This is a genomic window from Undibacterium sp. GW821-FHT07F11, assembly GCF_059418665.1.
Genome location: NZ_JBWKQH010000009.1, coordinates 288,358 through 340,441 on the forward strand (window position 1 = coordinate 288,358; position 52,084 = coordinate 340,441).

Genomic DNA, 52,084 nt, shown 5'->3' on the forward strand with positions numbered 1-52,084 from the left:
GGGTGATCACGAAAATAACGCGACAAAGTGCCATCTGCCGGGCCGGTAAAACGCAAAATCTCACGTAATACTTCTTCGGTATTGACGAGTATGGCTGGAGGTAATCTCATGCTGCTTCCTTCTAATATGCTGACGTGGTCCGGATGAACCAAATTACTATGTAGTACTAACTATATTGGTGGCTAATGTTTAACCAGTGCCCATGCAAAATCGCGCTGGCAGCGCCGCTGATGCTCACTAATTAATTTATTAATTACTGATATGAACACGATTGCCGTCTATGCGCAATTTGCCTTCGACAAATTGCAATACGGCGCGCGGGTAAATCTGGTGCTCTTGTTCAAGTACCTTGTGCGACAGAGTGTCTTCGGTGTCGTCGTAAAGCACTGGCACAACCGCCTGCGCGACGATGGGACCATGATCGAGTTCAGCAGTAACAAAATGCACGGTCACGCCATGCACTTTAACGCCCGCATCAATTGCCTGCTGATGCGTTGCCAAACCGACAAAACTGGGTAACAGGGATGGATGGATATTTAACATCCTGCCGGCATAATGTTCGACAAAGCCTGCAGTCAGTATGCGCATGAAACCGGCCAAAACGACCAGATCAGGGGCAAATTCATCTATTTTTTCCCGCAAAGCAGCATCAAATGCATCACGCGTTGCAAATTGCTTACTAACGACTACCGCTGTCGGTATGCCACGGCTGGCTGCATATTCCAAACCACCCGCATCAGCACGGTTGCTGATAACGGCAGCGATTTGCGCTGGCCATTGCTGTTTTGCGGCAGCTTCAACGATGGCTTGCATATTGCTGCCACGACCAGAAATGAGGATAACAATCTTTTTCATGGCGGCATTGTAACGCTGACAGGGGGTTAGCCCCAAACAAAAAATGCCAGCAATTACTTACTGGCACCTATTATACAGGGTATAAAAATACTATTCGAAGGAGTAGAACACACGAAACGCGACTTTTCTGTCGGCCCAAAAATCGGCGGCGTCCCGAAAAACGTCCAACAGTGTCTCGCGCGCTTCCTTGTCAAATTTTTGCGTATTTGGCAATTGTTCAAGCACGATCAAAAAACCGGGTTGCGGTCCGGCCTTGTAAATCATATCAGTCAGGCAATCTGACAATGCATCCAGATTACGACACATGGGCTTGGGAAAACCGAAAGACAAGGCAATCTTACCCAGCACTTGCTGCTTGGTGGCTGCTTCGAGGCAATAGGCATACAAGAAATGCTGTCCCAGCTTGGCTGCTTCAGCTTGTAAATCGGGCACACGGAAAGCACGTATGGATTGCACCACATTCGGCGCTACCGTTGCCAATAATTCCATTTCCCCCTCGGTTGCTGAGATCATATTTACTCTTTAATTCTGCGAAAACTCTCGTAGTGGTCTTCAGTGTAATAGTATTCGCCCGACGTTTGCGGGTCTGCTCCGGCAATGATGCGACGCACGCCACGATTACGGACACGCGGCGTTTTCACCGTATATTCATGATAGTAACCACGCTTTTGCTTGGGTAGCCTGGATTCATAATTGCCGAACACGACGCCATCCTTGTCATAAGGAAATGGACCACCTTGCTTGATGAGCTTCAGTGTTGCCTGTGCTTCTTTAGGTAATTCAGCAATAGCAACCTGGCCAAGACTATTGGTGTCTTTGGCGAAGCTGGTTGCTGCCAGCAAAGCAAGCGTCAGAAATACCAGCCATTTTTTTAAAAATGTTGGATTTATCATTATTTTGTCTATCCGCACATGCTTAAACAGGGCATAGAGTAACGGTTTGTCGATGATGAATCAATCATTGTTGCAGATGTTACAATATATTAATTCATCTGCCTGTCACATTTTCGACAAAAATACTTTATGGCAATAATGTCCAGCTATCACACCAATCTCGCTGGCACCCGTGACGTTGTATCAACACCAAAGAAGTGCAAGACATCATCCATCCGGGCACGGGTATCCCGTCGCCCAAGGGCAATTAGCTCTTTGGTATAAGTCGATTCAAACAAGAGATAAGACGCCAGAGCCGAACCACGTGCTTCGGTAGCACCTATACCACCCAGCATGGTGCGCACAGGCAGGGGCAGGCTATTGGTGTGGCGACTGGCAATTTCATCCAGTCTTTCTGAAGGCGCAATGACCAGGAGATCAACTGGTCGCAAGGGGGTTTTCTCCAGCAATTCTGGCGGCAACATCGACAAGGTCTTGTTGATGCGCATCAGTCTTTCTATATCCACAGCCAGACTATCAAGAAAAATGCTGGACAAGGCATGACCGGCAATTTGTGCAAGACTGGGATAACGGGCAGTTTCGGTGCTGACACTGGGCGGCTCAGTCAAACGGCCCGCACCGACGATCAAGACCTTTTGCGCCCCCAGATGGATGGCGGGTGATATCGGTGCCAGCTGACGCATGGAACCATCACCACAATATTCCATACGCCCGCCCCAGTTCAGTGGCACGGCAGGAAAAATAAAAGGGATCGCGGCAGATGCCAGCAAATGCTGGACGCCGATAAAATCACGCTGCGCCAAACGTTGACTTCTGACCCAGGGTTCAATATCGGCCAGAGTCTGGTAAAAAGTCAGATGCTGACCGGCTGTATAAGAAGATGCCGTTACCGCCAAAGCATGCAGGCTGCCATTGTTAAATGCGGCATCCAGACTACTCAGGTCCAGCATACGGGTCAACAGTGCTTCCAGCGGAGAATTATCGAGCAAAGAATTGGGTGGTGCCTTGCGCCATTTGTTGAGCAACCAGCCAAACGACCACAATGTCAACCAGCGCGCCCCGCTACGCATGACACCCAGCGAATCCGCCCGGTACACTTGCGCCGCTTCAAAATTTTCCCAGATATGCAGCATGCGCCCCACTGCATCAGCAAAATTATCAGCCCCGCAGGCCAGCGAGGTCGCATTGATCGCCCCCGCAGAAGTACCACAGATAATGCCAAAAGGATTGCTTGCAGGATGCCAGCCAGACTCCACCAGTATCGCCGAAATTTCATGAAGCACCCCAACCTGATAGGCCGCACGCGCCCCACCACCGGTCAAGATCAATCCTGTTCCCGCATTATTACTCGTTTGTGTAGGCATAAAAAAAGGGCAAATCCAGATTTGCCCTAGTGTAGTAGCCCCCTAGCAATTTGTCATGCTGCACGGCACAGTGAAAGAACTCCACTCTACAAATACAACAATCATGCCTAAACAGTACCGAAGTGCAGTTATTTTTTCTGCCCGCATACTGAGGCGCGTAAGTGCTGAGAAAGCGTAGCGAGCGACGCTAGTTTTGGTTGAGAAGCGCAATCGTACTTTAGTACGATGAGCATCGCCGACCAAAAATCGCGCCGCGCAGTAGCTTTATCAGCACTTACTATTTGGGTTGCATGCGAATGGCTCCGTCTAATCGGATGGTCTCACCATTCAACATCACATTCTCAATAATCGTCTTGGCCAGATTAGCATATTCATCCGGCTTGCCGAGGCGCGGAGGAAACGGCACCATCTTGCCCAAAGCATCCTGCACTTCTTGCGGCATGCCCAGCAGCATGGGTGTTTCAAAAATACCTGGTGCGATCGTCATGACACGGATGCCGCTGCGTGACAGATCACGTGCCATAGGCAGGGTCAGGCCAACTACCGCTGCCTTGGAAGATGCATAGGCTGCCTGGCCAATCTGACCATCATAAGCAGCGACGGATGCTGTATTGATGATGACACCGCGTTCACCATGCTCCACACCTTCGGTCTTGCCCATGGCGTCTGCTGCCAGACGGCACATGTTAAAAGTACCGATGAGATTGATGTTAACCACGCGCTGAAAAACGTCCAGTGGATGCGGGCCATCTTTACCAACCGTCTTGATCGCTGGTGCAACACCGGCGCAATTGACCAGCCCACGCAGCGTACCCAGAGTAGCAGCGGCTTCAACGACAGCTTTGCCATCGGCTTCAGAAGTCACATCGCATTTGACAAACTTGCCACCCAGCTCAGTCGCCAGTGCTTCACCAGCTTCTACCTGCACATCGGCCAGCACGACCTTGCCGCCGTTGGCAACGATCATTCTTGCCGTCGCTGCACCCAGGCCGGAAGCACCACCAGTAATAATAAATACATGATTTTGAATTTGCATATTTGTCTCTCCAAGCTATTGTCAATAAGCACATTAATCAAATTGTGGGGATGGCACTTATTTGTATCCACTAGTTGCATCCACGATTACGACTATAATTACGTTTACGTAAACGTCACATCTTCGTATTGTAGCGAATAATCCTCTCCACGCAAAAATAAAAAAATGGCAGCGAATATCGCTGCCATTTTTTTGCTACCCAGTCTCTGCAACAGCTTAATGTTTATTTGCTGGCAGATGCAGGATCAGTCATTGCGGGTGGCGGTGGCACCTCTGCCGGGGCTGATGCTGAAGCAGATGCAGCAGGCGCAACAACGCTGGCCGAGGCAGAAGCTGCCGGTGCTGCCATTTGCGCTGGCGGGCTGGCATGGCTGGCTGCACTCGTCGTGGTTCCCGTTGCAGGCAATAGGGGTACCAGCAACAGTGCCACGATATTGATGATCTTGATGAGCGGGTTGACTGCCGGGCCAGCTGTATCCTTGTATGGATCACCGACAGTATCACCAGTCACGGCAGCCTTGTGCGCTTCCGAACCCTTGCCACCAAAATGACCGTCTTCTATGTATTTCTTGGCATTGTCCCAGGCACCACCACCAGTGGTCATTGAGATCGCAACGAACAAACCAGTCACGATAGTCCCCATCAACAAACCACCGAGCGCGGCTGGCCCCAGCAACAAGCCAACCAGGATAGGCACGATGACAGGCAATAGCGATGGAATGATCATTTCCTTGATCGCCGATGTCGTCAGCATATCGACCGCCTTGTCATACTCAGGCTTGCCTGTGCCATCCATGATGCCCTTGATTTCCTTGAACTGACGACGCACTTCCACTACCACGGCACCGGCTGCACGGCCCACGGCTTCCATCGCCATCGCGCCAAACAGGTAAGGAATCAAACCGCCAATAAACAAGCCGACAATGACTTGCGGATTCGACAAATCAAACGAAGTACTCTTGCCAACAGAATCCAGCGCATGGGTGTAATCGGCAAACAGCACCAGTGCTGCCAGGCCGGCAGAACCAATTGCATAACCCTTGGTGACTGCCTTGGTGGTGTTACCAACGGCATCGAGAGGATCAGTAATCGCACGTACTGAAGCAGGCATTTCTGACATCTCGGCAATCCCACCGGCATTATCTGTAATAGGGCCATAGGCATCGAGCGCCACGATGATGCCCGCCATCGACAGCATGGAAGTTGCCGCAATCGCGATGCCATACAAACCAGCAAGATTGTAGGAGACAAGTATCGAAGCACACACAGCCAGCACTGGCCACGCAGTTGACTTCATCGATACCCCAAGACCAGCAATGATGTTTGTACCGTGACCAGTGGTTGATGCCTGAGCCACATGCTGTACCGGTTTAAAGTCTGTGCCTGTGTAATATTCAGTGATATACACCATCAGGCCAGTCAGGACGATACCCACCAGGGCAGCGCCCATCATCTTCATGCGCATGGCTTCATCAGGCCAGACTTGCCAGGTCACGATGGCAAAACCGATCAACGACAAGCCAGCAGCCCACCATAAGCCTGTGTACAGGGCAGACATGATTTTCTTGCCGGGCTTGGCTTTTACCATGGAACAGCCAACGATGGAAGCCAGAATGGAAACAGCACCGAGCAACAATGGATAAACAATCGCTTCGGTGACATTGCTGGTGACCACCAGCGCACCCAGCAACATGGTGGCGATCAGGGTCACGACATAGGTTTCAAACAAATCAGCAGCCATACCAGCGCAGTCACCGACATTATCACCGACATTATCAGCAATCACGGCAGGGTTACGCGGATCATCTTCAGGGATACCGGCTTCAACCTTACCGACCAGATCGGCACCGACGTCAGCACCCTTGGTAAATATGCCGCCACCAAGACGGGCGAAGATGGAAATCAGCGAAGCGCCAAAGGCCAGGCCTATGAGGGGTTTGATAACGTCATGCTGTGTCAGCGTACTGCCAGCAGCATTCATGACCAATACCCAGTAGAAAATCGTCACACCCAGCAAACCCAGGCCAACGACCAGCATGCCAGTGATGGCACCGCCACGAAAAGCCACGTCCAGCGCTTCATTCATGCCTTTGGTTGCTGCCTGCGCGGTCCTGACATTGGCCCTGACCGACACATTCATGCCGATGAAACCACAGGCGCCGGACAACACCGCACCGATAAGGAAACCGATGGCAGTAATCAGACCCAGGCCCGGTATGGCGGCAACGGCGATAAACAGCACCACACCAACGATGGCGATGGTGCGGTATTGCCGCGCCAAGTAGGCGGCAGCGCCCTGTTGAATAGCGGTAGCGATTTCCTGCATACGCGCATTACCAGCATCCTGCTTCAAAATCCAGCTACGCGATATCAAACCATATAGTACGGCGATGACGCCACATGCGATGACAAACCAAAGACTTGCTGCCATGTTGACTCCTCCAATGTTATAGGCATGTTGGCCTTGTGGGCGCATGCATTTTTTTAACGACAAAGTGAAACAACGACAATTCTTCATTTTTCAGACTTAAGTGCCAGACTGCTTTGCACCCAATGACAAAAATGAATCCTGCACACTGCGAAACTTTTACGTAGCCCATATTTTTGGAGAAACTGGCTGGGGCTTAGCCGTACTTGGTAGCTATAAAAAAAGCGGACAATGCAGTCCGCTTTTTTTCTTACTTATTCAGATAGCGCCGCAAACGCGCTGTCGCGGATGGACTCTACCGGTCCGACGCCAGCGATTTTGCGATATTTAGGCGCGCCTGGCTTGCCAGACTTGGCCCAATCGCCATAATAAGACAACAGGATTTCTGTTTGTTCGTGATATACGGACAAACGCTTCTTGACGGTTTCTTCCTTGTCGTCGGGGCGTTGTACCAGTTCTTCACCAGTTACATCATCCTTGCCTTCAACTTTTGGCGGATTGAATTTGACGTGGTATGTACGGCCAGAACCTGGGTGAACACGACGGCCACTCATACGATCGATGATGGCTTCATCTGGTACATTGATTTCCAGTACATAGTCTATCGTCACGCCAGCATCCTTCATCGCATCTGCCTGTGGCGTGGTGCGTGGAAAACCGTCAAACAGATAACCATTCGCGCAATCAGGCTGTGTCAGCCTGTCTTTGACCAGGCCGATGATGATGTCATCAGATACCAGTCCACCAGTGTCCATGACTTTTTTTGCTTCCAGACCCAAAGCTGTGCCTGCAGCGATTGCAGCACGCAACATATCACCAGTAGAGATTTGCGGGATATTGTATTTTTCTTTGATGTAATTGGCTTGTGTACCTTTGCCGGCTCCCGGCGCTCCCAACAAAATAAGACGCATGTTAAATTTCCTAAGACGAGTTTGAATTTTTTGTGCTTGTATTATCAAAACATGACAGCCAGCGGTTTCATGGCAGGCACGGCTCTTTTTTGCTTTTCTTATTTAGCTTGATAACACAGTTTCTTTTCACGAAACTTACCACAATTTTCGTAATTCTTGATGCTTTGCCACGAAAACTTGGGGTTTTGCCCGTTTTTTTATTTCTTATTTATAAAAAACTGCCGGACACGTTCGAGATCTTCTGCCGTATCCACTCCTGGCGCCGGGCTGGAACCGGTAACATGAACCGCAATCGCATAGCCATGCCACAAAACCCGCAATTGCTCCAGCGCTTCAATTTGTTCCAGTGGAGAAACAGCCAGTTGTGGATATTTTTTTAAAAAGTCGTTGCGGTAGGCATACAAACCTATGTGACGCAGCGGTGCATAAGCTGGCGGAAACTGTTCACGGCTGATGGTAAACCCATCCCTGTGCCAGGGTATGGTGGCGCGGGAAAAATACAGGGCGCGGCCGTGCTTGTCTAATACCACCTTAACGACATTCGGATTAAAACCATCCTCTACCGTATGGATAGAATGGGCTGCAGTCGCCATAGGCACATCTGCATTCACCAGGGCTGCAGTTGCTGCGATCAGCGCTGGATCTATTAATGGTTCATCACCCTGCACATTCACGACAACCGCATCGTCAGCCAGATTCATGCTGGCAGCGACTTCGGCGATCCGGTCGGTACCGGATGGATGATCTGCCCGCGTCATGCATACTGGCACGCCATGGGCCTTGCAGGCAGCGACGATGTCGGCATGATCGGTGGCCACCATGATGGCACTGGCACCAGACAACAATGCCTGCTCTGCAGTGCGCACAACCATGGGCTTGCCGCCTATGTCTGCCAGGGGTTTATTGGCTAAACGGCTGGAAGCCAGCCGTGCCGGGATAATGGCGATAAAACTCATAAAACGTTAAGCCTTGGGTCTGGCGTCAATTTCTTCATTGGTCAATGCGCGCGCCTGATCTGCCCACATGATGGGAATATCGTCGCGTATCTGATAAGCCAGTTTATCGCCATAGCAAATCAATTCCTGACTGGCTTTTTGGTAGACCAATTGTCCTTTGCACAAAGGGCAAACCAACACATCAAGCAGACGTGCGTCCATGCTTTTTCTCCAAAATCATTTGTATCAGGGATGCGGCAAAAGCTGCATCGAGTTGAGCTTCAACTGGTACTACCCAGATGCGGGCATCGTCCAGTAAAGCCGGGATTTGCCTACATTTTACTGCATCCTTTTCAGTAATCAGGATGCAATCCGCATCTACGCCCTTAAAACTCTGCACATCAAAGACATGGTGATCAGGAAAAGACCGTGTCTGACATTGCAAGCCCTGCAATGCCAGCATGCTGAAAAAACGCTGTGGATTACCTATGCCAGCCGATGCCAGCAAGCTTTGCCCCCGGAATTCAATCAATGAGCGGCGCTGTGTGTCGTCATTCAATCGATAAGCCTGACCAGCTTGCAAATGCATGCGCACAGTGTCGACAGGCATTCTGACCGGGAATGCTGCGCCCGGATCTGGTAAATTACAGATCGTAAAGTCACGCCTTCTTTGTACAGGCTCACGTAAAGGTCCAGCTGGCAATAACCAGCCATTACCGGTACCGCGCTGGTCAAATAAAACCAGTTCAACGTCACGGCCCAAGGCGTAATGCTGCAAACCATCATCAGCAATAATGACGTCGACTTGCGGATTGGCTGCCAGCACACAGCGCGCCACGGCAACGCGGTCGCGCCCTACTGCTACCGGGCATTGTGCCCTGGCAGCAATCAATACTGGTTCATCACCAACCTGCTGCGCTTGCGAGGTAGCATCCAGCAGGATCACACTCTCGGCATGCACACCATAACCACGCGAGATGACAGCTGGATGCCAGCCTGCCTGTTTCAATTGTTGCACCAGCCAGATGACCAGCGGTGTCTTGCCAGTACCACCGATAAAGATATTACCGGCCACAACGACAGGCACAGGCAATTTGGTTTGCGCTTTGTAGCCCATTACAAACAGGCCAAAACGGAAAGTGATGATCAATTGAAATAGCTTTGACACTGGCCACAACAAACAAGCCAGCAGCCCTCGCTTTTGCCAGGCACTCAATAAAACTTTTTCCAATACTGCCCGCATGTCATTCTCTAAAAAAGAAACCGGGGAGCTACACACTCCCCGGCTGTCTGGGTTTGCATATGAAACAGCTTTCCGCTTCAACGCAAACTTGCTGGTGTCTTTATTTCGCAGTAGCCTGGGCCGCAAACGTAACCTTGGCCATGCCCGCAATACGTGCAGCTTCCAGTACATCAATCACAGACTGATGGCTGGTCGCACGGTCTGCATTGATGATGATGACAGGATCAGGCTGGGTGCCAGTCTTGCCAGCTTCCAGTGCAGCTGCCGCTTTTTTCAAATCTTCAGCCAGGGTCAGGGTGTCGAGGAAAGACACGGCCTGGCTATTGATCTTGTAACGGCCCTGGGCATCAATACCGATATCTATCTGATTCGGTTTGTCCTGGGCTTTTTCTGCATCTGCAGTTGGCAAGGTGATTTGCAATTCAGTGAAGCGACTATATGTCGTCGTCACCATCAGGAAAATCAGGATCACCAGCAAGACGTCAATAAACGGGATCAGGTTGATCTCTGGCTCTTCCCTGCCCCTTCCTTTACGAAAATTCATGACTACTTCCTGGCGCTGTGGACGACATCAACAAACTTGATAGCCTGTTGCTCCATATCAACGACGATGCTATCTACCAGTGCGCGGAAATGGCGCCAGAACACCATTGCAGGCATGGCGATCATCAAACCAAAACCCGTGTTATACAGCGCTACTGAAATACCATGCGCCAGTTGTGCAGGGTTCGCACCCGTCGCATTTTGTGAGCCGAAAATTTCTATCATGCCGACGACAGTACCAAACAAGCCCATCAAAGGTGCCAGTGAAGCAATCGTGCCCAGTGTAGTCAGGAAGCGTTCCAGTTCATGCGCGACAGCGCTGCCCGCTTCTTCTATGGATTCTTTCATGACGTCGCGCGGCGCATTCACATTGCGCAAACCCGCCGCCAGTACTTTACCCAGAGGGGAATTGCCTGCCAGCTGTTCTACGACTTCAGGTTTGACTTTACCTGCCTGATAAACGCGTATGACTTCGTCCAGCAAAGTGGGCGGCAAAATGCGGCTACGGCGCAAAGAAAGACTGCGTTCTATGATTAATGTCAGCGCAATAACTGAGGCAATCAATAAAAAATAAATTGGCCAGCCTGCGGCTTGAATGATGGCGAACAAATTAACTCCTTGAAGGTTCCTAAATCCAAGCCCGCAATGTAGCGCGTTGTCTGCCTATGGGCAAGAGCACAGAGCAAAAAACTCAGCACAAAATGTTTCAAAGCATCATTTTCAGCTAAAGCATAAAATTTGCACGAAATTTGCACTGATCATAGTAAATCAGGATATCCACTGTTTTACACAAAATCTGTGCGCAAGCTTGTGGATAAGTGCACTGAATCTAGCTAAGCCCATGATTTATTTCACTTTTCCAGCCCTGCCAAAGATTTAGGCACTGTCATTTTGTGGATAAAACAGCATTTTTCTCATTTTACCCCCGTCTTTTCTACACATAATTTGTGGACAAGTATGTGCAAAAGTCTCGCACATAATGACAAGTAACTGATTTAAAAGAAAATTATTGTGCTGCCAATATTTTAGGCATATCTGCAATTTCAGTCCTTTTTGCACAAAATTTCATCAAAAAATTTTGATCGACGACAAGCCAGGTGTTTTACACAAAATATGTGGACAAGATTGTGCATTACCGTAAAGAAACACTGTAAGTCGCTGATTTTTATATGATAAGTAAGGCTGCCAGAAAAACAGGCAAATGCTCATTTTGACGAGGAAATATGCTCTTTCCACAGAAATATTATCTTAAATGCAAATATGTATCCGGTAAAAATTGCAAAAGTCAGGCTTTTGCACAAAATATGTGGACAACTATGTGAAAAAGTATGGGCAATGTTACTAAACCATTGATTTTATTAATTATTTCATTCGCGCCTAAAAAAGTGGCAAACTCAGCTTATTCACAAGCATGCTAAAAATTTTGCTTTTTTAATCACTTTCTCTGTGAATAAGCGCTTATTCTGCACAAAATTTGTGGACAAGCTTGTGTAAAAGCGCAGGAAAAGAAGATAAGTACTTGATTTCAATAAAGATTACTTCCATGCCAATATTTTAGGCAAACAGGCATACTTTGATGAAGGTTAAAGTTTTCAACAGCTTAATCACAATTTCTGTGGATAAGTTTGTGCACAAGCTGCTTGATGCATTGCAATGTCCTTGATTTGAAAGGGAATTTTCATTTTGCCTTATTCTTTTGCAGATTGATTTTTATTAAAAATCAAAGACTTAGATAGTAAACTTTCATTTCTTTTGACATCTCAGAGGCAAAATGACATGCTGATGACCAAACCACGCTTCTGTGGACAGATTTTCCGCCGCCAAGCTTTATGAATCCTGAATCGCCTTACGCCAATCCAGTAAACACGCCGTCCGTGATGACAGTTACGGCGCTGAATCAGGCCGTTGCTCAGCTTTTGGAACGCAACCTGCCATTGACATGGGTTTCTGGCGAGATTTCCAACTTTACCCGCGCCGCATCTGGACATTGGTATTTCACTTTAAAAGATAGTGGTGCCCAGGTCAGGTCCGTCATGTTCCGTGGCCGTGCCCAATATGCCGACTTCCAGCCCAAAGAAGGCGACAAGGTAGAAGTACGCGCCCTGGTTACCCTGTATGCACCGCGCGGCGATTATCAGTTAAGCGTAGAGGCCATACGCCGTGCCGGTGTTGGAAATTTATATGAGGCTTTCTTGCGCCTGAAGGCTCAATTGACGCAGGAAGGCTTGTTTGATCCCGAGCGCAAGCGTCCCTTGCCCGCTTTTGTCAAAACCATAGGCATAGTCACCAGCCCGCAGGCTGCCGCCCTGCGAGACATCCTGATCGCCCTGCACAGGCGTGCGCCACATATCAATGTCATTCTCTACCCTACCCCAGTACAGGGTGAAGGTGCAGGTATGAAGATAGCCCAGGCGATAGCCTCCGCCGCTGCCCGCGAAGAATGCGATGTCTTGCTGGTCTGCCGTGGCGGCGGCAGTATGGAAGACCTGTGGGCCTTCAATGAAGAAGTCGTGGCCCGTACCATCGTCAATTGCCCCATGCCCGTGATTGCCGGCATAGGCCATGAAACTGATTTTACCATCGCCGATTTTGCCGCCGACCTGCGCGCAGCCACTCCAACAGCAGCGGCAGAACTGGCAGCCACGCCAAGGGATGCATGGTTGCAGTTATTACAGCGCCAGGCACAGATACTTAGCCGTTGCATGCACAGGCAACTGGATGACCAGGCCCTGGCCCTGGACTGGCAAAGCCGCCGCCTGCTCAGCCCCAAGGCGGCCATTGCTGCCAGACGCCTGCAACTGATGAACCTGGCCCGTAACCTCAGCCACAGCGCGAGTCTGCCTTTGCGCCAGGCCAGACACGCGCTGAGCCAATTGACGCAGAGCTGGCAGGCACATAAACCCGACCTGAGCAAGCCCAAACTGCTGCTGGCAGACATGCAAAGACGCCTGCAGCAAGCGACCAGGCACCGCCGTGAAGGCCATAAGCAACAGCTCTCAGCCCTGCACAGCCAACTTGAGCTGCTCAACCCGCAACGCACGCTGGAGCGTGGCTATGCCATCCTCAGTGACCACAAAGGCAAGGCCTTGCGCAAGACGTCTGAACTCAAACCACAATCGCTAGTACAAGTCAGACTGGCTTCAGGCACTGCTGAAGTTGGCATCAGCAGCGTGCAAACCAAACTCGACTAATCCATGCCTGAGCAAAAACCACTTCGCCTTACCGTCCTGCACTTACAGTCATCATTTTGCGCATATACATGTAATTAATGCGAATTTGCATAAGCCCACGTGCAAGCTTTTGTACAAAAGCTTACAATGCTGGTCTGGCTTTTCCGGATTGCCGGAAATGATAAACTCACGATAAAAGGACGCGATATGGAACATACCTTACCGGCACTGCCTTATGCACTGGATGCTTTGGCTCCGCATATCTCTCAAGAGACGCTGGAATACCACTATGGCAAGCATCATCAAACCTATGTGACCAATCTGAATAACCTGATCAAGGGTACAGAATTTGAAAACTCCACACTGGAAGAAATCGTCAAGAAATCTTCTGGCGGCATTTTCAATAACTCAGCACAGATCTGGAACCATACGTTCTACTGGAATGGCCTGAAACCTAACGGCGGCGGCGCACCAAGCGGCAAACTGGCAGATGCCATCAATGCCAAATGGGGTTCTTTCGATGCATTCAAAGACGCTTTCACCAAGTCTTGCGTAGGCAATTTCGGTTCTTCCTGGACATGGCTGGTCAAAAAAGCTGATGGCACTCTGGATATCGTCAACACATCCAATGCAGCAACACCACTGACAACAGCAGACACACCATTGCTGACTTGCGATCTGTGGGAACACGCTTACTACATCGACTACCGCAATGCACGTCCAAAATACCTGGAAGCATTCTGGGCACTGGTCAACTGGGAATTTGCCACAGCAAACCTGGGCTGAGTCAGCTTGTCGTGATGCACTCATCATGACATATGCACGACAGATGAAAAAAACCTGCGATGCTGATGCAAGCGCAGGTTTTTTTTCATCCATCACTTAAGCTGTTTATGCGAAGATTATGGCTCAAACGAGCGCCAGGAACTTTCCCCTATGCTCTACCGCCCTACTCTTTGAACAGCATGCATACCAAAGCCTCACCTTTATTACGCTTTCTCCCCGCCATCTTTATTTTCATCTGGGCTTCCGGTTACGTCGTGGCCAAATATGGCTTGCCCTATGCCGAACCGCTGACTTTTTTATGCCTGCGTTATCTGGGTGTGATCATCTTCATGCTGATACTGGCACTGGTCATGCGTGCGCCCTGGCCAGAGCGCCGTGTATGGCTACCGATAGCCATCGCAGGCATCCTGATGCAGGCCATGTATCTGGGCGGTATCTGGTGCGCTGTCAAGCTGGGCATGCCCGCTGGCGTGGCAGCACTGATTGCCAATACCCAGCCCATCTTTACCGCTTTCCTTGGCCCCATCATTGGTGAACGCATCTACGGCAAACAGTGGGCCGGGCTTGCGCTTGGCATTTGCGGCGTGGCACTGGTGGTCGCCAATAAAATCTCTGTCATTGGCTTGTCTGTCAGCAGCGTAGCGCTGGCCATCATGGCGCTGACCGCCATGACCATAGGCACGCTGTACCAGAAAAAAACCTGTCCCAGTTTTGATGTCAGAACCGGGCAAGTCATACAGTTTGTTGCTTCTCTGCTGGTGACATTGCCATTTGCGCTGACGCTGGAAACCCAGACCATCATCTGGACACCACAGTTCTTCGCTGCCATGGCCTGGTCAGTATTTGTCTTGTCTGGCGTCGGTATCTCGGTGTTGTTCATCATGATACGTCATGGTGAAGCGACCAAGGTCACCAGCTATATGTACCTGGTCCCCGCTGTTACCGCAGCCATGGCCTGGCTGATGTTTGGCGAAAAGCTGACGATGACAGCGATACTGGGGATGGTGATTGCGCTGGCAGGTGTGGCGCTGGTGGTGAGGCCAGCAAGATAAACATATAGCGACATGACAAGAATATATCTGCATGGCAAACTAGTGAGTAATTTCTTTTTTTACTTTGGATAACCGCCATGCGTCGCCTGATATCCTTTTTTTCCTTGCTAGTTTTAGTGCTCACAGCCACAGCAGCATTGGCCAATTGTGATGAGCCAACCAAACAAGAATTAAAGTCTGTGAAATCTGCTGGCTGGAAAGTGGATGATGATGGCAAGCGGCAGAGCCTGGCTCTCTCTGCGGCTGATTGTCTGGGAGTGGCGGATACAGAATTGCGCGATGAACTGGCGTTTGAGGGATTATCAGCGTGGATGCGCACCGAGAAACTGAGCGCACCCACGCTCACCAGTTTGCGCGTAAAAATGCTGAATGCCGTGCAGGCACCTGCGGCAGAAGAAAGCAGTTTTCTGCGGCCATTTGCGATTTTGACGCTGGCTGAACTGGTGCGGGTAGACAGGAAAAAACCTTATCTGAGCGCAGAAGAAAGAGTCGATATCGTCAATGCAGGCAGCCATTACCTGAGCAACCTGCGCGACTATCGCGGCTTTGATGCCAAAGATGGCTGGCGTCATGGCATTGCACATAGTGCCGACCTGATGCTGCAACTGGCAATGAACCCGGCCATAGAGAAACCCCAGCATGAAACCATGCTGGCAGCCATCGCATCCCAGATTGCTCCTTCTACCCATTTCTACCAATATGGCGAGGGTGTCCGGCTGATGACAGCCGTGTTTTATCTGGCAAGGACACCGAGTTTCAACAAGCGCGACTGGGATCTGTGGTTCAACAAACTCATGGACAACAGCATACAGCCTGGGCCCTATACACAGACCAGGCTGGCACAAAGACATAACGTCAGCGCCTTTTTGCTACCGCTGTATTTTTCAGTCCGGGAAAGCACTGACCCTGCGATCAAAGAAAATCTGTTGCCTGCCCTGAGGGAAGCTTTACGCAAGGTCAATTGAATCTAGTGCCCATAATGCAGCACTGCGCGCATGGATAGCCGTTGTATCAAATAACGGTACACCAGCGTCATCCTGGCCAACCAATAAACTGATCTCGGTACAACCAAGGATAATCGCCTCTGCCCCGCTCTCTTTCAGGCTGGCCATGATGCGGCGATAGTGCTCGCGTGATGCAGGGTTGATCTTGCCCAGGCAAAGCTCTTCATAAATGACTTGATGAATGATGTCGCGGTCTGCCAGCTCAGGCACCAGCACTTGCAAACCATGTTTGCTGTGCAAACGCTCACGGTAAAAATCCTGCTCCATGGTAAAGCGCGTACCGAGTAAACCTATCTTGCCATAGCCAGCATTCTTGATGGCCTGCGCAGTAGGGTCGGCGATATGAAACAAGGGTATCGCTACGGCAGCTTCGATGACCTGCGCCAGCTTGTGCATGGTGTTCGTACACAGCACCAGAAAATCTGCCCCTGCCAACTCCAGTGAATTCGCTGCTTGTGCGAGGATGACACCGGCGGCATCCCAGTCACCGGCACGCTGCAGTTTTTCTACTTCGTGAAAATCGACGCTATACAGGATGATTTTTGCAGAATGCAGGCCACCGAGTTTTTCCTTTATGGTTTCATTGATCTGCCTGTAATAAGGAATAGTAGATTCCCAGCTCATGCCGCCTATCAGGCCTATGGTTTTCATTGCAACTCCATGTGTAAATTAAAGGCCGCTGCTCTGGCCGGGGGATAGAATGTCTCTATAATAAGCAGATGGTATTTTCCAGGCTATCAAGAAATTTCAGCAGAGCGCTTATACAATGACTACGGACATCATGGATATCAAGTGGGCAAGACTGGAATTATTACCCGCGACACCCTATACCATCAATAGTGCATCGTCTCATACCAGCCTGGGTCTGGCATTTGCACGCCAGACGGGTGTGCATGCCATCGGCAACGATATCCGTCATGACTTTGATGCCTGGCCAGGCGACTTTGCCATCAGCAATGCTGGCTTACCCATGTTCTCAGAATCTGCGCATGGCGGTGAATACCTGCTCATGCATATCATCAATCCTGATCTGCTGGCAAACATGCATGCATCATCGCCGAGACAGATATTCCATGGTGACAAACAGGCCGTCATGCTGGCCTGGCAACTACGCAGCCTGCTCATACAAAAAGATAAAGATGCTCTGCTTCTGCAAGAAAAAGCTGGGCTACTTTTGCAACGTGGATTAGCACTAAGCAACACCTCGACGAAAGCGCGCAGCCAGTATACGCAAGACAAAGTTTTGCATGCTCACATCCTGGATTACATAGAAGAGCACCTCGATACAACATTGAATCTGGAAGACCTGGCAACCATGGCAGATATGCCACTGCTGCGTTTCTTGCGCAGCTTTACCCATGCCACTGGCACCACACCACATGCCTACATCACAGAACGTCGGTTGCAAAGAGCGCGGCTACTTATCAAAAATAGCAATTTATCCATTGCTGATATTGCATCAGATTGTGGTTTTGCTCATCAATCGCATATGGGCAGTGCCTTCAAATCCAGGCTGGGGTTCAGCCCTCAGCAATACCGCAAACTATCTGCCTGAAGATTTTTTCTGAAAAAAACTAAGCCTATCTTCGCTTTAACAAGGCAAAAGCAAATTTTCTACCGATTTTTGTAGAATTTGTTTTCCTGTGGAACTGTCTTCACTGGCATTTGTCTATGGAAAATGCGTTAATTCCGCCTATTGCTTGATAACGTCGGCATTTTCGCATCACCTCCTGATCAACCCCATACCTGCTAATTAAACTAAAACCAAGGTTTTCACTATGTCTCCGAAAATTCTCACCGTCAGTATTGCGCTCGCTTTCAGCGGGGCAGCCAGCTTGCTCTTCCCTCAAGAAACCGCTCAGGCCGCACCAGCTATTAACAGTGTCGCCAAAATCAAGCCAGCCGACCTGACGCTGGAACAGGTATACCGTGCCAAAGGCTATGCAGGCCAAGCCGCGCGCCATATACAATTCAGCAAGGATGGCCGTTACCTGGCTTATACCTGGAACCCATTCGGTGAAAATGGTTTTGATTTATATGTGCATGACACCCAGACTGGCGAAACCAAACGCATCACATCACCCGCATTGATGAAGACCTACGATGCGCCAGAAGACTGGGAACGCTTCGATAAAAAAGCCAAACAAAAAGAAAAAGAAGAAGCCGAGCGCCAAGCCAAGGCTGAAGCACAGGCCGCCTACCTGCGCGGTGAAAAAGTTAACCTGATGCAGTGGGAAGAAGCGGCACTGGAAGAAGTGAAACGTGAAGTGGCCGAGAAAAAAGCCAAGGACGCTGCCAAGAAAGCTGAAGTAGATGCTGAAGCCGCCAGGGAAAAAGCCGCTGCAGCTGCTGCGAAAACCGGTACTGCCAGTGTAGCTAAAAACGACGGCGACAAGAAAGACGAAAAGAAAGATGCAAAAGACGACAACAAGGCCAAGGAAATCTGGGAACTGCGTGACGAGCTGAAAAAGAAACTGGAAAAAGAAAAGCTCAAACCCAGCGACCTCTACCCTGGTGTAGATGCTCTGGTCTGGGCGAACAAAAAGAATGAACTGATCTTCCAGTACCGTGGTGACCTGTTCCGCCTGAACGCTGCCGATGGCAAGATAGAACGCCTGACCCAGACCGACAAACCTGAACGCATCGTCGCCTACCAGGCAGACGACAATGGCTATATCTACATGGACGAAAAGCGTCTGTTCAACGCCAGCTTTAGCAGCAGCGCGATACGCCAGTTGAACCGTGAACTGATACACCCTGACGACGCCGATAAAAAATACCGCATCGCCAATACCGTACTGAGCGAAGACAAGCAATGGATGGCGATTTCTGCCGAAGCACCTGATGCCAAGCCAGAAAATGGCAAACCAACTCCACCAGCCGAGCGCCAGGTCGAGATCATGAATTACAGCGAACGCTTTGCCACGGCTAAAAAAGTATCACGCGAAGTATCTGATGACAAACGCAAAATACTCGCCACTGCGCTGTACATACGTCGCGTTGGCGATGCCTCTGCACGCCAGCCACAACCGGTCTTCACCAATGATGGTGGTGACGTCTGGTTTGAAATGAGTCCAGTCAGTTGGGCCAAGGATGGCAGCCGCTACACCTTCTCTACCTGGGAACGTGAAAAAGACTTGCTGCGCATTTATGTAGGCAAGGCAGAAGAAGGTGTCAAGCCACAAATGGTTTTGGAGAGACGGGGCAATGTCGGTCATGAAGTTGTCAACGTGCTGGCTCCCCGCTTTACACCGGACAGCCAGCAATTGATCGCCGTGCTGGATGAACAGGGTTATCGCCAGCCCTACGTCATTGACGTCAGCAATGGCAGCGCCAGACAAATATTGAAAGGTGATTTTGAAGCGCACAACATCATAGGCTTCAGTGAAGACAGCAAATCCATGTTTGTACTCGCCAACAAGGATGATTTTGCAGCCATGAATGCTTATAAGGTTGACCTGGCAACCGGTGACATGAAGGCGATAGGCCAGGCTGGTGACTTCCATCGGAGCAGCACTGTGACAGAAAGCGGCGACAAGCTGGCTAGCATGGCCGGACAATGGGCCAGCCGGCCTGAATTGAAACTGGTGGATATCAGCAAAGCCAAATCCACTACGTTGACGCAAAGCCATGACCCGCAATGGAGTGCAATAGACCTGCAACGTCCTGAACGCTTCAGCTACACCAATCGCCATGGCGACAAGATACAGGCCTATGTTTTCAAGCCAGCAGGTCTGAGCTCATCTGACCATCGCCCGGCCATTGTCTACACCTATGGCGGGCCTTTGAATGACAGGCATATCGTCGAGACTGACAGCTTCCAGCAGACCGCCTATATGTTTGGCATGTATATGGCAGCCAAACATGGCTACGTCACCGTGGCGGTTGACCCTCGTGGTCACTCCAACTATGGCCGCAAGTTTGGCGATGCCAACTGGGAACAGGTAGGTAAACCACAGACAGAAGACCTCGAAGACCTGGCAAAATACATGCAAAAAAACCTGGGCGTTGATGGCAAGCGTATAGGCCTTACAGGCTGGAGCTTTGGTGGTTTCCAGACCCAGTACACCATGTACACCAGCCCGGATATCTTCGCTGCGGGTATCGCCGGTGCCGGGCCAACAGAGTGGGAAAACTACAATAGCTGGTACAGTGGCCGCACTATAGGCAAGACCGAGCGCAGCAAACCCAACTTGCGCAAATATTCACTGCTGCCTCTGACAGCAGGCCTGAAAAAACCATTGATGCTCGTACACGGCATGCAAGATCCTAACGTTTTGTACCAGGATACGGTGAATGTGTATCGCGCCTTATTGGAAAACGGCAAGGAATCCCTGGTTGATCTCTTCCTTGACCCAGATGGCGAACATGGTCTGGGTGGTACAGTCAAGCCCAAAGCCCTACACAAGAAATATGAAGCCTTCTTCCTGCAGCATTTGGGTAAGGTCAGATAAGAGATAAGTAGATAGTAAACGCCTGAAATAAGAGAGCGATTATGCATAATGCTGGTCGCTCTTTTTGCTTGCATCAAAGAAATAAGTTGCTGAATTGGTCTTGAAAAACAGCTAGCGGCAATTTCGCATTAAAATTACCGTAGATTATTTGCGCAAGCATGCTGATAATGCCCGCATCGCTTGATTTTCATATCGAGCAAGCCCCCTCAGGAGTTACCCATGAAAAATAGCATCAGCCAATACTTATACTCTGTCTGTCGACAGGCAGCACAAGAGTTTCGTCAGATAGGACAAAAGGTCGGAGAACGCCTGTTGCGCACGCCCTTGCCAAAAATCCTGGTGGTCGTTCTTGCGATTGCACTGTTGATCACCATTATTCCTCTGATCATTACCTTGTTTGTTGCCTTTGTCCTCGTCAGGGTTTTACTGAAAATCATCTCAGTGAACGTGCGGCAAAACCGTGGAAAAGATAGCAGCGTGCCGTATGAAAGACGGATCAAAGATATACATTGATTGCATGGCTGAAGAAGCCGCCTGACTACTTCCCCACCGTCAGATTCCAACACTGAAATTCAAGCCAGGGAAATCTTGCATCAAGTTTTCTTTCAAGCTGCTGGGCGTCAGCCCGGTCCAGCGCTTGAAAGAACGCCGGAAATTATTCGCATCATGAAAACCCAGGTGCATGGCAACCGCCTCATTGTCGTAATGGCGGCTCTGGAATAAATAAAGGGCAACATGGGTGCGTACCTGATCCAGCTCAGCCTGGAAATGCGTGCCCTCCTTGGCCAGATAGCGCTTCATGCTGGCTGGGCTGACGGCAAATGCTGTTGCCAGTTGTTCCAGGCTGGGGTTGCCACGTATATGGGTCAGCAGATAATCATAAACAGCATTCAGCAAACTCTCCGTTTCATCGCTCAATACTGCTTCTTGCTGCGCCTGTCTCAGGGCAACGCTTGCTGCCAGAGCATTACCACGCGGCCAGGGTAAATCCAGATATTCTGTAGTGATCAGCATGGCGTCCAGGTGACAGTTAAAACGCAACTCACTACCGAGATGCACTTCATGCTGTTCGGTATGACGGGCAACGCTGCGGTTAAAACAGAAACGCCATGGCAGGCGTACTCCGCTGAGCCAGCGGCACATGGCAACCACGGCTGTCATGTGCATCTCGACTATTGCCGGACGCAGGCTGGGAGCACCGTAGCTATCCATCCAGTACAAAACCGACATATCCTTCCCTTCACTCAACCTGGGTCTGAGCAAGGGGCACAAACGACTGAAATGAACGCATAAAATCTCCAGTGCCTGCCGCAGGTCCTGAGCCTGCAACAAGGCATGGCTGACACTGCCAAAATGCCCGGGCAACATTTGCTGCCCCAGCATGAAACTGCTGTCGGCACTGCGCAAGGCCTGTAACGCATTATCCAGTAATTGCAGATATTGCCGGGGGCTGATAAGGCATTGCCCTCGCGTGACTCGCGCTGCATCAACGCCTACGCTACGCAAAATGAGGTCATCATCCAGCTCGCGACTGCGCGTATAAGCCAATATCTGGGCTGCATGGTATGCGGCTGGCAGGCAGGCGTCTGCCGCCTGATGAAAGCGCATTACGGGGCTCCCGTTGCCAACTGCGGCTCAGTACATACGTATGCACTGGCCTCCACCGCACGGCTGAGCCTGCTCAGCAAGGCATCAGGCGCATCGTCCGCCATGGTACAGGCATGCCGCATGCTGATTTCCAGCATCACCTCTTTAGCACAATAACGCATCTGCCTGACCATCTTGCACAGATGCACGGCCAGTGCCTGCGCCTCTTCCAGGCTGGTGTCATGCAAGACCACGGCAAACCTGTCTCCCGCATAACGACATAGCAAATCTTCATTACGCAGGTTCAGCAAGAGCATGTGGCTGACGGCCTGCAAGACACGGTCACCCTCATGTTGCCCATGCTCACGGTTGATCAGATGGAACTGGTCTATGTCCAGCAATACCAGCGCACAAGGCACACCTGGATGGCTTTCCAGTTCCAGCTTGATCTGCAGACGTAAATAATCAGCATTGCTTAGCTGCGTGACACGGTCAAAGGCACGGTGATCGCGGAACAGGCGTTCACGCTTTTGCAAGTGTTCATTCAGGGTGAACTGTTCTTCGCGCCAGTAATACATGCCAGCCGTAACGATCAACATGCCAGCGAAGACCAGCATGGATTCCAGCCAGTTGTCCCAGACATCTTCCTTGGGTATCGCGAAAAACTCGTCCAGGCAATCTGCCCATGAACCCAGCATGATCGCCGCGAGGCCAAATGCAAACAAGCGCGTCACCAGCCCCTTGGGACGGCTGCTAAGCATGATCAGCAACCACAGGCCAGACATGAGCGATGTACCTCCCTCACCGACAATGTCCATCCACTTCCATTTGATGAAGGGCTTGGGTGAGCCCATATAGGCATACAGAAAAATAAAGGCGATCAATGCCACACAGGCAGTGATGATGAAGTTTCTATGCAGGCGCAGCATGGAATTTTTAAGCATCGCATTCACATCCAAAGGTCAGGTCGCGCGAGGGTAATTGAGGTGCATGACAGGACGATGACATGCGTGTTTTTTGATATGAGCTATGGATGGAAAACAACGGGGGTGCAAACGGCTCAGGTCTTTATTAATCCCCCGTGAAGGAGAAGTAGTTAAAAACGATCATGCCGTATACCGGCCGTCTGATGGCGAGGTCATTTCAGCTCACATCTTCGCAATTTATCGTGCGATTTCCCCGCAACGGCAAACCCGGCTCCCACCTGTCACAAACCCGACATATACAACTCCTAGAATCCGCCCACTCTTTTGCCATTCACTACCTGCGGAAATCCTGTCCATGAAAACCCTGAAGAAAAAACCTGCCCCTCAACTATCCATCATCATGCTGGGCATCTCGGCCATGCTGAACGCCCATGCCCAGGGGCCGAATGTGACTGTCAGCGATGCCAGCAGCGTCATCATCAGCGGCCAGCGTGCAAGTATGCGCAAGGCGCTGGAGATGCAGGAGAAAGCCGACAATATCGTCAGCGTAGTCAGCAGCGATGATATCGGCGGCCTGCCGGATAAAAATGCCGCGGAAGCACTGGCACGCCTGCCTGGTATCTCTGTCCAGCGTGACCAGGGTGAAGGCCGCTATATCGTTGTACGTGGTCTGGGTGCCGACCTGAATGGTGTGACCATCAACGGTGCTCTGGTGCCATCGCCAGAAGCTAGCCGCCGTGCAGTGGCGCTGGATGTCTTGCCAGCCGGGATGATACGCTCACTGGAAGTGACCAAGACCTTGCGCCCTGAACAGGATGCTGGCTCACTAGGCGGTGCAGTTGAAGTCAAGAGCCTGACTGCTTTTGATTTGCCAGGAAAATTTCTGACCTTGAATACCGGTGCCAGTTATGACCAGGTGACTGGTAAAACCAGCCCGAATGCTGGCCTCTTGTGGGCTGACCGTTTTGCTAATGGCAAGCTGGGTGTCGCCGCCGGCATCAGCGCAGAGAAACGCAGCTTTGGTTCAGACAATGTGGAAACCGGCGGCGCCTGGGAGAGTGGCAAGCTGGGTGGATTTGAATTGCGTGATTACCTGCCAGTGCGTGAGCGTCACGCCTATGCCTTGAACCTGGATTACAAGCCGACAACATCACAAACTTACTTCATGCACGGCTTTTTGAGTGACTTCAGCGATGATGAAGTACGCGACCGTATCACCATAGGCAGCTTTGCCAGCGGCACCCTGGCTGAAGGCGCAACGACTACAGCAAGAGCAGAACGCCGCATACGCCAGCGCAAATACACCCAGACTATCAGTTCTGTCGTGCTAGGCACAGAACAAAAATTCCGGGACTGGAAACTGGATCTGGCTGCAGGCTCCAGCCGCGCCAGCGAAGATACGCCGGAAGCGTTGAACGATGGCCGCTTCCGTGGCAATGCCAATTTTGCGGGCGTTGGTTTTAGCGATGGCGAAATACCTAAAATCATTGGTCCGGCCAGCCTCTACGATGCAGCGAACTACAGCCTGAATGCCATCAGCCTGCAACAGCGTTTTTCCAAGGATACTGAACAGCATCTGAAATTTGATCTGGCCCGTAAGTTCCATTTCGAGCAGTTCGAATCAAATCTGAAATTCGGCGCCAAGACCAGCCGCCGTGAAAAAACCAATGACACCAATCAATGGACTTATAACAGCAGCAAAACCAGCAGTGGCAATTACTGGGGACCTGGTTCCACGTCCATGAGTGCCTTTGTACAAAACCAGGCTCTCGATTACCCGCTGGGTAATATCGGCACTGCCATCAGTGCTGACCTGATACGCGCCCGCGTGGCTGGCCTGGACAGAAATGCTGCCCGCCTGGTGCTGGAATCTGCCATCAATGATTACAAGATCAATGAAAATATCGATGCTGCCTATCTGCAAAACAGTTTCGACAGGGATAACCTGCACATACTGGCCGGTGCCCGCGTGGAACGCACGCAGTTTGATGCCGCTGGCACGCAAGTGACTGGAGGCACCAGCCTGCAAGCCATCAACCGCCAACGTAGTTATTCAAACTGGCTGCCATCGCTGCACCTGCGTTACGACCTGGACCAGAAAACCAGTGTACGCGCAGCCTGGACTAATGCCGTTGTACGTGCCAACTTCAGTCAACTGGCACCCGGCATCAACCTCACCAGCACTACCGAAGCAGTGATTGGCAACCCTGATTTGAAACCATTGAAAGCCAACAATCTTGATCTGGGTGTAGAAAAAATATTGGCGCATGATGGCAGCGTATCAGCCTATCTGTTCAACAAGGATATCAAGAACTTCACTTACACCACCAACCTGGCCGGTTCAGGTGCATGGCAGGGCTATACCAGTGCGGTCTCTTATGCGAACGGTGACACCGCCAACGTAAAAGGCATAGAACTGTCTTACTCACAGCCTTTGCGCATGTTGTCAGCCCCCTGGAAATACCTGATCGTTGGCGCAAATGCCAGCTTGACACGCTCCAGTGCTGACATTGCCCGTTTTGATACTGCGCTGGGTAAATCCCGTAGCCGCACTATCAGCCTGCCAGGTCAGTCTGACCGTGTCATGAACCTGATGCTGGGTTATGAACATGGCCGCGTCAGCAGCCGCCTTGCGCTCAATTACAAGTCCCCTTACCTGCTGGAACTGGGTACGGATATTTTGCGCGCAGATCAGGACCGCATTGTTGATACCCAAAAGCAGCTCGATTTTTCGCTGGCCTATCAACTCAGCAAGAATTTCCAGCTGGTCTTTGAAGCAGCAAACCTGAACAATGAAAAATACTATGTATATCAGGGTGCGCATCAATATAACTCGCAATATGAACAATATGGCCGCACTTATAAAATCAGCCTGAAAGCCAGCGTATTCTGATGAACATAAAAATGATGAAAACCAAATATCTGATATCCGGTCTGGCCTCAGGTCTAACATTAATGACAGCCTTGTCCTGCGGATCAGCATTCGCAACCAGCTTACCACCTGCTGCTGCCGGTCGCGCCCAGGACATTGTCGCTCTGCCGGATGGCGGCTGGCTCTTGCTCGACAAACAAGGTCTACGCTTGCTGGATGCGCAAGGCAAAGAACACAGCAAAGTCAGCCTGCGGGCAAAGCATCTGGATGCGCGCCCACATGCAGACGGCATGCTGGCGGTATTCACCGATGCAGATACGCAAAAAACCTATGTTTATGTAGCAGATCAGAAAACCGGACAACTACGTTTGCAGACCAGCATGGCATCGCCGGATTTTTCGCTGGAAAGCATGTGCCTGTATCGCGATGCGCAACAGTTTGATCATGTCTTCCTGATCGGCAAGGAAGGCTTGAGCGAGCAATGGGTCATACGCAATGGCAGCGCGCAACTGGTACGCAAGCTTGCGCTGCCACCACACAGCAAGCATTGCCGTGTTGATGACCAGAGCCAGACTCTGTACCTGAGCGTGCCGGATAGTGGTGTCTGGGCATTTACGGCAGGAGCAGAAACCGCAGCCAGACTGAAGCCTGTTGCCATGGCTACCCCATTTGGCAAGTTGCAAGGCAGTGCCGCCGCCATCAGCGCGCTGCCAGGTGGGGTTGCTGTACTGAATGCCAATGGTAAGAAACTGCATCTGTATCGCCAGAAGGATGGACAGCATTTCCAGCCTGAGCAAGTCATGAACCTGCCATACAGTGCAGCGAATATCCATGTGCAATCATCCAGCAATAAACTGGACATCCTGCTGCATGACGAACAGGCAAAAACCTGGCGCGTCAGCAGTGCCGCGTGGAAGCAGCCGGCAACATCAGAAATAGCCGTCATAGAACCCACAGTGCAAACAGATACTGTCGCCCGTCATGGTGACGCTGCCGATGACCCGGCTATCTGGGTGCATCCACAGGATGCAAAACTTTCCCGTGTTCTGGGCACTAACAAGAAGCAGGGGTTGCTGGTGTATGACATGCAGGGCAAGCAAACCCAGTTGCTGGAAAGCGGACGCCTGAACAATGTGGATGTGCGCCAGAACATCAAATGGGGCCAGCAAAGTTTTGATATCGCCATGGCGACCCAGCGCGATGAAAACAGCCTGGTGCTATACGTCATCAATGGCCAGGGCCAAGTGACAGAGGCAGCCCGCTTCCCCACCAAGCTGGACAAGATCTACGGTTTCTGCCTGTATCAGCCACGCACTGGTGGCCTGGAAGCTTTTGTGAATGACAAGGACGGCACTTACCAGCAGTTTCGCATTATCCACAATGAACAAGGTTTCAGCAGCAGTCTGGTGCGCAGCTTCAAGTTGGCCAGCCAGCCAGAGGGCTGCGTGGCTGATGACAAGACTGACCGCCTGTTCATGGGGGAAGAAAAACGCGGTATCTGGATCATCTCTGCCAAGGCAGATCAACCAGCCGATTTGCAAATGGTGATGCCTGTTGGCAAGCAACTGGTGGCTGATGTCGAGGGTCTGGCAATCTACTTTGGTGAACAGAAAAATTACCTGCTGGTATCGAGCCAGGGAGACAGCAGTTATTTGGTGCTGGAAGCGCAAGCCCCTTATCGATTGCGCGGCAAGTTTCGCGTAGGTATGAATCTGGCCAGGGGCATTGATGGCACTTCAGAGACTGATGGACTTGATGTCAGCGCCGTCAACTTTGGCGGTGATTTTGCGCAAGGCATGCTGGTAGTGCAAGATGGTTACAAGCGCCTGCCGGATGGAACGCAAAACTTCAAGTACATACCCTGGTCTGCCATAGCAAAGGCTTTCAAGCTGGAATGAAGGAATAATTGAATGACCGCACCAGATCAATGCTGGCAACACAACTGGTGCGGTACAAATTGATGACAATTTGCCGACACTTTTCCAAAAGTATGCTTAGCCTCAGCGTCTATGATGATAGAACGATAAAATAAACAATGGGGCAGCAAATTGAACGCTCGACATATATTACTGGCAGGTAGCTTGTGCCTGATCACCGGCCTGCTGACAGCCTGCGGAGGCGGCAGTTCGACTGCCAGTAACCCGGTGGTAACGCCACAGGTCGCCAGCCTCAGCTTGCGTGGCACGGCGGCAACAGGCAGGGCCATCGCTGACTCGGCTGTCAATTACAAATGCCGCACGGGTACGGGAGCAACAAAAACTGCGGTTGATGGTTCGTTTGAAATCATCTTGCCTGCGGGCAGTGCACTGCCCTGCATACTGGAAACTGCAAATCCTGCGAATAGCAAAAAACTGCATGCGCTTGCTGTCACTACCGGCGTCATCAACCTGACACCTTTGACTGAGATGCTGTCAACTCGCCTCATGCGTACCGATATGGCTGCGTTTTTTACCAATCCTGATTTTGATGCAATTGCAAGAACCCTCACCAGCGCCAATATCACACTTGCGCAAACTGAGATTCGCAATGTACTCAGTGGCTTACTGGACACCAGCACTTTAAGCGGCTTTTACAGCACACCGCTGAAAGCGGCCACCAGTGCCAGCCCGGCCAGTGGCGACGCACAGGACAAAATACTCGATACACTGAACCTGGCATTGGCGGCAAATTTATATGAACCGCTACTCAATATGCTGGCAAAAACAAACCCACCCACCGGTCTTCCGGTATTTGGTCGCCCAGGTTGTCTGATACAGTTAGGCGACAAGCAATTCATGTCTTGCAGTGGCCCCGGCCTTTGGGAGACTGCCCCCCGCATTGATATTACCCCTGGCGCGCTGATCATGACACCCGGTAGCAACCGCGTATTTAGCGCGACGTTGAATTATCCGCCACTTATTGATTACATACGGCAGCCAGTTACCTGGCAGGTAGTAGAAGCCGATGGTGGAGCTATCAGCATCAATGGTGAATACACTGCACCAAGCAAACCCGGGACTTATCACATCAGGGCACGGCGCGAAGATTATCCATCATTGAGCGCCACAGCTTTAGTGGTAGTGGATAACAGCACACCAGACTTTGTGCCAACGCTGAGCGTGGATAAGCACATAGTCAATGTCATGCCGGGTGCTACCATGAACTTGCAGGCAAGCATTAATTATCCGCCAAATGTCAACTACATACGCCAGCCAGTCACCTGGAGTGTCATTGAAGCCGATGGTGGCAGCATTAACTTGTCAGGTAGCTACCTTGCACCTGCAAAAATTGGCACTTATCACGTCAAAGTGCAGAGAGATGACTTTCCGTCTATATACGTAGTACTGGATATTTTGGTAAATTACCCCCCTGATTAAAACTTGCATGATTTCCCTGAGCGCGTATGCTATCGACAGGCGCTGGATGATTGCAAAATAAAGTTAAATTAGAAGTTGCTTTTGAGAATTTATTGACTATCATACAGACAGTCGATCATTCCTCAAGGCAACTTTTAATATTCTGCACAAGCCGCAACATGCAAGCTCATGTAGCAACAGGCCAATGAGTGGAGGAATCGCCAGATGTTTACCGGGAGAAAGTCATGGACAGGTTGGAAATTTTCAAAAGCATAGCCGCAGAAGTCAATCGTGGGGACATCGTCTTCCCTACCAATGTGGAAGCTTCATTAAAACTACAACGTACCCTGGACGATCCTGATTGCCATATTGACACGGCAGCCAAACTCATCATGGCCGACCCTTTGTTGTCTGCCCGTACAGTTGCCATTGCCAACTCCGCAGCCTATCGCCGCTCGACGAATGAAATCACCCATGTCAGGCTGGCGGTCAACCGCCTCGGTTTTCGTACCCTGAAAGCCATGCTGGCCGCAGTCATCGTGCGCCAACTGAATAGCAAGGTTACAGACCCGGTTTTGAAGCATAAGGCCGACAGATTATGGGAGCATTCTGCCCACGTGTCGTCGCTGGCACAGGTCATTGCCAAACAGGTTACCAGGGTTGATCCTGAAACTGCCATGTTTGCTGGCATCGTCCATGAAATTGGTGGTTTCTATCTCATCTCACGTGCGGAAGAGTTCCCTGGCCTGCTTGATGGCGAACCAGAAATCTGGATCGAATATGGCGAACGCATGATAGGTCGTGGCATCATGCGCCAGCTCGGCGTACCTGACAGTGTCATGCAAGCTGTAGAAGCCATGTGGCATGGCGTCTGCGCATTCCCGCCAGAGTCCCTGGGTGATACCCTGATTTTGGCCAACGACATCGCACCGGTGCTGTCGCCCCTGCATGATGTGGACAGGGAATACAACAAGCGCTTTGCCCGCCGCCTCAACTTTGATACTGAAGACAGCAATTTCCAGATCATCATGGAAGAGCAGGAAGAGCAAATCGATACACTTGCCACGGCTCTCATGATGTAAATAAGTTGATGTAAATAAGTTGATGTAAATTATTTGACACTTCAAATAGTAATCCGCCAGCCCTTTTTGTTCATGACAAATGCCAGGGCCGCAAACACCAAAGTGAAACACCCTGCATAGGCGAAGGATGAAAATTCTTCGCCTGTTTGATTTGCCAGCACAGGTACAAATACTTGCTGGTAAATCGCAGTAGCCCAACCAGTCCATGCCAAGACACAAGTTGCCAGCCAGGCACCAGCGTAAGCGGCTATAGCATTCACACCAAAACTTTTACCGATTGCTGGCCAGCCATGCTTGTCTATCAGCAGATGCATGCCAAGCAAGAACAATATCGCCCAGGCACTGCTCCAGCAAACAAAGGATGGTGTCCAGAGTTGTTTGTTGAAAGGCAGATATGCTGACCAGATCAGGGCCAGCAATATCAAACCAGCCGCGCCAGCCAGCATCTGCATCAGTTGAGCGTCGCGCATGGCCCTGCCCGCCCAGACGCCCATCAAGACACTTGCCATTGCCATCAAAGTCGACAGCAAACCTTCCGGGTCTTGTGCCAGGCCTGTTTGCGCGTCATAACTATAGGCCAGCTTGCCCAGTATCGCGCTATCTATCTTGTCCACCAGGTTCAGATGCGGTTCATACGAACCGCCCCAGAACAGCAAAGCCCAATACGCCAGCATGGCACCCAGACATAGCAATACCTGACTGGACAATTGACGCACATAGGTAATCAGACAGGCAATCACTGCATAGCAAATTCCTATGCGCTGCAAGACACCAGGCAATCTGAAATTACGGCCATCAATCAAGGCCCAGGCAACGAGATGCAGGACTATCCCCAACGTGAACAGACGCAAACTGCGCCAGAGTATCTTCTTGCGGATATAAGCCACATCCATGCCCTTGCTGACTTGTGCATCCAGAGACATGGCTAAAGACGCACCGAGTATGAACAGAAAAAATGGGAAGATAAAATCCGCAGGCGTGCAGCCATGCCATGCTGCATGCTCCAGCCAGGGATACACATGTGACCAGTCACCTGCATTATTCACAAAAAGCATGGCGGCAACAGTCAGGCCACGCATGGCATCCAGCGCTGCGTAACGTTTTACTGTAGACATATCAAACTCCAAAGCGTACTGAGACCAGTGCAGAAATACCAATTCCTGTTGGCCATAGCATCGCATCGTCATAAAAAGCACATCGTCGATCAACATGCGGGATAATACCAGTGCTAAAATCTGACAAAGTGGTATTGAATCTGGCCTCTTCTATTAAAACAAGACATAAAAACTTCCCTTCATAGGAAAAAAATGAAATTTTCCTCAAAACGAAAAGCATTAATCGAGACCAATTTAAAGCACGCCACATCTTACTGGCACTTAAGTGGCATTGCAAACATAAAACCAGTTGACCGACAATTTTGTGACTAGTATGTTTGCAGTGCTGGCAAGAAAACACAAAAAAATACATAGCGCAAACACACTAGGTTTTAAGAAAATTAAATAGTAGAGACATGTCCATGAGCATAGAAAAAACCAAGACTCCCCACCCCATGCGCTGGGTGCCCACCTTGTATCTTGCCGAAGGGCTGCCATTTTATGCAGTCGCCCTGGTTGCCAGCCTCATGTATAAAAGCATGGGGGTAGCAAATGACAATATCGCCCGCTGGACAGGATTGATAGGCCTGGCCTGGGTCTTTAAACCTTTATGGAGTCCCTTCCTCGAAGCTGCCAGCAGTAAAAAGGCCGTGGTTGTGGCATTTCAGTTGATAGGTGGCGTATCGCTGGGCCTGGTGGCCGTGTCGCTGCAATTGCCCATGTATTTCGCTATCAGCATTGCCTTGCTTGGGGTCGTGGCAATTGCCTCGGCCACCCACGATATTGCAGCCGATGGCCTGTATATCGCCAGCCTCAGCAACAAGCAACAGGCTGAATATGCAGGCTGGCAAGGTGCTTTCTATAATGCAGCCAAATTCATCACTCTGGGTGGGCTGGTTTACCTGGCTGGCTATCTTGAAAAACGCCTGGAACCGGCACAGGCCTGGACTGTCATTTTCGCCATCATGGGTGTCATGCTGGTCGTGCTTGGGCTGTATCACAGCTGGGCTTTGCCTGGCACAAAAAACACCAATACCGAAGCTTCCATGCGCAGCGTTTTCCTGACACTGCAAGATGTGATTATTGATTTCTTCAAGAAGCCTGGCATCTGGCTGGCCATCACCTTCATCATTCTGTTCCGTGCTGCCGAAGGGCAGATACAAACCATAGGCCCTTTGTTTTTGCGCGAAGCTAAAAACCTGGGCGGCCTGGGCCTGACGACCGAGCAAGTCGGCCTTGCCTATGGCACGGCTGGCACCGTTGCCTTTTTGGGTGGTAGCGTGCTTGGTGGGTATTTTGCGTCCTGGCTGGGTCTAAAGCGCGCCCTGCCCTGGCTGATACTGGCAATGAATGTGCCCAACCTGGTGTTCTTTTTCCTCAGCACCACACTACCTGACAATATCAGCATCATCACTACCGCCCTGGCGCTGGAAATGTTTGGTTACGGCTTTGGCTTCGTTGGTTTGATCCTGTTCATCATGCAGGTTGTAGCTGTCGGCAAGTACCAGACTGCCCACTATGCATTAGGCACCGGGGTCATGCAGCTCGGTTTTGTCTTGTTCAAGACCATCAGCGGCGACATACAGTTGGCACTCGGCTACAAGAATTTTTTTATCTGGGTCTTGCTCAGTGCTATCCCCGTATTGGTAATGACGCGCTTTGTCTCTTTTGGCGACAGCGCAACGTATGGCAAAGAAGGCAACAGTAACGAAGTGGCTGAAGGCATGGCAAAAACTGCCGATGCCTGACAGTCCTTCTGTCAATGATGCGGGCCGTGGTCCGCATCATTTCAAAACAGCAGCAAACACCCAGGAAACAACATCTGTCGAAGACAAATTCATTTTCCCTTTACTCTCTTATCAAAAAGGATTGTAATTATAACCATGCGCAAACATGTACAACAGCGCATGTCTATTCAACCGGGAGATTTATCTTGCATTCGACCAAAACCAGCATCTTGCGCCACTTGACTGCCATCTGCTTATTATTGATCAGCACCAACCTGCTGGCACAAAACTCAGGTGTTACCCGCACCCCCGTGATACAGGCCGATTCATCGATTCCCGGCAAGGAAGATTACATCTTCCGCATTGATATAGCCGCTGGTGGCAAGGTCGACTGGCATACCCATCCTGGTGATGAAATCAGCTATGTTATGCATGGAGAGGTGGAGTTACTGATCGCCAATCAGCCGCCACGTAAAGTAAAACCGGGAGAAGGATTTGTCATACCTGCCGGTGTCGTCCATAGTGCAAAAAATCATGGCAAAGACCCCATCAAACTGGTTGGTGTATATGTAGTCGAAAAAGGTCAACCACTGGCATCACCAGCATCGCCGCCAGCGCCCTGAGTCTGTCAATTAATCACATCAATCCGTATAGCGCCTGAAGATTGCATCGAGTTCACCACTCTTTTTCAGGGTGGCGATAGCAGCGTTCAGGCGTGGCAAAGCGTCGGCTTTGGAGGGGTGCACCCTCAGCATCATTTCGCTTTCATCTATCATGCGGCCTTCATCGCAGCCATAGCGCTGTGCATCGACCTTGGTCCAGTATTGCCGTACATAGTTGCTGATGATGATCTGGTCAAAGCGTTTTGCCCGCAAGGTCAGCAAAAGATTGGGGGAGTTGAAAATGTCTTCCCTTTGTATTTTGCCACTGGCAAAGGCAGCTTCAAATTCGGGATAGGAATAGCCAGAAATCACACCCACCTTCTGGCCATAAAAATCTGTGACTGCCTGTGCCCTGGGTGTTTCGCCGGGACGAAAACATAGTACTGCCCTGGGCAAACCAAAGGCTATGCTGTACACGCCGGGCACTGGCGAATTACTGCGCCATTTTGGATTTGCCCCGACTTCCATGTCGAGTTGCCCATCCTCAAATGACTTGAGCAGACGGCGCATGGGTAGAAACTTTTGCTCCAGCTTGTCGCCACTCAGCTTGACGATAGCTGCCATCAGGTCAGGGAAAATACCTCTGGGGCCGCGCTTGTCCAGCAAGACAAAGGGCGCATCGCCACCCTCGTAATAAGCAATGCGAAAAGTGTCTGCCATTGCTGGCGATGCTACCAGCACCGTCGCTGCAAACATCCATTTCTTCATCATTGCATTCTCATTCCTGAATTGGTTCAATACGGCCAAATCCAATATATCGCTGATACCACTCAGTTTACGTTAAAAAGGGACAGATACTTTCTGGAAGTGGTTCATATTTGCAAATTATAGTTAAGCCTTGGCAGTGGCATTTACCGGCATTTCCGTCATTCAAGCCCCGAAAACCGTCATTAGCCGCATATCCATACTGAGCTGCTTGTCGAAAATATCAGTTGCAGCTATCTTAGCTCCATGAAAACCGTCACTACCACAAGCCCACGCTGGCCTGCACTGCCAAGACCGCGACAAATTGCCGTGGTGCTGATCATCAGTGTATTGATCGCCTGGGTGACCACGCCCGTCTTCCAGTCGCCATTCTGGCTGGTGCTGAGGCGCACGACATTCATCGCCATGGTCATGCTGCTGGCGTTCACCGTCTCAGGTACCTGGCGTTTGCTGTGGCTGCCACGCTGGATACCACACTGGCTGGTACGAGTAGCGGCGGTCTGTTTGCTGGCCCCGTTTGCCAGTCTGACAGCCTATGTGGCGATAGCGGGCAATTTCATGAATTTCATCAAGGCGAATAATCTCTTGTCAGGTTTTGCCACGAGTACGATTTTTGCGCTGTTTTTTGGTTCCATCGTTGCCGTTGTCGCTATCAATCGCGAAGGCAAGCAACGTGAACGTGCAGACCGCCTGCAACTGGAACTGGAGAAGAACGCGCTGGAACGCGAAGTGCTGGATGCCCGCCTGCGGCTATTGCAAGCGCAGATAGAACCGCACTTCCTGTTCAATACCCTGGCGAATGTGCAAGCCCTGGTTGAAGCTGGTTCAGATAATGCAGCACCAGTCCTGCGTCATCTGATTGCCTATCTGCGCGCCGCGATACCTCGCCTGAATGATGCGGAGGCGACATTAGAAAATGAAATGCAATTGGTCAGCGCCTATCTCGAAATCATGCACATGCGCATGCCTGACCGCCTGCAATTTGAACTGAGGCTGGCACCTGAATTGAAGGGTCAGCGCTTCCCTGCCATGGCTTTGTTGACGCTGGTAGAAAATGCCGTGCGCCACGGCATAGACCCCAGCACAGAAGGTGGCAGCATCGAAGTCGGCGGCAAGCAGGACGCAAACAACATGGTAACGCTTTGGGTAGCTGACACAGGCACAGGCATGGCAGAAACTGCCGTGCCAGGCACCGGCCTGGCCAATGTAAAAGCGCGGCTGCAAGCCTGCTTTGGCAAGGATGCGCGTGTCGATTTGCATGAGCAGACACCACATGGTTTGCGCGTTGAGTTAATTTTTCATCCGGGAGCCAAAGTATGAAGCAGATTACTGCGCTGATCGCCGATGACGAACCTTTGCTAAGGGAACATCTGCGCACCAACCTGGCACGCCTGTGGCCAGAACTGCATATCATCGATGAAGCACGCAATGGCCGTGAAGCGGTGGAAATGTTCGACATCCATCAGCCCGACATCGTGTTCCTGGACGTGCACATGCCCGGCTTGAATGGCATAGAAGCTGCGCGGTCTATCGCACGCAGGGCGCATATCGTCTTCTTTACCGCCTATGAACAATATGCAGTGCAGGCGTTTGAGCAAGGTGCCCTTGATTACCTCGTCAAGCCCATCATAGAAGCGCGCCTGGCTGATACCATCACGCGCCTGCAACAACGGTTGACGCAAGCGAATGACATAGGCACAAGCTATGATGCCCTGCTTGACCGTATGGCCAGCGACATGCGCCAGCGCAACCCAAAACCAAACTACCTGCAATGGATAAAGGCATCAGTAGGCAATAGCGTGCGCCTGATACCGGTAGAACAAATCGCCTTCCTGCGCGCTGACGACAAATACACCCTGGTCGCCTGGGAAGGTGGCGATGCACTGATACGCAAGAGCATACGTGAACTCAGTGATGAACTCGACCCTGACCGTTTTGCGCAAACCCACCGCTCTGTCATCGTCAATCTGCACTATGTCAGCGAAGTCACACGCGGCATGAATGAAACTGCTGAACTGCATATACGCGGCCGCCCCGATGTATTGCCAGTCAGCCGCAGCTACCTCCATCTTTTCAGGCAGATGTAGCACCGCACTGATTTTCTTCAGCAACAAACCATAAAAGCAAAGCCGCCTTTGCAGGCACGCTTTGCAAGCACACCTACGCCTGTACGGCAGGATCAGGCACGACTAATCACTTCATTAAAAGGAGTTTTCAAATGACGCAAGATACTGTTTTCGAAACGAGTAATTTATATTCTGCACAAGCTGCACCACCATTGAAAAAATATGGAATAGAAAAAATCTCCCGTACCTGCCTGAAATATGCCGCAGTACTGTGGTTTTCAGTTGCCGTCATAGGCCAACTTTTATTCGTGTATTACATTCTGGGTTTTTACGTTCTGTCAGCAATGAAAGGCGATCTTGCTGCATGGAGCAAAGTACTGCCACACGGCTATATCAAAGGCGACAGCGCAGGCAATTTCGCCATCATTACACATATCTTTCTGGCGGCCAGTATTACCCTGGCGGGCATATTGCAGATGATCCCGCAAATCCGCGCACGAGCACCAAGATTCCATCGCTGGAACGGGCGCATCTATTTGTCCAGCCTCATCATTGCCGCTACGACTGGTTTATACATGGTCTGGTTACGCAATGGTGTTGGTGACTTTACCCAGCATCTGGGTGTCAGCCTGAATGCAGTATTAATCCTGGTTTGCGCAGGCATGGCCTTGCGCCATGCTCTCGCCCGCCAGTTCGCCCTTCACCGCCGCTGGGCACTGCGCCTGTTTCTTGTGGCGAATGGTGTCTGGTTCTTCCGCATAGGCCTGATGTTCTGGATAGCCATCAACCATGGCCCGGCAGGTTTTAATCCCAAGACTTTTGAAGGACCATTTCTGAGCTTCATTTCCTTTGCCAATTCCCTCATACCGTTGATCGTCTGTGAATTATATTTGCGTGCGCAAGACAGCAAAAACAAAGCAGTTCACTTCAGCATGGCGGGGATATTGCTGGTTTTAAGTGCAGCCAGCGGCATGGGTATCTTTGTGGCGTTTATGGGCATGTGGTTGCCACGCCTCTAGTCGTCGATTATTTATTGCTGGTCACAGGTGACAGATGGATATGCTTCAATAGCCAGGCATTATCCTTTTTAAACCACACCATCGTGATCAGCGATTTACCCTCAACAACTGCCGCACCCGGCCTGGTAATCGCACCAGTACGGGTGCCAGTGACTATCGCTGCATCAGCCGTGGCCTTGACCTGCACATCGACAAGACGCAAATCAATTTGCGCGCCGGATTTGAATAGTCCCGCAAAGGCATTCGCATTCAGTTGCAAGAGTTTGTCTGATTCAGGAACGAATTCTGTGAAACCTTCAGTGTCAAGATATCTGGCAACTGCTGCTAAATTACGCTGGCTGACGCTATTGAAAAAATCGACCGATGCGGCTTTTACGGCATCTGCCTCTCTGGTATTTTCTGCCCTAGCAACGGACATGTTAAGGGCGAGTAAAACCGTAGCCAGAATGTTGACGAATGAGCGGATAATGATAGCTGTCATGTTGTTTGATCTCTACAAGAAAGAGTGCATGACACGCATGCACTCTCAACAAATGGACTGGGCCTGGGTCTGAGCCTATGCCTTCACTTCAAAGCCCAGTGCAGCCAATGCAATTTCTGCCGCCTGCTGGTCTTGGAGTGCATTACCGCCTGATATGCCTATACCACCGATGACTTTGCCATTTTCAATAATGGGGCAGCCACCGCCAACCGCCACCAGGCGCGGCCTGTGGGCAAGCTGGGCCACCACGTCATTGCTGATGATGGCAGTCCAGGTATGGGTAGGCAAACCAAATGAAGCTGCAGTCCAGGCCTTGTCGATTGCCACATCCACAGTCAAAAATGCGGCGCTGTCTGCACGTTCAAATGCTTTCAAATGACCTGCATTGTCAGTGACTGCTATCGTGACATCGATACCGATGTCACGGGCGGCAGCACTGGCTGCGCTGATCAGGGCGTGCGCGGCATCGCAAGTGATGCTGGCAGCCGCAAATGATTTATTGATGTTCATCGTTTGCATAACAACTTTCCGGTTATTTCTGGTGAGATTAAATTAAAAGCCTTGCAGAACAACCTTGCCTTGCGCCTTGCCGCTTTCTATCAGCGCATGCGCCTTGCGCAAGTTTGCCGCATTGATCTTGCCAAAATTCGCATTCACAGTTGTACGCACTTTGCCTGCATCCACCAGTGCCGCCACTTCTGCCAGCAGCTTGCCTTGTTCGTCCATATCGACCGTCTTGAACATCGAGCGGGTGAACATCATTTCCCAGTGCAGGGAGATGGATTTGCCTTTCAACTGCATCAAGTCCAGTGCCACCATGTCGTCGATCACAGCCAGCTTGCCTTGTGGCTTCAGGCTGGCGATGATTTCTGCATAGTGCTGTGCTGTCTGCGTCAGGCCAGCAACGATATCAACTTCATTGATACCCATGGCTTTCAATTCAGCGCTCAGCGGATTGGAATGGTCGATCACTGCATGTGCACCCAGATCGAGGCACCACTGACGTGTCTCGGCACGTGAAGCAGTGGCAATCACACGCAATTGTGTCAGTTGGCGTGCCAGTTGTATGAGGATGGAACCAACGCCACCAGCACCACCTATCACCAGGAGGGTCTGGCCTGCACCACCGTTCTTGGCAACGCCCAGGCGTTCAAACAACAATTCGTATGCGGTGATGGTCGTCAGTGGCAAGGCAGCGGCTTGTGCATCATCCAGTGTAGTAGGTGCCTTGGCGACTATGCGTTCATCGACAGCATGCAACTCACTGTTTGCACCGAGGCGGTCTATCGCGCCAGCATAGTACACACGGTCGCCAGCTTTAAAGTTGCTGACTGCAGCGCCAACTTCTTCCACTATGCCTACCGCATCCCAGCCCAGCACATTCAACTGGCCTTCAGCAGGTGCGCGGCCCAGCCTGACCTTGGTATCCACAGGGTTGACTGAGATCGCATTCACACGCACCAGCAAGTCACGCGCTTCCAGCACTGGTTTTGGCAATTCCACATCTTCCAGCGATGCAGTGTTATCGATAGGTAAAGAATGGCGGTAAGCAATGGCTTTCATGTTAAGTCCTTGAGTATGTTGAGTATTTTTAGTATCGGTATGGTGTCCAGAAACATTTCCAGATCAGTGCAAGCATTGTAGAATCTGAAGCATGAATTGATAAGACCGATAAATAACTATCACTTTCAAATGAAAATTGAAAATCTCAGCGACCTGCATGTACTCGTGCAAACCGCACGCTGCGGCTCACTTTCAGGCGCAGCCAGCGTATTGGGCATGACACCCGCGGCCGCCAGCGCCACCCTCAAGCGCCTGGAAACCCAGTTGGGCACCCGCCTGTTCGAACGATCGACCCGCGCCCTGCGCATCACCGCCCAAGGGCAAATCCTGCTCGACTATGCACAAAGGGCATTTGATTTGCTCGATGAAGGCGAATCCCAGGTATCAGAAGCCCGCACCGCTCTGGTCGGCACGATACGCGTCGCCGCCCCGTCCGACCTGACCCGCACCACCCTGCTACCCTGGCTGGATGAATTCCTGGCACTGCATCCAGGCGTGCAACTGGCGCTGAATGTCGGTGACAGGCCACTGGACGTAGTACGTGATGAAGTCGACGTGGCAATAAGATATGGCACCCTGACAGACTCACGCCTGGTGGCCAGGGTACTGGCACAAAGCCGCCCCATACTCTGCGCCGCCCCTAGCTACCTGGCCCGCCACCCCGCCCCGCAAACACCGCAAGACCTTACCCAGCACAATTGCCTGCTGTTCGAACGCAGCAGCCGCCTGCACAAAACCTGGCGCTTTGGGCAAAACGGCAAATGGAAGGAAGTCAGAGTAAAAGGCGACCGCAGCGCCGACGACGCCTCACTGGCCCGCATGTGGGCGATAGCAGGCGCTGGCATCATTTTCAAATCATTGATCGATGTCAGGCAAGAGCTGGAAGATGGCAGCCTGGTGGCACTGCTGACGGACTGGGAGACTGAGGCTTATCCCTTGCATGCACTGCTGCCCAGTGGGCGTTTTATACCGAACCGGGTGCGGGCGCTGGTGGAGTTTTTGGCGGGGAAGTTTGCTTCATTGTGAAGCAACTGGTTTAAGAATACTCAATCAAAAGCAGCGGCTTTAGCTGCCTCAAAGCTAGCCTTATATTTTTCAATTTTTGCCTTGTCACAAACTTCGCATAAAACGCGTGCACCTTTTCCAGTAAGCATCAGTTTCGATCCCGTTTTGCATTTTTCACATGGCCCAGTTTCTAATGCAGAAAAATTTAGGTAAGGGAAGAACCATTTGCACTGTGTATTCGGTAATTTGGCAGAAAGCCAGGCATACTCTTCCATTGGAAGACGTCCTCCAACGCCCAAGTACTGCAGTCCTTTTAAGCTTGCTAAAGCTTTAATCGATGCAATATGTGAAGTATCAATACAAAGTGATTTGAGCCAGGTCATCTTGGCAAAAGGCTCTATCGAACCCAAATTTTGACGTGACCACATACTTCCGGTAACCGATAAAGACTCAAGCAAAGTCAAATCAAGCAGCGGAGAAAAATCTGAAATCGATTTGAAATTTTCAATCTCCAAAACCTTTAATTGACTCAGTTTTCGCAATGGATCTAAAGAGTCAATTTTCGTGGAGCTTCCTATATTCAATCGTCGCAAATTTTGAAGCTGCTCAATACCCTGTAAAGATTTTAGATTGCTCCACTTAATTTGCAAATGCTCCAGAGCAGGCATTTTGCATGCAGCATCAAATACTGGTTGAGTTACATGAGTCCAAAGGCTTAATCTGCGCACATTAGTAAGTTCGGGAAGTTTAGCGCTCCAAAGTTGTATCACTTTCTTCTTTTCATTGTCAGGAACGGCACCAAGATCCCAGCTTAGTGCCAATGTTTCCCCTCCATCGTAAGCATCTGGATAAATAATTGACTTGGGCCAGTTAGTAACAGCCTGCCAGTCTTCCAATTCAGATAAATTACTTTGCATGTTCATGTTGCTCTTTAGATTACAATATATACAATCAGAATGCGCTCGCTTATGTAAGAACTATACCTTATGCAGATTGCCGCTTACGTCCCCCGCCTCACTAAACCAGAGAAAGGAAGTATCACATGTCTGAAGAAGAAAAAGTCAAAGGCCCAGCCTCTTATCTCCCATCGATAGAAAAGAAGTACGGCAAGCCCATCCAGCACTGGCTGGATCTGGTTCAGCAGAACAAGGGGTTGAAGCACATGGAGATTGTTAACAAGCTCAAGGCTGAACATGAGATGGGGCATGGTCACGCCAATGCCATCGTTGCCTATGCTTTGAGTGACGGCAAGAAATAATTTGTCGGTTGTGCTGACAGGCTTATTATCATTATCCTGAGAGTTATTCTACTAGAATAACTCTCATCGTCAGCCCGGTGTTACCGACCTAATGCGACACCCTTGCCATCAAACACATGACACCTATGCCCCGGCAGTTGTATACAAAGATCAGCTCCCGCATACAGGTCTGAAGTATCCGCTGGCAGCTTGATAGCAAACAGGTTTTCTTCACCCGCCAGTGTCGCATAGACGATGGAAGCATCGCCCAGATGTTCAACAAAGCTGATGCAGACTTCAAGCTGATTGCTGTGCTCCGTGGTTTGTGATGCCAGCAGGATGTGTTCTGCCCTGATGCCGAGGCTGACTTCGTCGCCTGTCTGTAAATTACTGGCATCAAGCTGAACGCTGATATGAGTGCCTGCTGCCAGTTGCAGTTCTACCTCATTACCGAGATTGCGCAATACCCTGGCCTTGACGATGTTCATCTTCGGTGAACCAAGGAAGCCTGCGACGAAGAGGTTGGCGGGTTTGTCGTAGAGTTCCAGCGGTGCGCCTATTTGTTCTATCTTGCCGCCGTTGAATACAGCTATGCGCTGGCCCAGGGTCATGGCTTCTACCTGGTCGTGCGTCACGTAGATCATGGTGGCGGCAAGTTCCCTGTGGAGTTTGCTGAGCTCTATGCGCATTTGTACGCGCAGGCTGGCGTCGAGGTTCGATAGCGGTTCATCGAACAGGAACAGGCCGGGCTTGCGCACGATGGCGCGGCCTATGGCGACGCGCTGGCGCTGGCCACCGGACAGGTCACGCGGCTTGCGTTGCAGCAGATGAGTCATTTGCAGAATGCTGGCGGCGTGTTGTACGGCTGTGTCTATCTCGGCCTTGCTCATGCTGGTGAGGCTAAGGCTGAAGGCCATGTTTTCATACACGGTCATGTGCGGGTACAGGGCATATGACTGGAACACCATGGCCAGGCCGCGCTTGGCGGGCGGAATATCGTTGGCCAGCTGATTATCTATATGCAGTTCACCAGCGCTGATCTCTTCCAGACCCGCAATCATGCGCAAGAGCGTGGATTTGCCGCAGCCTGAGGGGCCGACAAAGACCATGAATTCACCATTGCGCACATGCAGGTCTATGCCTTGCAAAACCTGGTTGTTGCCATAGGATTTGCTGATCTGCTGCAGTCTGACTTCGGCCATCCCTGATTCCCTTATGCAGCAGCGCTGGAAAAACCCACAACCGGTATCTGGCCGCTGGCGACCACTTCTGCGGCAAACCATGCGCGTGCTGCATCTATGGCTGGTGGTGCAAAGCCGTAGGTGATGAGTGCAGGTGCCTGAATATCGAGCATTTGAAACGGGTTCCACAAGACCAGGTGCAGGTCTGGCTTCCAGGTGTCGCGCACCTGCTTGCTGTAGCGTATGCGCACAGTGGATGCCAGTACGACGAAGCGGCCATCATCTGGCAAGGCGCTCCAGTCAAAGCTGTCGGCATTGTCAAAGGTGACGGTATCAACATCATACAAACTGGCGAGCATGGCGCTGACTTTTGCTGCGGGTATGCCTGCTTCTGAAACGCCATCGCTGACGACATCGGCGCTGATGACGAGGCGCAGCTTGCTGCTCTTCGCAGGCGGTTGTGCATTGCCCTGGGTAGTCAGGCCACGCTTCCAGGCGGTGGACATGAGGATGCGGTCTGCCATGTCGGTCTGGTAGGCAGTGTCTATGCAGGGATAGGCCCTGGTCAGGTCTGCCATGCGTTGCAGTTTTTGCTGTACTTCTGCGAGTGAAATCTGGCCAGAAAAAATTACTTCGGTCAAGGCATTCAGGGTTTCCAGTTGCGTCTCTGTGGTGCCCAGTGCCATGACCATGTCGGCACCGGCCAGCAAGGCGCGTACAGCGGCATTGCCTACACCATAACGGCCTGCTATGGCATGCATGTCCATGCCGTCCGTAATCACCACGCCCTGGTAATTCCATTGATCGCGCAACAGGCCGGTCAGGATGGGCTTGGACATGGTGGCAGGGTTTTCTGCATCCAGTGCGGGGTAAACGATATGCGCGGTCATCATCGCTGGTGCATTGCGGCTGACTGCGGTCTGGAAAGGTGCCAGTTCCAGCGCCTGCAATTCTGCCAGGCTCTTGTTCACGGTTGGCAGGTCACGATGGGAATCAACATTGGTGTCGCCATGACCGGGAAAATGTTTGACGCAGCAAGCCACGCCTTCAGCCAGGCTGCCGTCCATCCAGGCCAGGGCCAGTTCACTGGCACGCTTGGGATCAGAGCCAAACGAACGTTCAGAGATAACGGGATTATCGACGTTATTATTCAAATCCAGCACAGGCGCAAAGTTCCAGTTGAAGCCCAGCGCCTTGACACCGCGCGCGACAGCAGCACCCACCTGGCGGCATAGCTCAGTATCATCGCTGGCCCCCAGCGACATTGCCGCCGGGGGCTGCGGTACCCAGGTGGAACGCACGACTGCGCCCCCTTCCTGATCGATACCGATCAGCGCCCCCTCCCCCAAGATAAGGCGCAGATCAGCCGTCAGTTTTTTCAGCTGGATTTCGTCAACCATGTTTTGCCTGAACAGGCAAATGCCACGGATATGATTGTCTTTTAAAAATTGCGCCGATGTCGCATCCAGGCTGGTGATGGGCATGCGTATCATCACCAGTTGCCCGGCCAGGCGGCGTGCTTCTTCGCGTGTCAGGGTTTGTTGCTTATTGTTGTCTTGCTTATTGTCTTGCGTCATTTCACTGCTCCATCCATGCCGCGCATAAAAAAGCGCTGGGTAAATAAAAAAGCGACCAATATAGGTGCAACTGTCAAAATGGTTCCTGCCGCAATCACGCGGGTGCTGCTGCCGTATGTACCACGCAGATACAGCACGCCGGCAGATAAGGGAAAATCTTCTGGCTTGCTGATGACTATCGATGGCCAGATGTATTCATTCCATGCCTCCACCGCAGTCAGGATCCCCACCGTGGCCAGCCAGGGTGTAATCAATGGCAGGACGATGCGATAAAAGATGATCCATTCGCTGGCACCATCGACGCGAGCGGCATCAAGCAAGTCTTGCGGCACTTCATCAAAAGCCTGTTTCAGCAAGAGTATCGAGACTGCCGTCACGATATTTGGCAAGACTACGGCGGTATAAGTATTCACCAGGGATATTTTGGTCATGGTGATGAAGTTGACCAGGAAATTGACTTCAGAAGGCAAAATCATGGTCGCCAGTATCACACCCATGATGAGCTTGCTGCCGCTGAATTGCATGCGTGATAAGGGGTAAGCAGCGAGTGCGCAAACAACGAGCTTGCCCAGTACTGTCGCCAAAGTGATCAGCAATGAATTCTTGTAGAAGGCGATGATAGGGATGACGCGGAAAGCCTCTATAAAATTATCCAGCGAAATACCACGCGGCCAAAATGTGGGGGGGAATTCAAACAGATTACCCTCGGTGGACATTGCTACCACCAGCGTCCACCAGAAGGGGAAAATACAGATGATGGCAATCAGACTCAGCAAGCCATATTGAGAAGCCGTGCGCAGGACTTTTTTGATATGCATGCTCATTCCCTGTGCCCAGGTTTAAGCCAGCGCAGGCAGACGAAAGCGATCGCCATGCAGCAGAGGGAGACAACGAAACTCGCAGCCAAACCGCGCGGCAGTTTCAAGTGCTTCAAACCCTGGTCATAAGCGTAATACAGGGCCGTGAAGGTGGAATTCATGGGGCCACCCTGGGTCAGCACATCGACTTCCTGATAGGCTTTGAGAGCAGCAAGCACCGACATGATGCTGCAGACCAGTATCGTCGGCTTCAGCATGGGCACGGTGATGCGCCAGAAGCGTTGCCAGCGATTGGCACCATCGAGTGTTGCAGCTTCCTGCATCTCGGCGGGCAGTGACTGCAAGGCAGCCAGGTACATCACCATATACCAACCCAGGCCACGCCAGAACGAGACAAACATCACGGCAAACAGAGCGAGCGCATCGTCCGATAACCAGCCCAGCGGTGCAGCAATCAGATGTAATTGCAGCAGCACATAATTCAGTGTGCCCTGCTCATGGAACATGAAGCCCCACATGATGCCGACCACAGAAACCGTAGTCACTACCGGCACATAATAGGCAGCGCGAAACCAGCGTATACCGGGCAATTGATTATTCACCAGCACTGCCAGCGAGATCGCCCCCAATTGCGTAAAGGGCACGACCAGCAAAAACAGCAGGGAATTTTTAAGCCCCGTCAAAAACATGTCATTCGCAAACAGGGCGCGATAATTGGCAAAGCCTACCCAATGCACTTCGCGTATCAGACTGAAATCAGTAAAACTCAGGTAAGAGCCATACATGACGGGCCAGAAAGAAAACATCATCAGCAACAGCAATGCCGGTGTCAGAAAGGCATAAGCCAGCAGATTGCGCCGCTTGCTGGTTGCGGATACAGGTGTGGACGCAGGTAAGGATGTAAGCAACTTGCTCATGGCAACTTTGGCCCTTGCAATTTACGGTTCCATATGCCTACAGCTTCATCCAGCGCTTCCTGTATATCACGGCGACCGGTAACGCCTGCCTCGACGGCCTTGACCAGGAAACGGCGCAATTCGTCATAATCATCTATGCCGCTGACATACAGACTGCGGGCAGAATTCATGGAGTTTGCTGCAACCGCCAATGCCTGCTCCGACGCGCCCGCGTTGGGTAATATCTTCTTGAAGTAGGGATTTATCAATGCCTGTTTGGTGGTCGGCATGACACCAGCCTGGCGGGAAAACGTCAACTGGTTGGCATCGCTGGTCAGATAGCGGGCGAAGGCTGCCACTTCGGGTATATCCTTTTTCTTTACACCTTTAGGTATGGCGAAATGAAACATCCAGCCACCGTCATTAATGCCGGTTGGCCCTGGCGGCACGGGGAAGATACCGGTCTGCGCATAAATTTCTGGTGCATCAGTCTGTATGCGTTTGATGGCAGTCGGTGCGCTGACCATGACGCCAAGACGACCACCGAGATAGGCATCTACCACGGCAGGGAAATTGTCTTCAGCAAATAATTTATCTTTTAAAAAACCGCCTGCCTTGTAAGTGGCAGCCAGTTTTTTGATCAATGTCACATGGGCTGGAGAATTGAAGACTGCCTTGCCATCACGCATCAAATCCAGCCCCTGCTGCATGAAAAAACCATCGATCTTTCCGAGTGCCGGTGCATAGCCAGGCTTGCCAGTTTTGAGGGAAATCATGACGGCCTGGGTCAGCAATTCATCCATGCTGCGTGGTGCCTGGAAGATGCCAGCCGCTGCCAGTATCTTGCGGTTATAGGCAATCACATTGACGTTGCTGTAATGCGGAAAGCCATAGACCTTGCCATTGAAACGCAGATCAGCCAATGCTGCATCCGTGTAGTCATTGGTAGCACCTGGCGCTGCCAGCAAGGCATCAACAGGTTCAAGCAAACCATCGCGCGCCATTTCTTCAGCCCAGGGCACGCTCAAATTTACGAGTGCTGGTGGCGTACCTGCAGCGATGGCGGTGATCAGTTTTAATTGCAGAATATCCCAGGGAAAATCCACCCATTCGAGCTTGATGCCGGGGTGTTGGGCTTCGTAATTTTTGACGAGTTCCTGAAAATAGGGAATGAATTTTGGCTTCAGGCTCATGGTCCAGAATTCGATTTTCTGCACGGCAAAGGCATTGCCGTGCAAGCCGAAACTCAATAGCAGCACGCTCAAGGCCAAGCGTAATTTCGACTTCGAAATCAGTCTTTTACACATACTCCCCAATATTTTTAAGCAATTTTGCATTTTAACCATACCAATCTTGCCATTAATAAAAATACTGGGGGCAGTATCTATTTTTAAAGTTTTTAAAAAATAGCCTGCTGCTTCAGCTGTGTCAATTTGTCTTTGTGACTTTGCTCAAGTGCCTTGGCTTGTCCGGGTCCAGGCCACGGGCAATCGACAGGTTGGCTGCCATCATGTAGAAGGCTTGTATTGCAACCACAGGATCAAGATCAGGTGTTGCCGCAACTGGCAAAGTCAGGTTACGTTCCTTGACATCTTCTGGTGCTGCCAGCAAGACATTCGCGCCACGTCCACGCATCTCTTCTGCCAGGGCAATCAGGCCAGCTTGTGCCGGACCGCGGGTTGCGAATATCAATAATGGATAACCATCATGTATCAGTGCCATAGGGCCATGCTTGATTTCTGCACCGCTGAAAGCTTCTGCCTGGATGACGGAAGTCTCTTTGAATTTAAGTGCAGACTCCAGCGCTACCGGGAAACTAATACCACGGCCCACTACCATGATGCGTGATGCGGGCTGCAAAACTTCTATTGCAGGTGACCAGTCGAGCTTGGTGGCAGCGTGCAAGGATTCTGGCAACTGCTCTATCGCTGCCAAAAATTCTGCATCGTTTTGCCAGTGACCTGCCAGGCGTGCGCCTGCAACCAGGGAAGTGATAAAACTCTTTGTCGCAGCCACACTCAATTCCGGGCCTGCATGCAATGGCATGGTCCATTCTGCGCTTTGTGCCAGTGGTGATGCTGCGTCGTTGACGAGGGCCACGGTAGTAGCGCCACCTTCGCGGAAATAGCGGATAGGCTCAACCACGTCAGGGCTTTGACCAGACTGAGAAATTGCAATTGCCAGAGCGTCTTTGGCTGCCAGTGGTGCCTTGTTCAAGGTCACCAGAGACATGGGCAAAGAAGCGACGATGCGCCCTACCCTGGCCATGATCAGATAGGCTGCATAATTGGCGGCATGGTCTGAGCTGCCACGGGCAACGGTAACGACGGATGTTGGTGGTTTGGCGCGCAAGTGTGCGCCAAGTTCGGCATAGCGCTCACCTTCATGTTTGAGTTGTTCGGCTACAAAATCAGCGGAAGAGCTGGCTTCCTTAAGCATCTGCGAGGTCAATCTTTTCTCCTTCTACATAAACAGCGATAAGGTTGAGCTGACGGTCCAGCACAACCAGGTCTGCGTAACTGCCTGCCTGCAGGCGGCCACGCTCATTCAGTCCCAGATAATCGGCTGCGTAGGTAGAAACACGCTTCGACGCATCTTCCAGGTCCAGGCCTATGCTGACCAGATTGCGCAAAGCCTGATCCATGGTCAGGGTGCTGCCTGCCAGCGTGCCATCTTCAAGACGCACACCACCAAGGCATTTATGCACTACTTGGCGGCCCAGCATGTATTGCCCATCCGGCATGCCGGAAGCTGCGGTGGAATCAGTGACGCAATACAGATGCGGAATCGCACGCATGGCGGCTTTGATGGCGCCAGGGTGGACGTGCAACAAGTCGGGAATAATTTCAGAAAACTGCGCATGCGCTAAAGCTGCACCGACCATACCAGGTGCGCGGTGATCAAGGCGTGACATGGCGTTATACAAATGGGTAAAACCGGTAGCACCGTTTTCCAGTGCTGCCTTGCCCTCTTCATAAGTCCCGAGGGTATGGCCTATCTGCACCTGCATGCCTATGGCTGTCAGCTCGCGCACCAGTTGCAAATGACCATCCATTTCAGGTGCTACGGTAATCAGGCGGATTGGCGCTATTGCATCGAGGTGACGTACCTGTTCCAGCGAACCGGTGTGAGCAAAATCTGGCTGCGCACCAAGCTTACCGGGATTGATATATGGCCCTTCCAGATGCACACCCAATATGCGGGCAGAACCGCTGCTGCGCTTATCTACCAGCGGCCTGATCGCCTTCAAGGCCAGTTCCAGATCAGACAACGGCGCTGTCATGGTGGTGGCCAGCATGCTGGTGGTGCCGTGTTTGGCATGCTTGCGGGCGATGATTTCGACGGCATCGCCAGCCTCCATGGTGTCTTTGCCACCGGCTCCATGCACGTGCAAATCGACAAAGCCAGGCAGGATGTAATGCAGGGATTCTGCATCGGCAGTACTCTCTGCATCAGCAGTGATGGTCTGCACTCTTTCATCGAATACCAGAGAGCCATGCACCCAGCCTTGCGGTGTCAGTATTTGTCCCTGCACTTGTTGTTGCAAGCTCATCTGAACAACTCCGCCACAAAGTCATAGTAGTCACTACGGCAATAAGAATGCGACAGTTCTATCGCTGCACCGTTAGGGAGGTAGGCAACACGGGTGATGAACAACATCGCTGCGCCCTGTTTGATGTCCGCCAGGCGCGCCTGTTCAGCAGTCGCATTGACGGCACGTATATGCTGCAAGGCGCGTGTCGGTGACAAATTATGCGACTCCAGATAACCGTACAGGCTGTCGCTCACCAGTTTAGGATTTGGCATATAGATTGCCGGAATGGTCGAGCTTTCTATCGCCATCACGACATTGTCGGCGGTACGCAAACGCTTGAGGCGCGATACCACGGTATTAGGCGATAAACCCAAAGATAAGATTTCTTCTGGCGAAGCGATACCAGTTTCGCGTGACAACCAGCGTGAACCCGGAACAAAACCACGGTTGCGCAATTCTTCACTGAAGTTGGTCAGACGCGACAGCGGCTGCTCCAGCTTCGGTGTGATGTAAGTGCCAGAGCCATGTTTGCGCGTCAGCATGCCACGCTCGCACAACATGTCTATGGCCTTGCGCGCTGTGACGCGTGAGATTTCCAGAGTATCAGATAACATGCGCTCGGAGGGCAAGGCTTCGTCCGGCTGCCACAATCCGCTATGTATACCGTTCGCGAGCTTGTTCGCCAATTGCAGATACAAGGGGGTAGAACTTTCTGCATCAGGTTTAAAGTCTATCAATTGTGCCAGCATGTCTTTCTCTCTTTTTATGTATTTATTTGGCTTGCAAATGCTGCTGTATCAGGATGAGAGCACCAATTGCTGAATCGGCTTTGGGCATTTGTATTCTCTCTTTTAAAGCGGCTGGCAAATAGCTGGCTACTGGCGCTGCCAAACCGCCACACAGTGCGATGGGCAGAGCAGATTCGGGGTCCAGGGCTTGCGCCATGATGGCGACTTCTTTACCGGCTTCGAGCATGATCTCGCGTGCAACCTCAACCTCTGAAGCGAAACGTATCACCAGGGGGGCCAGTTCGGCATAACGTGTTTGATTGGCCAGGGCCAGCCAGGCGAATACGGCATCTTTATCACCGCCACAATGTGCCAGCACTGCACTGGCAAATGGATTGGAGGCAGCACGGCCATCCAGCACACGTTGCAAATGATTGACGGCACGCATGCCGAGCCAGGCACCACTGGCCTCATCACTGACTGGGAAACCCCAGCCACCTACTTCACGCCGCTGACCATCAGGTAACAAAACTTCACCGACGCTACCAGTTCCTAAAGCAATGATAGAGCCAGGTTTGCCATCAAGTGCGCCCAGCAAAGTGGTATAGGCATCGGTTTCTGCACAGACAGCACCGAAGCCAGGATTGAGCGCAACAAACTCCCTGGCCCAGTGAATATTATGGACACCGGCCAGACCGCAGCCCACAGCCATATCAGCCAGGGCTGGCACGTCCAGGTTTGCTGCCGCAAAAGCTTGCTGGGTCGCCAGCAAAATTGATTGCCAGGCTTTATCCCGGCCATGCGCCAGGCCAGAAGGGCCGGCACTACCACGACCCAGTTCTTTACCACTGGCATCGGCCAACACCACTCGCGTGCCAGTACCACCACCATCGGCACCAATCAAATATGTACAAGCAGGTTTTGTTGAGGACTGTAATGCAGTCGCTGACAAATCAGATGTAGAAAGATGTTCTGCTTGTTTGTTCATTGATAAGTAAATGGTGGTAAGTTTTATCAGGTCGAATCAGAATCTGTACTTCTGCTACTATTTTAAGCCTCACTGTAAGTTTTTTTACTAGTGGATGTCAATAGGTATTTAAGTGGTATCGTTAAATTTAATTTTGCCTCTTTTGTTTCCACCACACTATTGCCATCCAGCACAATGAAACAGGCCTGGTACTTGCCCCATTCACTACAAGTACCATCGCAACTTGTATTAGCGCCTGTAGTGACTTTTTTTACTTCAAGAACTGCTCATTCCCGACCATACCGATCTTGGTGACACCAAGACGCTGAGCCGCCGCCATGACCGCA

At 51.2% G+C, this 52,084-nt stretch carries 49 protein-coding genes (1 of these 49 cut by a window edge); 18 read left to right on the top strand and 31 right to left on the bottom strand.

Going from position 1 to position 52,084, the window contains the following annotated elements:
* The 13 genes from AC07OI_RS22630 to AC07OI_RS22690 all read right to left on the bottom strand — a co-directional run.
* Window positions 1–110, bottom strand: partial view of an RsmB/NOP family class I SAM-dependent RNA methyltransferase gene (locus AC07OI_RS22630; protein ID WP_495258773.1) — the beginning only. The gene continues 1,198 nt to the left of window position 1, outside the view; only the first 110 of its 1,308 coding nucleotides appear in the window; the start codon lies at window positions 108–110; its stop codon lies off the left edge, out of view.
* Window positions 111–249: 139 nt separating this feature from the next.
* Window positions 250–855: a phosphoribosylglycinamide formyltransferase gene (gene purN, locus AC07OI_RS22635; RefSeq protein WP_495258774.1), complete on the bottom strand. Its 606-nt coding sequence runs from the start codon at window positions 853–855 to the stop codon at window positions 250–252.
* Between the two features lie 90 nt (window positions 856–945).
* Window positions 946–1,344 carry a barstar family protein gene (locus AC07OI_RS22640; RefSeq protein ID WP_422978767.1) on the bottom strand — a complete coding sequence of 133 codons (399 nt, stop codon included), beginning with the start codon at window positions 1,342–1,344 and terminating at the stop codon, window positions 946–948.
* Between the two features lie 26 nt (window positions 1,345–1,370).
* Window positions 1,371–1,748: a guanyl-specific ribonuclease gene (locus AC07OI_RS22645; protein WP_495258775.1), complete on the bottom strand. Its 378-nt coding sequence runs from the start codon at window positions 1,746–1,748 to the stop codon at window positions 1,371–1,373.
* Window positions 1,749–1,897: 149 nt separating this feature from the next.
* Window positions 1,898–3,112 carry a patatin-like phospholipase family protein gene (locus AC07OI_RS22650; RefSeq protein WP_492708848.1) on the bottom strand — a complete coding sequence of 405 codons (1,215 nt, stop codon included), beginning with the start codon at window positions 3,110–3,112 and terminating at the stop codon, window positions 1,898–1,900.
* A gap of 277 nt (window positions 3,113–3,389) precedes the next feature.
* Window positions 3,390–4,148 carry a 3-hydroxyacyl-CoA dehydrogenase gene (locus AC07OI_RS22655; RefSeq protein WP_492708850.1) on the bottom strand — a complete coding sequence of 253 codons (759 nt, stop codon included), beginning with the start codon at window positions 4,146–4,148 and terminating at the stop codon, window positions 3,390–3,392.
* Between the two features lie 223 nt (window positions 4,149–4,371).
* The gene (locus AC07OI_RS22660; RefSeq protein ID WP_495258776.1) at window positions 4,372–6,579 is read right to left on the bottom strand and encodes a sodium-translocating pyrophosphatase; all 2,208 of its coding nucleotides are present in this window, start codon (window positions 6,577–6,579) and stop codon (window positions 4,372–4,374) included.
* 251 nt (window positions 6,580–6,830) lie between these two features.
* Window positions 6,831–7,487 (bottom strand): adenylate kinase, encoded by a 657-nt coding sequence (gene adk / locus AC07OI_RS22665; RefSeq protein ID WP_423003542.1) that lies wholly within the window; start codon window positions 7,485–7,487, stop codon window positions 6,831–6,833.
* A gap of 197 nt (window positions 7,488–7,684) precedes the next feature.
* Window positions 7,685–8,443 (bottom strand): 3-deoxy-manno-octulosonate cytidylyltransferase, encoded by a 759-nt coding sequence (gene kdsB, locus AC07OI_RS22670; RefSeq protein WP_492708855.1) that lies wholly within the window; start codon window positions 8,441–8,443, stop codon window positions 7,685–7,687.
* Between the two features lie 6 nt (window positions 8,444–8,449).
* Window positions 8,450–8,644, bottom strand: coding sequence for a Trm112 family protein (locus AC07OI_RS22675; RefSeq protein WP_495258777.1), 195 nt, complete (start codon window positions 8,642–8,644; stop codon window positions 8,450–8,452).
* On the bottom strand, window positions 8,625–9,665 hold the full coding sequence (lpxK, locus tag AC07OI_RS22680) for a tetraacyldisaccharide 4'-kinase (protein ID WP_492708859.1): 1,041 nt from the start codon (window positions 9,663–9,665) through the stop codon (window positions 8,625–8,627). The genes AC07OI_RS22675 and lpxK overlap by 20 nt, the downstream gene beginning before the upstream one ends.
* 100 nt (window positions 9,666–9,765) lie before the next feature.
* Window positions 9,766–10,209: an ExbD/TolR family protein gene (locus AC07OI_RS22685; protein WP_110257768.1), complete on the bottom strand. Its 444-nt coding sequence runs from the start codon at window positions 10,207–10,209 to the stop codon at window positions 9,766–9,768.
* Window positions 10,210–10,211: 2 nt separating this feature from the next.
* Window positions 10,212–10,817: a MotA/TolQ/ExbB proton channel family protein gene (locus tag AC07OI_RS22690; protein ID WP_492708862.1), complete on the bottom strand. Its 606-nt coding sequence runs from the start codon at window positions 10,815–10,817 to the stop codon at window positions 10,212–10,214.
* Between the two features lie 1,220 nt (window positions 10,818–12,037).
* Between AC07OI_RS22690 and xseA the strand changes: the two genes are divergently transcribed.
* The 4 genes from xseA (at window position 12,038) to AC07OI_RS22710 (ending at window position 16,181) form a co-directional block, all read left to right on the top strand.
* Window positions 12,038–13,399, top strand: a complete 1,362-nt coding sequence (gene xseA, locus AC07OI_RS22695; protein ID WP_495258778.1) for an exodeoxyribonuclease VII large subunit — start codon at window positions 12,038–12,040, stop codon at window positions 13,397–13,399.
* A 186-nt stretch (window positions 13,400–13,585) separates the two neighbouring features.
* Window positions 13,586–14,164: a superoxide dismutase [Fe] gene (gene sodB, locus AC07OI_RS22700; protein ID WP_162040495.1), complete on the top strand. Its 579-nt coding sequence runs from the start codon at window positions 13,586–13,588 to the stop codon at window positions 14,162–14,164.
* 179 nt (window positions 14,165–14,343) lie between these two features.
* The gene (locus AC07OI_RS22705) at window positions 14,344–15,216 is read left to right on the top strand and encodes a DMT family transporter (RefSeq protein WP_495258779.1); all 873 of its coding nucleotides are present in this window, start codon (window positions 14,344–14,346) and stop codon (window positions 15,214–15,216) included.
* A 77-nt stretch (window positions 15,217–15,293) separates the two neighbouring features.
* The gene (locus AC07OI_RS22710) at window positions 15,294–16,181 is read left to right on the top strand and encodes a DUF2785 domain-containing protein (RefSeq protein WP_495258780.1); all 888 of its coding nucleotides are present in this window, start codon (window positions 15,294–15,296) and stop codon (window positions 16,179–16,181) included.
* On the opposite strand, the gene AC07OI_RS22715 is transcribed toward AC07OI_RS22710, so the two are convergent.
* Complete coding sequence (locus AC07OI_RS22715) at window positions 16,164–16,871, bottom strand: aspartate/glutamate racemase family protein (RefSeq protein WP_492708870.1); 708 nt, start codon at window positions 16,869–16,871, stop codon at window positions 16,164–16,166. The genes AC07OI_RS22710 and AC07OI_RS22715 overlap by 18 nt on opposite strands.
* A 115-nt stretch (window positions 16,872–16,986) precedes the next feature.
* On the opposite strand from AC07OI_RS22715, the gene AC07OI_RS22720 reads away from it, so the two are divergent.
* The 3 genes from AC07OI_RS22720 (at window position 16,987) to AC07OI_RS22730 (ending at window position 21,187) form a co-directional block, all read left to right on the top strand.
* Window positions 16,987–17,775, top strand: a complete 789-nt coding sequence (locus AC07OI_RS22720; RefSeq protein WP_495258781.1) for a helix-turn-helix domain-containing protein — start codon at window positions 16,987–16,989, stop codon at window positions 17,773–17,775.
* Window positions 17,776–17,998: 223 nt separating this feature from the next.
* On the top strand, window positions 17,999–20,674 hold the full coding sequence (locus tag AC07OI_RS22725; RefSeq protein ID WP_495258782.1) for an alpha/beta hydrolase family protein: 2,676 nt from the start codon (window positions 17,999–18,001) through the stop codon (window positions 20,672–20,674).
* A 219-nt stretch (window positions 20,675–20,893) separates the two neighbouring features.
* The gene (locus tag AC07OI_RS22730; protein ID WP_492708876.1) at window positions 20,894–21,187 is read left to right on the top strand and encodes a hypothetical protein; all 294 of its coding nucleotides are present in this window, start codon (window positions 20,894–20,896) and stop codon (window positions 21,185–21,187) included.
* A gap of 39 nt (window positions 21,188–21,226) precedes the next feature.
* Here AC07OI_RS22730 and AC07OI_RS22735 read toward each other — a convergent pair whose 3' ends face one another.
* Together AC07OI_RS22735 and AC07OI_RS22740 are read right to left on the bottom strand one after the other, a co-directional pair.
* Window positions 21,227–22,282: an AraC family transcriptional regulator gene (locus tag AC07OI_RS22735; protein WP_495258783.1), complete on the bottom strand. Its 1,056-nt coding sequence runs from the start codon at window positions 22,280–22,282 to the stop codon at window positions 21,227–21,229.
* Window positions 22,282–23,205, bottom strand: a complete 924-nt coding sequence (locus AC07OI_RS22740; protein ID WP_495258784.1) for a GGDEF domain-containing protein — start codon at window positions 23,203–23,205, stop codon at window positions 22,282–22,284. Before AC07OI_RS22740 ends, AC07OI_RS22735 begins: the two co-directional genes overlap by 1 nt.
* Before the next feature lie 337 nt (window positions 23,206–23,542).
* Between AC07OI_RS22740 and AC07OI_RS22745 the strand changes: the two genes are divergently transcribed.
* From AC07OI_RS22745 to AC07OI_RS22760, 4 genes are all read left to right on the top strand, one after another.
* On the top strand, window positions 23,543–26,080 hold the full coding sequence (locus tag AC07OI_RS22745) for a TonB-dependent receptor (protein ID WP_495258785.1): 2,538 nt from the start codon (window positions 23,543–23,545) through the stop codon (window positions 26,078–26,080).
* An 11-nt stretch (window positions 26,081–26,091) separates the two neighbouring features.
* On the top strand, window positions 26,092–27,957 hold the full coding sequence (locus AC07OI_RS22750; protein ID WP_495258786.1) for a phytase: 1,866 nt from the start codon (window positions 26,092–26,094) through the stop codon (window positions 27,955–27,957).
* Window positions 27,958–28,107: 150 nt separating this feature from the next.
* Entirely contained in the window at window positions 28,108–29,415 is a 1,308-nt protein-coding gene (locus tag AC07OI_RS22755; protein ID WP_495258787.1) for a hypothetical protein, read from the top strand.
* 224 nt (window positions 29,416–29,639) lie between these two features.
* Window positions 29,640–30,476, top strand: coding sequence for an HDOD domain-containing protein (locus AC07OI_RS22760; protein WP_492708888.1), 837 nt, complete (start codon window positions 29,640–29,642; stop codon window positions 30,474–30,476).
* Between the two features lie 41 nt (window positions 30,477–30,517).
* Here AC07OI_RS22760 and AC07OI_RS22765 read toward each other — a convergent pair whose 3' ends face one another.
* Window positions 30,518–31,591 carry an acyltransferase family protein gene (locus AC07OI_RS22765; RefSeq protein WP_495258788.1) on the bottom strand — a complete coding sequence of 358 codons (1,074 nt, stop codon included), beginning with the start codon at window positions 31,589–31,591 and terminating at the stop codon, window positions 30,518–30,520.
* 401 nt (window positions 31,592–31,992) lie between these two features.
* On the opposite strand from AC07OI_RS22765, the gene AC07OI_RS22770 reads away from it, so the two are divergent.
* On the top strand, window positions 31,993–33,318 hold the full coding sequence (locus AC07OI_RS22770; protein WP_495258789.1) for an MFS transporter: 1,326 nt from the start codon (window positions 31,993–31,995) through the stop codon (window positions 33,316–33,318).
* A gap of 185 nt (window positions 33,319–33,503) precedes the next feature.
* Window positions 33,504–33,920 carry a cupin domain-containing protein gene (locus tag AC07OI_RS22775; RefSeq protein WP_495258790.1) on the top strand — a complete coding sequence of 139 codons (417 nt, stop codon included), beginning with the start codon at window positions 33,504–33,506 and terminating at the stop codon, window positions 33,918–33,920.
* 18 nt (window positions 33,921–33,938) lie between these two features.
* Here the strand turns inward: AC07OI_RS22775 and AC07OI_RS22780 are convergent, their stop codons facing one another.
* Entirely contained in the window at window positions 33,939–34,670 is a 732-nt protein-coding gene (locus AC07OI_RS22780; RefSeq protein WP_495258791.1) for a substrate-binding periplasmic protein, read from the bottom strand.
* A 240-nt stretch (window positions 34,671–34,910) separates the two neighbouring features.
* Here AC07OI_RS22780 and AC07OI_RS22785 point away from each other — a divergent pair, with 240 nt between their 5' ends.
* From AC07OI_RS22785 to AC07OI_RS22795, 3 genes are all read left to right on the top strand, one after another.
* Window positions 34,911–35,984 carry a sensor histidine kinase gene (locus AC07OI_RS22785; protein ID WP_495258792.1) on the top strand — a complete coding sequence of 358 codons (1,074 nt, stop codon included), beginning with the start codon at window positions 34,911–34,913 and terminating at the stop codon, window positions 35,982–35,984.
* The gene (locus AC07OI_RS22790; RefSeq protein ID WP_495258793.1) at window positions 35,981–36,751 is read left to right on the top strand and encodes a LytR/AlgR family response regulator transcription factor; all 771 of its coding nucleotides are present in this window, start codon (window positions 35,981–35,983) and stop codon (window positions 36,749–36,751) included. Before AC07OI_RS22785 ends, AC07OI_RS22790 begins: the two co-directional genes overlap by 4 nt.
* 131 nt (window positions 36,752–36,882) lie before the next feature.
* Entirely contained in the window at window positions 36,883–37,749 is an 867-nt protein-coding gene (locus AC07OI_RS22795; RefSeq protein ID WP_495258794.1) for a DUF2306 domain-containing protein, read from the top strand.
* Between the two features lie 7 nt (window positions 37,750–37,756).
* On the opposite strand, the gene AC07OI_RS22800 is transcribed toward AC07OI_RS22795, so the two are convergent.
* From AC07OI_RS22800 to AC07OI_RS22810, 3 genes are all read right to left on the bottom strand, one after another.
* Window positions 37,757–38,230 (bottom strand): YybH family protein, encoded by a 474-nt coding sequence (locus tag AC07OI_RS22800; RefSeq protein ID WP_495258795.1) that lies wholly within the window; start codon window positions 38,228–38,230, stop codon window positions 37,757–37,759.
* 75 nt (window positions 38,231–38,305) lie between these two features.
* Window positions 38,306–38,749, bottom strand: a complete 444-nt coding sequence (locus AC07OI_RS22805) for a GlcG/HbpS family heme-binding protein (protein ID WP_495258796.1) — start codon at window positions 38,747–38,749, stop codon at window positions 38,306–38,308.
* A 33-nt stretch (window positions 38,750–38,782) separates the two neighbouring features.
* On the bottom strand, window positions 38,783–39,793 hold the full coding sequence (locus tag AC07OI_RS22810) for a zinc-binding alcohol dehydrogenase family protein (RefSeq protein ID WP_495258797.1): 1,011 nt from the start codon (window positions 39,791–39,793) through the stop codon (window positions 38,783–38,785).
* A gap of 129 nt (window positions 39,794–39,922) precedes the next feature.
* Here AC07OI_RS22810 and AC07OI_RS22815 point away from each other — a divergent pair, with 129 nt between their 5' ends.
* Window positions 39,923–40,819: a LysR family transcriptional regulator gene (locus tag AC07OI_RS22815; RefSeq protein WP_495258798.1), complete on the top strand. Its 897-nt coding sequence runs from the start codon at window positions 39,923–39,925 to the stop codon at window positions 40,817–40,819.
* Between the two features lie 20 nt (window positions 40,820–40,839).
* Here AC07OI_RS22815 and AC07OI_RS22820 read toward each other — a convergent pair whose 3' ends face one another.
* Window positions 40,840–41,721, bottom strand: a complete 882-nt coding sequence (locus AC07OI_RS22820) for a hypothetical protein (RefSeq protein WP_495258799.1) — start codon at window positions 41,719–41,721, stop codon at window positions 40,840–40,842.
* A gap of 119 nt (window positions 41,722–41,840) precedes the next feature.
* Between AC07OI_RS22820 and AC07OI_RS22825 the strand changes: the two genes are divergently transcribed.
* On the top strand, window positions 41,841–42,056 hold the full coding sequence (locus AC07OI_RS22825; RefSeq protein ID WP_495258800.1) for a DUF4287 domain-containing protein: 216 nt from the start codon (window positions 41,841–41,843) through the stop codon (window positions 42,054–42,056).
* A gap of 80 nt (window positions 42,057–42,136) precedes the next feature.
* On the opposite strand, the gene AC07OI_RS22830 is transcribed toward AC07OI_RS22825, so the two are convergent.
* The 9 genes from AC07OI_RS22830 to AC07OI_RS22870 form a co-directional block, all read right to left on the bottom strand.
* A complete protein-coding gene (locus tag AC07OI_RS22830) occupies window positions 42,137–43,237 on the bottom strand; it encodes an ABC transporter ATP-binding protein (RefSeq protein ID WP_495258801.1) in 1,101 nt (366 codons plus the stop codon).
* Window positions 43,238–43,248: 11 nt separating this feature from the next.
* Window positions 43,249–44,793, bottom strand: a complete 1,545-nt coding sequence (gene nagZ, locus AC07OI_RS22835) for a beta-N-acetylhexosaminidase (RefSeq protein WP_495258802.1) — start codon at window positions 44,791–44,793, stop codon at window positions 43,249–43,251.
* Window positions 44,790–45,611, bottom strand: a complete 822-nt coding sequence (locus AC07OI_RS22840; protein ID WP_495258803.1) for a carbohydrate ABC transporter permease — start codon at window positions 45,609–45,611, stop codon at window positions 44,790–44,792. The genes nagZ and AC07OI_RS22840 overlap by 4 nt, the downstream gene beginning before the upstream one ends.
* A gap of 2 nt (window positions 45,612–45,613) precedes the next feature.
* Window positions 45,614–46,528 (bottom strand): carbohydrate ABC transporter permease, encoded by a 915-nt coding sequence (locus AC07OI_RS22845; RefSeq protein WP_495258804.1) that lies wholly within the window; start codon window positions 46,526–46,528, stop codon window positions 45,614–45,616.
* Window positions 46,525–47,778: an ABC transporter substrate-binding protein gene (locus AC07OI_RS22850; protein ID WP_495258805.1), complete on the bottom strand. Its 1,254-nt coding sequence runs from the start codon at window positions 47,776–47,778 to the stop codon at window positions 46,525–46,527. The genes AC07OI_RS22845 and AC07OI_RS22850 overlap by 4 nt, the downstream gene beginning before the upstream one ends.
* Window positions 47,779–47,935: 157 nt before the next feature.
* Window positions 47,936–48,946, bottom strand: a complete 1,011-nt coding sequence (locus tag AC07OI_RS22855) for an SIS domain-containing protein (protein ID WP_423012122.1) — start codon at window positions 48,944–48,946, stop codon at window positions 47,936–47,938.
* Window positions 48,939–50,060 (bottom strand): N-acetylglucosamine-6-phosphate deacetylase, encoded by a 1,122-nt coding sequence (nagA, locus tag AC07OI_RS22860; protein WP_495258806.1) that lies wholly within the window; start codon window positions 50,058–50,060, stop codon window positions 48,939–48,941. The genes AC07OI_RS22855 and nagA overlap by 8 nt, the downstream gene beginning before the upstream one ends.
* Window positions 50,057–50,791, bottom strand: coding sequence for a GntR family transcriptional regulator (locus AC07OI_RS22865; RefSeq protein ID WP_492708925.1), 735 nt, complete (start codon window positions 50,789–50,791; stop codon window positions 50,057–50,059). Before AC07OI_RS22865 ends, nagA begins: the two co-directional genes overlap by 4 nt.
* A gap of 22 nt (window positions 50,792–50,813) precedes the next feature.
* A complete protein-coding gene (locus AC07OI_RS22870; RefSeq protein ID WP_495258807.1) occupies window positions 50,814–51,758 on the bottom strand; it encodes a glucosamine kinase nucleotide-binding domain-containing protein in 945 nt (314 codons plus the stop codon).
* Window positions 51,759–52,084: the final 326 nt, after the last annotated feature.

Bases quoted from the DNA above. Each gene is read 5' to 3' on its own strand.
- AC07OI_RS22660 (WP_495258776.1), bottom strand. From the start codon at position 6,579: ATGGCAGCAAGTCTTTGGTTTGTCATCGCATGTGGCGTCATCGCCGTA.
- AC07OI_RS22820 (WP_495258799.1), bottom strand. From the start codon at position 41,721: ATGAACATGCAAAGTAATTTATCTGAATTGGAAGACTGGCAGGCTGTT.
- AC07OI_RS22720 (WP_495258781.1), top strand. From the start codon at position 16,987: ATGACTACGGACATCATGGATATCAAGTGGGCAAGACTGGAATTATTA.
- AC07OI_RS22805 (WP_495258796.1), bottom strand. From the start codon at position 38,749: ATGCAAACGATGAACATCAATAAATCATTTGCGGCTGCCAGCATCACT.
- AC07OI_RS22840 (WP_495258803.1), bottom strand. From the start codon at position 45,611: ATGCATATCAAAAAAGTCCTGCGCACGGCTTCTCAATATGGCTTGCTG.
- purN (WP_495258774.1), bottom strand. From the start codon at position 855: ATGAAAAAGATTGTTATCCTCATTTCTGGTCGTGGCAGCAATATGCAA.
- AC07OI_RS22710 (WP_495258780.1), top strand. From the start codon at position 15,294: ATGCGTCGCCTGATATCCTTTTTTTCCTTGCTAGTTTTAGTGCTCACA.
- nagA (WP_495258806.1), bottom strand. From the start codon at position 50,060: ATGAGCTTGCAACAACAAGTGCAGGGACAAATACTGACACCGCAAGGC.
- AC07OI_RS22810 (WP_495258797.1), bottom strand. From the start codon at position 39,793: ATGAAAGCCATTGCTTACCGCCATTCTTTACCTATCGATAACACTGCA.
- AC07OI_RS22760 (WP_492708888.1), top strand. From the start codon at position 29,640: ATGGACAGGTTGGAAATTTTCAAAAGCATAGCCGCAGAAGTCAATCGT.
- sodB (WP_162040495.1), top strand. From the start codon at position 13,586: ATGGAACATACCTTACCGGCACTGCCTTATGCACTGGATGCTTTGGCT.
- AC07OI_RS22795 (WP_495258794.1), top strand. From the start codon at position 36,883: ATGACGCAAGATACTGTTTTCGAAACGAGTAATTTATATTCTGCACAA.
- lpxK (WP_492708859.1), bottom strand. From the start codon at position 9,665: ATGCGGGCAGTATTGGAAAAAGTTTTATTGAGTGCCTGGCAAAAGCGA.
- AC07OI_RS22705 (WP_495258779.1), top strand. From the start codon at position 14,344: ATGCATACCAAAGCCTCACCTTTATTACGCTTTCTCCCCGCCATCTTT.
- AC07OI_RS22780 (WP_495258791.1), bottom strand. From the start codon at position 34,670: ATGATGAAGAAATGGATGTTTGCAGCGACGGTGCTGGTAGCATCGCCA.
- AC07OI_RS22800 (WP_495258795.1), bottom strand. From the start codon at position 38,230: ATGACAGCTATCATTATCCGCTCATTCGTCAACATTCTGGCTACGGTT.
- AC07OI_RS22725 (WP_495258782.1), top strand. From the start codon at position 17,999: ATGTCTCCGAAAATTCTCACCGTCAGTATTGCGCTCGCTTTCAGCGGG.
- AC07OI_RS22765 (WP_495258788.1), bottom strand. From the start codon at position 31,591: ATGTCTACAGTAAAACGTTACGCAGCGCTGGATGCCATGCGTGGCCTG.
- AC07OI_RS22825 (WP_495258800.1), top strand. From the start codon at position 41,841: ATGTCTGAAGAAGAAAAAGTCAAAGGCCCAGCCTCTTATCTCCCATCG.
- kdsB (WP_492708855.1), bottom strand. From the start codon at position 8,443: ATGAGTTTTATCGCCATTATCCCGGCACGGCTGGCTTCCAGCCGTTTA.
- AC07OI_RS22735 (WP_495258783.1), bottom strand. From the start codon at position 22,282: ATGCGCTTTCATCAGGCGGCAGACGCCTGCCTGCCAGCCGCATACCAT.
- AC07OI_RS22870 (WP_495258807.1), bottom strand. From the start codon at position 51,758: ATGAACAAACAAGCAGAACATCTTTCTACATCTGATTTGTCAGCGACT.
- AC07OI_RS22655 (WP_492708850.1), bottom strand. From the start codon at position 4,148: ATGCAAATTCAAAATCATGTATTTATTATTACTGGTGGTGCTTCCGGC.
- AC07OI_RS22650 (WP_492708848.1), bottom strand. From the start codon at position 3,112: ATGCCTACACAAACGAGTAATAATGCGGGAACAGGATTGATCTTGACC.
- AC07OI_RS22675 (WP_495258777.1), bottom strand. From the start codon at position 8,644: ATGGACGCACGTCTGCTTGATGTGTTGGTTTGCCCTTTGTGCAAAGGA.
- AC07OI_RS22715 (WP_492708870.1), bottom strand. From the start codon at position 16,871: ATGAAAACCATAGGCCTGATAGGCGGCATGAGCTGGGAATCTACTATT.
- AC07OI_RS22740 (WP_495258784.1), bottom strand. From the start codon at position 23,205: ATGCTTAAAAATTCCATGCTGCGCCTGCATAGAAACTTCATCATCACT.
- AC07OI_RS22830 (WP_495258801.1), bottom strand. From the start codon at position 43,237: ATGGCCGAAGTCAGACTGCAGCAGATCAGCAAATCCTATGGCAACAAC.
- AC07OI_RS22845 (WP_495258804.1), bottom strand. From the start codon at position 46,528: ATGAGCAAGTTGCTTACATCCTTACCTGCGTCCACACCTGTATCCGCA.
- AC07OI_RS22855 (WP_423012122.1), bottom strand. From the start codon at position 48,946: ATGCTTAAGGAAGCCAGCTCTTCCGCTGATTTTGTAGCCGAACAACTC.
- AC07OI_RS22640 (WP_422978767.1), bottom strand. From the start codon at position 1,344: ATGGAATTATTGGCAACGGTAGCGCCGAATGTGGTGCAATCCATACGT.
- AC07OI_RS22865 (WP_492708925.1), bottom strand. From the start codon at position 50,791: ATGCTGGCACAATTGATAGACTTTAAACCTGATGCAGAAAGTTCTACC.
- AC07OI_RS22745 (WP_495258785.1), top strand. From the start codon at position 23,543: ATGAAAACCCTGAAGAAAAAACCTGCCCCTCAACTATCCATCATCATG.
- AC07OI_RS22785 (WP_495258792.1), top strand. From the start codon at position 34,911: ATGAAAACCGTCACTACCACAAGCCCACGCTGGCCTGCACTGCCAAGA.
- AC07OI_RS22685 (WP_110257768.1), bottom strand. From the start codon at position 10,209: ATGAATTTTCGTAAAGGAAGGGGCAGGGAAGAGCCAGAGATCAACCTG.
- xseA (WP_495258778.1), top strand. From the start codon at position 12,038: ATGAATCCTGAATCGCCTTACGCCAATCCAGTAAACACGCCGTCCGTG.
- AC07OI_RS22730 (WP_492708876.1), top strand. From the start codon at position 20,894: ATGAAAAATAGCATCAGCCAATACTTATACTCTGTCTGTCGACAGGCA.
- nagZ (WP_495258802.1), bottom strand. From the start codon at position 44,793: ATGACGCAAGACAATAAGCAAGACAACAATAAGCAACAAACCCTGACA.
- AC07OI_RS22645 (WP_495258775.1), bottom strand. From the start codon at position 1,748: ATGATAAATCCAACATTTTTAAAAAAATGGCTGGTATTTCTGACGCTT.
- adk (WP_423003542.1), bottom strand. From the start codon at position 7,487: ATGCGTCTTATTTTGTTGGGAGCGCCGGGAGCCGGCAAAGGTACACAA.
- AC07OI_RS22750 (WP_495258786.1), top strand. From the start codon at position 26,092: ATGATGAAAACCAAATATCTGATATCCGGTCTGGCCTCAGGTCTAACA.
- AC07OI_RS22815 (WP_495258798.1), top strand. From the start codon at position 39,923: ATGAAAATTGAAAATCTCAGCGACCTGCATGTACTCGTGCAAACCGCA.
- AC07OI_RS22790 (WP_495258793.1), top strand. From the start codon at position 35,981: ATGAAGCAGATTACTGCGCTGATCGCCGATGACGAACCTTTGCTAAGG.
- AC07OI_RS22770 (WP_495258789.1), top strand. From the start codon at position 31,993: ATGAGCATAGAAAAAACCAAGACTCCCCACCCCATGCGCTGGGTGCCC.